Origin of the sequence: Kitasatospora sp. NPDC094028 (assembly GCF_049543595.1) — a bacterium.
Taxonomy (GTDB): domain Bacteria; phylum Actinomycetota; class Actinomycetes; order Streptomycetales; family Streptomycetaceae; genus Kitasatospora.
In genome coordinates this window covers 141,600-198,374 of sequence record NZ_JBMVFA010000008.1, presented here as the reverse complement: position 1 = coordinate 198,374, position 56,775 = coordinate 141,600, and the positions used below count along the sequence as shown (strand labels likewise).

Here is a 56,775-nt window from a genome sequence, read left to right as displayed (position 1 = left end):
TAGCCCTGCACGTTGCGACGGGTCTCGGACACGTGGTCGCCGCCGAACTTCTCGTTCACGGCGTCGGCCAGCACCAGCGCGACCATCGCCTCGGCGACGATGCCGGCGGCCGGCACGGCGCAGACGTCCGACCGCTGGTGGTGCGCCTTGGCCGGCTCGCCGGTCCGCACGTCCAGGGTCTGCAGCGCCCGCGGCACGGTCGCGATCGGCTTCATCGCGGCGCGCACCCGCAGCACCTCACCGGTGGACAGGCCGCCCTCGGTGCCGCCGGCCCGGCCGGAGGTGCGCTTGACGCCCTCGGGGGTCGGCACGATCTCGTCGTGCGCCTTCGAGCCGGGCACCCGGGCCAGCTCGAAGCCGTCGCCGATCTCGACGCCCTTGATCGCCTGGATGCCCATCAGCGCGGAGGCCAGCCGGGCGTCCAGGCGGCGGTCCCAGTGCACGTGCGAGCCGAGGCCCACCGGCACGCCGTAGGCCAGCACCTCGACCACGCCGCCGAGGGTGTCGCCGTCCTTGTGGGCCTGGTCGATCTCGGCGACCATCGCCTTCGAGGCGTCGGCGTCCAGGCAGCGCACCGGGTCGGCGTCCAGCCGGGCCTCGTCCGAGGGCAGCGGCAGCACGCCGGCCGGGGCCTTTGCGGCGGCCAGCTCGACCACGTGGCTGACGATCTCGATCCCGGCCACCTCGCGCAGGTACGCGCGGGCGACGGCGCCCAGCGCGACGCGGGCGGCGGTCTCCCGGGCGCTGGCGCGCTCCAGGATCGGCCGGGCCTCCTCGATCGAGTACTTCTGCATGCCGGCCAGGTCGGCGTGGCCGGGCCGGGGGCGGGTGAGCGCCTCGTTGCGGGCCAGGCCCGCCAGCACCTCGGGGTCGACCGGGTCGGCCGACATGACCTGCTCCCACTTCGGCCACTCGGTGTTGCCGACCATGATCGCGACCGGGCTGCCCATGGTCAGGCCGTGCCGGACGCCGCCGAGGAAGGTCACCTCGTCCTGCTCGAACTTCATCCGCGCGCCGCGGCCGTAACCGAGCCGGCGGCGCGCCAGCGCGTCGGCCACCACGGTGGTGGTGACCGGTACACCGGCGGGCAGGCCCTCCAGCGTCGCGACGAGTGCGGGGCCGTGCGACTCCCCCGCCGTCAGCCAGCGCAACGTACCCAACGGAGCTCCTTCATCAGCGGACCGGCCCACGGCACCGCCGGGGCCCGCCCGGGCGTGCCTTCTGTCCGAATCCTTTCATGCCGCGGCCGCGCACCGGGGCCGCGGTCCGCGTGCCGGACAGCAAGTGGACACCCCTCGGACGGGCGCGACAGGTCGGTGCCCCGCGGGTCAGTGCCCGGCGAGCGCCCGCTCCCCCGCCGCGCGCATCGCGGCCAGCGGGCCCGGCGCGCACCCGGTGAAGGCCTCGCTCTGCAACACCGCCTGGTGCACCAGGAGGTCCAGCCCGCCCAGCACGATGGCCCCGCGCCCGGCGCAGGCGGCGGCCAGCGCGGTCGGCCACGGGTGGTAGAGCACGTCGAACAGCGCGCCGGGCGCGGCCGGCAGCGACTCGGCGAAGCCGTCCGTGGCGCCGACCGGCGTGGTGGAGACGGTCAGCGGCCGGGCCAGCGCCTCGGCCCCGCGAGCCCAGTCGGCGGTGCGCGTCCTGACCCCCAGCCGCTCGCCCAACTCGGCCATCTCCCTGGCCCGTTCGGGGCTGCGGACGTAGACGGTGACCTCGCCCGAGCAGATCTGGGCGAGCGCCGCCAGCGCCGAGGAGGCGGTCGCCCCGGCGCCGAGCACGGCCGCCTCGGGCACCTCGGTGATCCCGCGCTCGCGCAGCGCGTTCACCAGGCCGGGGACGTCGGTGTTGTCCCCGGTGCGCCGTCCGTCCGCGGTGAACACCACGGTGTTGACGGCGTCCACCGAGCGGGCCGTCGCACTCACCTCGTCGAGCAGCGGGATGACGGCCCGCTTGAGCGGCATGGTCAGCGACAGCCCCGCCCACTCGGCCTCGTCCAGCCCGGCGAGGAAGCCGGGCAGCCCGGCCTCGTCGACCTCGAAGCGGTCGTAGCGCCAGCCGTCCAGCCCGAGCGCCGCGAAGGCGGCCCGGTGCAGGTCCGGCGAGAGCGAGTGCGCGATCGGCGAGCCGAGGACGGCCGCCCGGTGCTTGCTGGTCAACGCTGCCTCTCCGTGAACGTCCTTCGAGCCGGGGCTACTTGCTGGTGCAGTGGCCGCGCTCCTTGTCGAAGCCCTGCCCGGCGTTCTTGCAGTACTCCTCGACGTTGGCGTAGTGCTCCTTGGACGTCTCGGCGAACCGGGTCTCGCTCGCGGACATCGCGATGAAGTACAGCCACTTGCCGTCCGCCGGGTGCAGCACCGCGTTGATCGCGTCGTCGCCGGGGTTGGAGATCGGCGTCGGCGGCAGGCCCGGGTTGAGGTAGGTGTTGTACTTGTTGGACGCGTCGTCCATGTCCTTCTTGTTGAGCTCCTTGCGGCCCAGCGAGTACTGCAGCGTGGTGTCCATGCCGAGCCGGTGGTGGGTCTCGGGCTCGTTGGCCAGCCGGTTCTGGATGGTCTTGGCCATCTTGGCGAAGTCCGCGACGTTGTTGCCCTCGCGCTGCAGGATGCTCGCCTCGATGAGCACCTCGTAGCCGTTCTTGAGGCCCACCTGGGAGGCCTGGCCGTCCAGGCTCGCGTACTTCTCGGTGGCGTTCTTGACCATCTGCTTGAGCAGGTCCTCGGGCTTCATGCCGTCGGAGACGTTGTAGCGCGTCGGCCAGAGGAAGCCCTCGATGTTGCCGTTCGCGTACGCGGGCAGGCCGAGGCTGCCGGCCTGGGCCTTGGCGACGCCCGCCGTGGTGCCCTTCGCCAGCTTCAGCTTGTCGTCGATCTTGGCGAAGATCTCGGTGGAGTTGAGCCCCTCGGGCAGCACCAGCGCGGCGCCGCCCATCTGGTCGACCAGGGCCTGCACGGCGGAGGCCGCCGACATCTCCTTCTTCAGCGCGTAGAAGCCGGGCTGGATGTTCTGGCACTTCTTGTCGGCGTCGCAGGCCTTGGTGAAGGCGTCGACGCTCTTGACCACGCCGGCGTTCTTCAGCTTCAGGCCGATCTGCCCGCCGACCGCGCCCTTCTCCACCTCGACCTGGACGCTGCCGCTGCCCTCGCCCGAGAAGTCCGGCGGCGGGCCGAAGTGGTCCTGGTAGAAGCCGTAGCCCCACCAGCCGGCGCCGCCCACGGCACCGAGCAGCACCAGCGCGACCACCAGGCAGGCGCCGCCGTTGCGGCGGCCCGACTTCTTGCTCTTCTCCTTGCGCTTCTTCTTCGCGTCGCGGGACTCGTCCTCCACGCCGAGGAAGCCGCCCTCGTGCTCGGCCTCCTCGTCGACGTACCCGCCGTCCTCGTGGTGGCCGTCCGGGTGCTCCTCGGGGTGGCCGTCCCACTCCTCGGCCTCGGCCTCGTGCGCGCCGCCGACCGGGTCGGCCCCGGCCTCCAGCGCGGCGGCCTCGGCCTCCCAGTCGATGCCGTCCGGGCCGGGGCCGGACACCGGCTCGGGCTGCGCCGGCACCGGCTGCCGGACCTGCTGGCCCATCTGCTGGGCCTGCGGGGCCTGCTGCTGGGCCTGCTGCGGCATCTGCTGCTGCCCGTACTGGCCGCCGCCCTGCGGCTGCATCTGCTGCGGGTACTGGCCCTGCTGCGGCATCGGCTGGGGCACCTGCTGCTGCGGGTACTGCCCCTGCTGCGGCGCCTGCTGCTGGAAGCCCTGCTGCCCGCCGAAGCTCTGGTCGTGCTGCGGGTACCCCTGCTGCTGCCCGCCCGGGTAGCCCTGCTGCTGGCCGTACTGGCCGCCCTGCGGCTGCATCTGCTGCGGGTACTGCCCCTGCTGCGGCGCCTGCTGCTGCGGGTACTGCCCCTGCTGCTGCGCCATCGGCTGCTGCTGGTAGCCCTGCTGCGGCTGCTGGTACTGCTGCTGCCACTGGCCGTCCTGCTGGCCGGGGACCGGCTGCTGGCCGCCGTACCCGGGATCACCGGGGTGCCACGGCTCGCCCTGGGGGCCGTAGCCCCGACCCAGATCGGTCATTGATCCCCTTAACCGACAGTGACGACCGACGGATCGGACCGGCCGTCCGGGACGCCGTCCCGGCTGATTCTCGAACCGGCGTGCTAGCGCGACGCCTGGGAGGAGACGTTACCGTACCGCAGCCGGGCCCCCGGCAGGGCGGACGTGCCGTCAGTGCCCGACCTCACCCGCCGCCACCGTCCGCTACGGCGTCCCCGCGCCGGGCGCGGGCGCCGAAGCCGGGGCGGAGGCCGACGCCGACGCCGCGGCCGACCCGGACGGCGAAGCGCTGGGCGTCGCCGCCCGGTTGGCGTTGAACTCCGCGACGTTGCGCTGCTGCACCTCGAAGCTGTCGGTGAAGCGGGTGTCGCCCGGCTTCACGGTGACGAAGTACAGCCAGTCCCCCGGCGTCGGGTCCAGCGCCGCCATGATCGCCTGCCGCCCGGGGTTGGAGATCGGGGTGGGCGGCAGCCCGGGGTGCAGGTAGGTGTTGTACGGGGAGTCGAGCTTGGTCTCGGTGACGGTGGTGTTCAGCGTCGAGCGGCCGAGCGCGTAGTTGATGGTGGAGTCCAGCTGCAACGGCATGCCCTTGGCCAGCCGGTTGTAGATCACCCGGGCCACCCGGCCCATGTCCTCGGTGTTGTCGGCCTCGCCCTGGACCATGCTGGCCACCGTGACCAGCCCGTACAGGCTCTGTCCGAGGGTCTGCGCGACGATGTCGGCGTCGTCCCGGCTGAACTCCTTGCCGGCCCGCTCGACCATCTGCTTGAGCAGGTCGAGCGCGGTGGTGCCCTCGGTGACGCTGTACGTCGCGGGGAACAGGTAGCCCTCGGGGCTGCCGGCCGCGAAGTCCGGCAGGCCCAGTTCGGCGCTCTGCTCCTTCGCGGTGCGCTGGGTGGTGCCCTCGGGGAGGTTCAGCTTCTTGTCGATCGCGGCGAAGACCTGGTAGCCGCGCCAGCCCTCGGGGATGGTCAGGCCGTTGGCGTTGGCCGGGTCGATCAGGACGGCGAGCGCGGCCGCGGCCGACATCTTCAGCTTGAGGGTGTACGTCCCCGGCTGGATCCGCCCGGCGGCCGCCGCGCTGCCCTTCGCGGCCCGGGTGAAGGCGAGCGAGCTGGCCACCACCCCGTTGCGGACCAGCGCGGAGGCGATCTGGGACAGGCCGGCGCCCTCCGGCACCGAGACCTGGACGCTGCCGCTGCCCTGCCCGGCGAAGTCGGCGGCGGCCGCCGGCCGGCGCTGCCCCTGGAACCAGGTGTAGCCGGTCAGTCCGACCCCGCCGATCACCGCGACCAGGGCGAGCGCGGTGAGCCCGCAGGCCAGCCCGTTACGCCGTCGGTGCGGATCGGGCGCATCGGAGCGCGGACGGGGCGCGGACGGCGGCCGACCCTCCGGTTCCCACACCGGCGCACCCAGGTGGCCGGGGGTGAGTCCCGGGTGGCAGTCCTGGTCGGTCATGGCTCGCGTCCCCTCGGCGATCTCGAACCGGCCCGGATCCGTCCATGTCGATCAGCGCCGATCGGAAACCGATCCGAAAGGCCGCAGCGACACGAGCAGGAACCGGACACGAACGAAAAGGGGTCCGTGCGGACGCGTCCGCACGGACCCCTCGACGGGACGTTAGACCAGGCCGGTCAGCCGGTCGCCTCGACGCTCTCACCGGGCGGCCTTCCGCTCACCCGTTCGGACTCAAGGGCGGTCTGCAGGATCACCACCGCGGCGGCCTGGTCGACCACCGAGCGGCCCTTCTTCGCCTTGACCCCGGAGGCGCGCAGCCCGTGGGTCGCGGTGACGGTCGTCATCCGCTCGTCCACCAGCCGCACCGGCACCGGGTAGAGCCGGTTCGCCAGCCGCGCGCAGTACGCGCGGACCTTCTCCGCCGCCGGGCCCTCCTTGCCGCTGAGCGAGCGCGGCAGCCCGACGATCACCTCGATCGCGTCGTACTCCTCGACGATCGCGGCGATCCGGGCCTGCGACTTCACTCCGGCCGGCACGGTCTCCACCGGCGTGGCGAGCACCCCGTCGGGGTCGCAGGACGCGACCCCGATCCGGGCGTCACCGACGTCGACGGCGATCCGCCGCCCGCGGCGGAACGGCTTCGGCTCCTGCTCGAACATCAGGAGGCGCGCTCCGCGACCAGGCCGCGCACGGCGGCGATGGCCTCGCCGACCGCCGCCGGGTTGGTGCCGCCGCCCTGGGCCACGTCGTCCTTGCCGCCACCGCCGCCGCCGAGGGTCTTGGCGGCGGTCCGGACCAGCTCGCCGGCCTTGATGCCGCGGCCGCGGGCGTCCTCGTTGGTGGCGATCACGGTCAGCGGGCGGTCGTTCGCCACGGTGAACGCGGCGACCACGGCCGGGCGCGAGCCGAGGCGGCCGCGCACGTCCAGCACCAGCTTGCGCAGCTCGTCCGCGCCCACGCCGTCGGCGACCTGGGCGGCGACCACGGCGATGCCGCGCACGTCCTCGGCCGAGTCGGCCAGGCCCGCAGCGGCGGCCAGCACCTTCTCGGCGCGGAAGCGCTCGATCTCCTTCTCGGCGTCCTTGAGCTTGGCGAGCATGCCCGAGATCTTCTCCGGCAGCTCCTCCGGGCGGCCCTTGACCAGGTCGGTCAGCTGGGCGACCACGGTGTGCTCACGGGCCAGGAACTTGTACGCGTCGACGCCGACCAGCGCCTCCACCCGGCGCACGCCGGAGCCGATCGAGGACTCGCCGAGCAGCTTCACCAGGCCCAGCTGGGCGGTGTTGCCGACGTGCGTGCCACCGCACAGCTCCTTGGAGAAGTCGCCGATGGTGACGACGCGCACCTCGTCGCCGTACTTCTCGCCGAACATCGCGATGGCGCCGGCCTTGCGGGCCTGGTCCATCGTCATGACCTCGGCGGTGACCTCCAGCTCGCGGCCCAGCACGTCGTTGATCTTCTGCTCGACGTCGACCAGCACGCTGCCCGGGACGGCCGCGGGCGAACCGAAGTCGAAGCGGAAGCGGCCCGGGGCGTTCTCCGAACCGGCCTGGGCGGCGGTCGGGCCGAGCGCGTCGCGCAGCGCCTGGTGGGTCAGGTGGGTGGCCGAGTGGGCCCGGGCGATCGCCCGGCGGCGGTCGATGTCGATCGTGGCGTACGCCGAGGCGCCGAGCACGACCTCGCCGAACAGCACGCCGCCCGAGTGCACCGTCACGCCCGGGACGGGCTGCTGCACGTCGCGGATCTCCACCACCGCGCCGGACTCCAGCCGGATCCGGCCCTGGTCGGCGAGCTGGCCGCCGCCCTCGGCGTAGAACGGGGTGCGGTCGAGGATGATCTCGACCTCGTCGCCCTCCGAGGCGGCCGGCGCCGGAACGCCGTCCACCAGCAGGCCGACCACGGTGGCCTCGCCCTCGGTCAGGGTGTAGCCGGTGAAGACGCTGGCGCCGGACTTGTCGGCGACCTCGCGGTACGCGGCGACGTCGGCGTGGCCCATCTTCTTCGCCTTGGCGTCCGCCTTGGCGCGGTCCCGCTGCTCCTGCATGAGGCGGCGGAAGCCGGCCTCGTCCACCTGCAGGCCCTGCTCCTCGGCCATCTCCAGGGTGAGGTCGATCGGGAAGCCGTAGGTGTCGTGCAGCTTGAAGGCCTGGTCGCCGGAGAGGACGACGCCGCCGGCCTGCTTGGTCTCGGTGACCGCGACGTCCAGCAGGTTGGTGCCGGCCTTCAGCGTCTGCAGGAAGGCCGCCTCCTCGCCGACGACGACCGTCTCGATGCGCTTGCGGTCGCTCTCCAGCTCCGGGTACTGCGGGGCCATCGCCTTGATGGCGATGTCGATGAGCTCCTTGGCCACCGGCTCGGTGGCGCCCAGCAGGCGCATGTTGCGGATGGCGCGGCGCAGGATGCGGCGCAGCACGTAGCCGCGGCCCTCGTTGCCGGGGGTGACGCCGTCGCCGACCAGCATCAGCGCGGTGCGGATGTGGTCGGTGACCACGCGCAGCGAGACGTCCGACTTGTGGTCGGCGCCGTAGCGGTGGCCGGTGAGCTCGGCGGCGCGGTCGAGGATCATCCGGCTGGTGTCGATCTCGAAGAGGTTGTCGACGTCCTGCAGGATCGCGGCGAGGCGCTCCAGGCCGAGGCCGGTGTCGATGTTCTTGCTCGGCAGGTCGCCGAGGATCTCGAAGCCGTCCTTGCCGTCACCGTGGCCGCGCTCGTACTGCATGAAGACCAGGTTCCAGATCTCCAGGTAGCGCTCGCCGTTGACGGCCGGGCCGCCCTCCTCGCCGTAGGCGGGGCCGCGGTCGTAGTTGATCTCCGAGCACGGGCCGCACGGGCCGGGGACGCCCATCGACCAGAAGTTGTCCTTCATGCCCAGGCGCTGGATGCGCTCCGAGGGCACGCCGATGACGTCACGCCAGATCTGCTCGGCCTCGTCGTCGTCCTTGTAGACGGTGATCCAGAGCTTCTCCTTCTCCAGGCCGTAGCCGCCGTCCGCGACGGGAGTGGTGAGCAGCTCCCACGCGAACTTGATGGCCCCTTCCTTGAAGTAGTCGCCGAAGGAGAAGTTGCCGCACATCTGGAAGAAGGAGCCGTGCCGGGTGGTCTTCCCGACCTCCTCGATGTCCAGCGTGCGCACGCACTTCTGGACACTGGTCGCGCGCGAGAACTGCGGCTTGACCTCGCCCAGGAAGTAGGGCTTGAAGGGCACCATGCCGGCGTTGACGAGCAGCAGGGTGGGGTCGTCGGCGACCAGGGACGCCGACGGAACGACGGTGTGGCCGCGCTCCTCGAAGAAGCGCAGCCAGCGGCGGCGGATCTCAGCCGACTCCATTAGTGGTCCTTCCGGTTGGTGCCGCCCCGCGGCAGGGCTCGGCGGGGCGTTTCATCGATGGTCTGTGGGGTGGTTCGAGCACTGCTGGACGGGGGCAGGGCGGCGGCCGGGCGACCGGGCGCCGCCGAGATAGCTCGGTACTGCGGCTCGCGCGAGGGGGGCAGCGCGGAGCGCTTCCCAAGAAGGGTGGTGGCGGGCGACGGGCGGGAACCGCGGGTGCGCCGGGGCTCCACCACGGCGCTGCCGCGCAGCCCGAGGTCGTCCTTGAGCTGCTCCTCGCGCTCGGCCATGCCGGCCCGCACGTCCTGGGCGAACTGCTTGGCGACGTCGCCCAGGTGCAGCGCACCGCGCGCGGCGGTGCCGGAGAGGCTTTCGGGGGTGAGCCGCTGGGCCGCCTCGTTGGCCTTCTTCATGACCCAGACGGTGGCGCCGGCGCCGACCGCCATCCAGAAGATGCGTGCCATGCCGTCAGCCCCTCACCGCTCGCCGGACCCGGGAGAGCAGGCCGCCGCGGGGCGCCGTGGCGGCGCGCACCTCAGCCCGGATCAGCCGGGCCAGCTCCTCGCGCTCGCCGCTCTGCAGCGGCACGTTCGGCAGCCCGCCGCCCTGCTGCTTGGCGACGGCCTTGCGGACGCCGTAGCTGAACGCCGCGACCTTCACCAGCGGGCCGCCGAGGGTGGCGGCCACGGTGGAGGACAGCGCGTTGGCGTTGGCGGCGGCGTCCTGCACGTTCGCGGTGATCTCGTCCACCCGCTCCAGCTGCTGGTTGGCGCTGCGCACGGCGGCGCCCGCCTCGGACAGCAGCGGCACGGCCTGCTCGGTGACGGCGGAGACCAGGACGGTGGCCTCCTTCAGCACCCGGGAGAGGCGGACCAGCACGACGGCGAGCAGGGTGACCAGGACCGCCCAGAACACGGCGACGAGCAATCCGGCCAGCTCTCCCACGGACACCTTTGCGCGCTCCCTCGCCTTGCTCGTATTCAGAGGGAACCCTATCGCGCCCGGGCCCGGAATCCGGACGTGCCCCGGGGCCCCGCACCGATCCGGTCGGGTGTGCGATCCCCGCGCGTAACCTACCGGCCGGTCACCTCGTTCTGCCAGGCGGGCCGACAGCCGTGCGGCCCGGACGCACGTCCGGACCGCAGCGGTCCGGGCCGAGGAACGACGGGGAGCAGGGCTTGGCCGGCGACTGGACAGCACAGCCCGCGGCACGGCCGCGCGAGCCGGAGCCCGGCCGGCTGCCGGCCGAGGTGACCGGCTTCGTCGGGCGGCAGCGCGAACTGGCCGACCTGGCGGGCCTGTTGGCCGCCGCCCGGCTGGTGACGGTGACCGGCCCCGGCGGGGTGGGCAAGAGCCGGCTGGCGCTGCGCGCGGCGGCCCGGGCGGCCGGCGCCTTCCCGGACGGCACCTGGCTGGTGGACGTGGCCCCGGTGCAGGACCCGCTGCTGCTCGGCCACGCCGCCCTGGAGGCGCTGCGACTGACCGACGGCACCGCCCGCCCGCCGGTGGACGTGCTGACCGAGCGGCTGGCCGGCCGCCGCCTGCTGCTGGTGCTGGACGGCTGCGAGCACCTGGTGGAGGCCTGCGCCGAGCTGGCGGACACCCTGCTGCGGGCCCTGCCCGGCCTGCGGGTGCTGGCCACCAGCCGCTCGGTGCTGCGGGCCTCGGGCGAGCACCTGCTGACCCTGGCGCCGATGCCGGTCGACACCCTCCCCGGGCAGCGACCGTGGACGGGCGTGCTGCCGGACGCGGTGCGGCTGTTCGCCGACCGGGCCCGGGCGGTGCTGCCGTCCTTCGAGGTGACCGAGGCCAACGCGGAGGCGGTCGGCCTGCTCTGCCGCCGGCTGGACGGCATCCCGCTGGCCGTGGAGCTGGCCGCCGGGCGGCTGCGCGCGCTGTCGGTGGAGCAGATCACCGCCCGGCTGGACGACCGGTTCCGGCTGCTCACCGGCGGCTCCCGGACGGCACTGCCCCGGCACCAGACGCTGCGCACCACGATCGGCTGGAGTCACGAGCTCTGCACGGTGCAGGAACGTTTACTCTGGGCCCGCCTGTCGGTCTTCACCGGCGGTTTCGACCTGGAGGCCGCCGAGTACGTCTGCGCCGGCGACGGCCTCGAACCCGAGGACGTGCTCGACCTGCTGGACGAACTCGTCGCGAAATCCGTCCTGCTGCGCGAGGACAGCGCCTTCGGCGTCCGCTTCCGGCTGCTGGACACCCTGCGCGAGTACGGCAGCCACTGGCTGCGCGCGGCCGGCGAGGAGCAGCGGCTGCTGCGCCGCCACCGGGACTGGTACCTGGGCGTCGCCACCTGGGGCGAGGTCGAGTGGTTCGGCCCCCGCCAGGCCGAGACCGCCGAGCGCACCCAGCTCGCCCACACCAACCTGCGCGCCGCGCTGGAATTCTGCCTGTCCGAGCCCGGCGAGGAGCAGATCGCCCTGCTGCTGGCCGGCACCCTCTGGTTCTACTGGGTCGGCTGCGGCCACCTCGGCGAGGGCCGGCACTGGCTGGACCGCGCGCTGGCACTGGACCGCGAGCCCACCGAGGCCCGGGCCAAGGCCCTGTGGGTGACCGGCTACATGGCCACCCTCCAGGGCGACCTCGCGGCCGCCCGCCCGGCCCTGGAGGAGTGCCGCCGCCAGGCCCTGGACACCGGCGACGACCGGGCGCTCGCCTACGCCGTCCACCGCCAGGGCTGCGCGGCGCTGATCAGCGACGAACCGGAGCGCGCCGCCGAGCTGTTCGAGGAGGCCCTCTGGCACTACCGGACGATCGGCGAGCTCAACAGCAACGTCGTGATGGCCATGATCGAACTCGGCCTCGCCTACCTGTTCCAGGGCGACCTCGACAGCGGCGAGCTCTGGTTCGGCCAGGCCCGCGAGGTGTGCGAGGAGCACGGCGAGCAGTGGGCGTACGCGTACGTGCTGTACGCGTCGGCGTACTCGCACTTTCTGGACGGCGCGATCCAGCCCGCCCGCGCCCTGGCCCGGGAGTGCGTCCGGCTGAACCACCAGTTCCGCGACCTGCTCGGCATCGTGCTGGGGATCGACCTGCTGGCACTGCTGGAGACCGAGCCGGCCGGCCCCGGAGAGCCGGCCGACCTGTGCGAGGCCCGGGTGCTGCAGGGCGCCGCGCACCGGATCTGGCGCGCGGTCGGCACGCCCTTCCTGGGCTCGCGCTCGTTCTTCGGCACCCACCAGGAGTGCGCCGAGCGGGCCCGGGCCGGTCTCACCCGGCAGGCCTTCGACGACTGCTACCGGGCTGGCTCCCTGCTGGACCTGGACGCCGCGGTCTCCCGGGCGCTCGACGGCGGCGGCCCGCCGGAGAGCCCGGGGCCGGCGCCCGGCCCCTGCCCGGTACCGCCCGCACCGGCGCCCGCGCCCGTCCGCAACAGTTAGGGCGTGTCTCTCCTGAGGCACCCGCCCGGAATAGCCGAAGCTTGCCGATTGCTTGAGGAGGCAAGGAACTACCCGGAAGGAACACCATGGCCGTCCACGACGAGTACCGCCTCGCGGCGTTCTACTTCGACTCCAAGGCGTACAGCGACGCCGCCCGGCTGCTCGAAGGCGTCCTGGCGGAAGAGCCGGCCAACCTCTCCGTCCGGCTGCTGCTCGCCCGCAGCTACTACCACTCCGCCCAACTCGGCCGCGCCGAGGCCGAGTTGCACCGGATCCTGGAGGCCGACCCGGCCGAGGACTACGCCCGGCTGATGCTCGGCCGCACCCTGGAGCGCCAGGGCCGCACCGACGAGGCCCGCCCGCACCTGCGGCTGGCCGCCGCGATGGCCGGCGAGGAGCTGTAGCCCACCGGGCGGAAAAGCGGAAAAAGGGGCGAGCCCCCGCCACCTCGGAAGGTGGCGGGGGCTCGCTCTCGGGCCCGCGACGTGCGGAACCGCTCGCGGGTCAGCGCGAGTAGTACTCGACGACCAGCTGCTCGTCGCAGATCACCGGGATCTCCTTGCGCTGCGGCGCACGGTCCAGGCGGAAGGCCAGGGCCTTCAGGTTGACCTCGAGGTACTTCGGGGTCTGGCCCTCACCCGCGTAGCCACCCTCACGGGCGACCTGGAAGGGGACCTTCTCCTTGCTGCGCTCGCGGACGGTGACCACGAAGCCCGGCTTCATCTGGAACGACGGCTTGTTGACCTTGCCGCCGTTGACCTCGATGTGGCCGTGGACGACCATCTGACGGGCCTGGTAGATGGTGCGGGCGATGCCCGAACGCAGCACCAGGGCGTCGAGGCGGGTCTCCAGCTCGGCGACGAGCGCCTCACCGGTCTTGCCCTCGGCCTTCTTCGCGCGGTCGAACGCGCGGGCCAGCTGCTTCTCGCTCAGGTCGTACTGGGCGCGAAGACGCTGCTTCTCGGTCAGACGGACCTTGTAGTCCGAGTTCTGCTTGCGACCACGGCCGTGCTGGCCGGGCGGGTACGGGCGGGCCTCGAAGTACTTGACGGACTTCGGGGTCAGCGGCACGCCGAGCGCACGCGCGATCTTGACCTTGGGACGCTTCTGGTTCGCCATGAACCAAACCTTCCTTGCTTACGAATACGGCTTCCACCAGGTGTTGACGGAGGTCGCTCGTCGCGACCCGGAGAAAACCCCGCCGCCTGCGCGATGGGATCAGCCGCTCTCCGGAGCCGGGCACGAATGTGCTTGTCACACGAGGACCCGAAGCCGGGCCACCCGCGACACCGAAACGGTGCGCGACGCTCCTGGTGCGGACCTCCCGGAGGAGGTCTACGGCCACTGCCCCGCTGGTGCGGCCGGTCGGTGGGGTCTCCCCCGCCGCCGTCCCGGGACATGGCACTCCGACCGAGTATACCCGTGGATCACTCGCCCTTTTCCGCGGGCTTCTGCTCGCCCTTCTCCGCGGGCTTCTCCGCGGGCTTCCGCTCCCTGGGCCGCTCCCCGCGCAGCCGGCCGCGCGTCCACTCCACCGTGTCCGCGTACCGCACCTCGCCGCCGCGCCGGTTCGGCCGGTAGTACTCCTTGCCGTGCACCGCGTCCGGCGCGTACTGCTGCGTCGCGATGCCCTCCGGCAGGTCGTGCGGGTACTGGTAGCCATGCCCGTGGCCGAGCTTGCCCGCGCCGCCGTAGTGCGCGTCCCGCAGGTGCGGCGGCACCGCGCCCGCCAGCCCCTGCCGGACGTCCGCCAGCGCCGCGTCGATCGCCAGGTAGGCCGAGTTGGACTTGGGCGCCAGGGCCAGCGCGATCGCCGCCTGGGAGAGGATGATCCGCGCCTCGGGGAAGCCGATCAGGGCCACCGCCTGGGCCGCCGCCACCGCCGTCTGCAGCGCGGTCGGGTCCGCCAGGCCGACGTCCTCGCTGGCCGAGATCATCAGCCGGCGGGCGATGAACCGCGGGTCCTCCCCCGCCTCGATCATCCGGGCCAGGTAGTGCAGCGTGGCGTCGACGTCGCTGCCGCGGATCGACTTGATCAGCGCGCTGGCCACGTCGTAGTGCTGGTCGCCGTCCTTGTCGTAGCGCACCGCGGCCTGGTTCACGGCCGTCTCGGTGGTGGCCAGCGTGATGCTCGGCTCGCCCTTCTCCAGCGCCGCCCCGGCCGCCGCCTCCAGCGTGGTGAGCGCCCGCCGGGCGTCCCCGCCGGCCAGCCGGACCAGGTGGTCCTCGGCCTCCGCGGTCAGCTCCAGCGCGCCCTCCAGGCCCCGCTCGTCGGCCACCGCGCGGCGCAGCAGCGCCCGGATGTCCTCGTCGGTCAGCGACTCCAGGGTGAGCAGCAGCGAGCGGGAGAGCAGCGGCGAGATCACCGAGAAGTACGGGTTCTCGGTGGTCGCCGCGATCAGGGTGACCCAGCGGTTCTCGACGGCCGGCAGCAGCGAGTCCTGCTGGGCCTTGGAGAAGCGGTGGATCTCGTCCAGGAACAGCACCGTCTCCCGGCCCGACATGCCGACCGCCCGCCGGGCGCCGTCGATCACCGCCCGGACCTCCTTGACCCCGGCGGTGATCGCGGACAGCTCGACGAAGCGGCCCTCCACGGCCTGGCTGATCACGTGCGCGAGCGTGGTCTTGCCCGTCCCGGGCGGCCCCCAGAGGATCACCGAGCTGGTGGCCGCCGGACCGCGCGAACTCGCGACCAGCCGGCGCAGCGGCGAGCCGGGCTTCAGCAGCTGCCGCTGCCCGGCGACCTCGTCCAGCGTGCGCGGGCGCATCCGTACGGCCAGCGGCGCCCGGCCGGGCTCCCTGCTCTGGCGTTCCTCGGCGGCGGCGGTGAAGAGGTCCGGTTCGTCCACACCGGAAGCCTATGCGAGGCCGCGGACACTACGCGGCGGGGTGCTCGGGGCGGTCCAGCAGCACCACGTCGAACTCCTCCAGCGACCGTACGGTGGCGCCCAGTGCGGCCACCGCCTGGGCCCGGGCGTCGGCCTGCGGCCCGCGCGAGGCCGCGAAGCTCGCCTGGTCCCCGTAGATCGAGCCCACCGACAGCCGGCCGGTCGCCCGGTCGGCCAGCATCGCGCCGGTCACGAACCCGGGCGACTTCTCCAGCACCGGCAGCACCTGGTCCCGGAAGCGCGCGGCGGCCTCGTCGATCCCGGCCGGGTCGATGTCGGTGCGGGTCAGCCGGAACCCGGCACCCGGTCCGGCCGCACCGGGCGCGGCCGTGGCCACGGCCTCCCAGACGTCGGTGGTCACCGTGCCGGCCAGCGGCGCCAGCAGCTCCCGGCGGCGCTCGCCCAGCGCCTCGTCGCTGGCGCGCTCGGCCTCGGCGGACTCCCACCACGAACCCATCGCGATCTTGCCGAGGGTCCGGTCCGCGAACAGCCCGTAGCCGCGGTACCCGGGCTGCCCGCTCAGCAGTGCGGGCGCCTCGGTGCTGAGCCCGTCCAGGACCTGCCCGATCCGGTCCGGATTCCCGGTGGCGTAGATGGTACGAACGAACATGAGCGCGCCTCCTGTGGACGCCCGGGCGCCACGCGGGGCCGTTCGTCGAGAAGCAGCGCCCGGAGGGCCCCGTCTACTCCAGTCTGGCAGCGTGGTCCGGAACGTACTTCTGGAGGTCCCGGGGCGGCCGCTGGTAGCCGCGCGAGGCCGGGCGCGGCGGCAGCTCGATCTTCGGCGGGCTGATCTCGTGGTACGGCACCGAGGAGACCAGGTGGGCGATCATGTTGATCCGGGCCCGGCGCTTGTCGTCGCTCTCCACCACGTGCCAGGGCGAGTCCGGGATGTCGGTGTGGTTGAACATCTCGTCCTTGGCCCGGGAGTAGTCCTCCCAGTGGTTGATCGACTCGACGTCCATCGGGGAGAGCTTCCAGCGCTTCATCGGGTCCCCCAGCCGCTCCCGGAAGCGCCGCTGCTGCTCGGTGTCGCTCACCGAGAACCAGTACTTGCGCAGCAGGATGCCCGCTTCGATCAGCATCCGCTCGAAGGTCGGGCACTGGTGCAGGAACTGCCAGTACTCCTCGTCGGTACAGAAGCCCATGACCCGCTCGACGCCCGCCCGGTTGTACCAGCTGCGGTCGAACAGCACGATCTCGCCGGCCGCCGGCAGCTGCTCGACGTACCGCTGGAAGTACCACTGGGACTTCTGCCGCTCGGTCGGCGTCGGCAGCGCCGCGACCCGGGCGATCCGGGGGTTCAGGTACTCGGTGACCCGCTTGATCGCGCCGCCCTTGCCCGCCGCGTCACGGCCCTCGAAGACCACCACCAGCCGGGCGCCCTCGACCCGTACCCACTCCTGGAGCTTCACCAGCTCGTGCTGCAGCCGCATCAGCTCCCGCTCGTACGGCTTCCTGGCCAACCGCTGCCGCTGCTCCTCGCCCACCCCGGGTCCTCCGTCCGCCTGTGCTGATGATCCTTCACCGTAGGCGCCGGCGGCCGAGTTCGCAGGTCCTGGAGGTCAGCGGGGCCGGGCGGGCGGCGGGAACGGAGGTCCGGAGGCCGGGGTGGGGCCTCCGGTGGGAGAGGGGGCGCGGTGGCGCGGTGTTCCGCCGGGCGGGGACTACACGCCGACGAACGGCTCCGGGTAGCGGCACAGCCCGCGCGGCCCGCCGTCGTACGCCGCCAGCGGCAGCGCCTGGAAGTACGCCTCCGGCACCTCGAACGGGCCGCTGATCTCGTGCCGCCCGGCCGGCGCGAAGCCGAACCGCGCGTAGTACTCCGGGTCGCCGAGGACGACCACCAGCTTCTCCCCCGCGTCCTCGGCCGCCGCCAGCGCGGCCCGGACGACGAGTTCGCCGACGCCCCGGCGCTGCCACTCGGGCGCGACCGCGACCGGCGCGAGCGCCAGCGCGTCACCGCTCGCCGCGGCGTCGCCGACCCGCAGCCGGGTCAGCAGCGCGTGGCCGATCACCAGCCCGGCACCGTCCACCGCCACCATCGAAAGGCCGGGCAGCCAGGCGGGATCGCGGCGCAGCGCGTCCACCAGGTCCGCCTCGTCCGGGCCGGGGAACGCGGCCATGTGGACCCGTCTGGTCGCCGGGGCATCCTCCGGGTCTTCCACTCTCGTTGTGACCTGCATGGGTCAACCCTCCCTGTGTCGCACATCGTTGTGGACCGGCCCCGGACGGTGGGTGGACCGTCCGGGGCCGTTGAAGGTTAGCCGATGACGCGGCGTCAGCTCTTCGGCTGCGCCTCGGGCTTGGCGTCCTCGCGGACCTTCGGCTGGGCGTCCACGCCGGCCTCGCGGCGCTGCGCCGGGGTGATCGGGGTCGGGGCGCCGGTCAGCGGGTCGCCGCCGGTGGACGTCTTCGGGAAGGCGATGACGTCCCGGATGGTGTCGTACCCGCCGAGCAGGGTGACGATGCGGTCCAGGCCGAAGGCGACGCCACCGTGCGGCGGCGGGCCGTAGTTGAAGGCGTCCAGCAGGAAGCCGAACTGCGAGGCCGCCTCCTCCTCGGAGAGGCCGATCGCGTCGAACGCCCGCTTCTGGACGTCCCGCTGGTGGATACGGATCGAACCGCCGCCCAGCTCCGAGCCGTTGAGGACCAGGTCGTAGGCGTTGGACAGGGCCGAGCCCGGGTCGGTGTCGAAGGTGTCCAGCGACTCCGCGGTCGGGGCGGTGAACGGGTGGTGCACCGCGTGCCAGCCCTGGAACTGGCCCTTGTCGTCCTCGATCGGCTCGAACATCGGGAAGTCGACGACCCAGAGGAAGGCCCACTTCGACTCGTCGATCAGCTCGCAGCGCTTGCCGATCTCCAGGCGGGCGGCGCCCAGCAGCTCCTGCGAGGGGCGCTCCTTGCCGGCGGCGAAGAAGACGGCGTCGCCGTTCTTGGCGCCCGCGGCGGCGGCGAGGCCGGCCAGGTGCTCCTCGGAGAGGTTCTTGGCGACCGGGCCGCGCAGCTCGCCGGTCTCGGCGTCGATCAGCACGTAGGCGAGGCCCTTGGCGCCGCGCGCCTTGGCCCAGTCCTGCCAGGCGTCGAGCTGCTTGCGCGGCTGCGAGGCACCGCCCGGCATGACCACGGCGCCGACGTACGGGGCCTGGAAGACGCGGAACTCGGTGCCCTTGAAGTACTCGGTGAGGTCGGTGAGTTCCTGGCCGAAGCGGACGTCCGGCTTGTCGGAGCCGTAGCGGCCCATGGCGTCCGCGTAGGTCATCCGCGGCAGCGGGTTCGGGATCTCGTAGCCGTGCACCTCGCGCCAGATGGCGCCGACGATCTTCTCGCCGAGGGCCAGGATGTCCTCCTGGTCGACGAACGAGGCCTCGATGTCCAGCTGGGTGAACTCCGGCTGCCGGTCGGCGCGGAAGTCCTCGTCGCGGAAGCAGCGGGCGATCTGGTAGTAGCGCTCCATGCCGGCCACCATCAGCAGCTGCTTGAACAGCTGGGGCGACTGCGGCAGGGCGTACCAGTGGCCGGGCTGCAGGCGGACCGGGACGAGGAAGTCGCGGGCGCCCTCGGGGGTGGAGCGGGTGAGGTACGGCGTCTCGATGTCGAGGAAGTCGTTCTCCTCCATCACCCGGCGGATGATGTTGTTGACCTTGGAGCGCAGCCGCAGGCCCTTGGCCGGGCCCTCGCGGCGCAGGTCCAGGTAGCGGTAGCGCAGCCGGACCTCCTCGTTGACCGTGCCCGGCTCGTACTCGGCGACGGGGAAGGGCAGCGGGGCGGCCTCGGAGAGCACCTCGATCTCGCTGACGACGACCTCGACGGCGCCGGTCGGGATGTCGGGGTTCTCGTTGCCCTCGGGGCGGACCCGGACGTCGCCGACGACCTTGACGCAGTACTCGGCGCGCAGGCCGTGCACCGAGTCGAGGTCGCGGACCACGATCTGCACGGTGCCGGAGGCGTCGCGCAGGTCGATGAAGGCGACGCCGCCGTGGTCGCGGCGGCGGGCGACCCAGCCGGCCAGGGTGACGGTGGTGTCTGCGTGCTCCGGGCGGAGCGTGCCCGCGTCGTGCGTGCGGATCACAGCTGCTTCTCCTTCAGGGTGGTGACGAGTGCGTCGAGGGCGACGGGGGTCTGCTCGCCGGTGCTCATGTCCTTGAGCTGGACGACGCCCTCGGCGAGGTCCCGGTCCCCGGCGATCAGGGCGAAGCGGGCGCCGGACCGGTCGGCGGACTTCATGGCGTTCTTGATGCTCTTGACGCCGAAGGCGAGGTCGGTGGCGACGCCGGCCCGGCGCAGCTCGACCACCTTGGCGAACAGGGTGTTCTTGGCCTCCTCGCCGAGCGCGACGGCGTAGACGGAGGTGGCGGCCGGCAGGTCGAGGGCGACGCCCTCGGCCTCCAGCGCGAGGAAGGTGCGGTCCACGCCGAGGGCCCAGCCGACGGACGGCAGCGCGGGGCCGCCGATCATCTCGGACAGGCCGTCGTAGCGGCCGCCGCCGCCGATCGCGGACTGGGCGCCGAGGCCGTTGTGCACGAACTCGAAGGTGGTGCGGGTGTAGTAGTCCAGGCCGCGGACCAGCTTCGGGTCGTCGACGAAGGCCACGCCGTTGGCGGTGAGCAGCTCGCGCACCTTCTCGTCGTAGGCCTTGCAGTCCTCGCACAGGAAGTCGCGCAGCATCGGGGCGCCGACCAGCTGGTCCTGCACGTCCTTGCGCTTGTCGTCGAGGACGCGCAGCGGGTTGATCCCGGCCCGGCGGCGGGTCTCCTCGTCCAGGTCGAGGCCCTCCAGGAACTCGATCAGGGCGGCGCGGTAGACCGGGCGGCACTGCTTGTCGCCGAGGCTGTTGAGCAGCAGCGAGTAGTCGCTGAGGCCGAGCGAGCGGAAGGCGTCGTCGGCCAGGATGATCAGCTCGGCGTCCAGCGCCGGGTCCTCGGCGCCGATCGCCTCGGCACCGACCTGGGAGAACTGGCGGTAGCGGCCCTTCTGGGCGCGCTCGTAGCGGTAGTACGAGCCGGAGTACCAGAGCTTGACCGGCAGGTTGCCCTGCTTGTGCAGGTTGGCCTGGAGCGCGGCGCGCAGCACCGAGGCGGTGCCCTCGGGGCGCAGCGCGAGCTCGTCACCGCCCTTGGTGGTGAGGTTGTACATCTCCTTGGTGACGATGTCGGTGGACTCGCCGACACCGCGGGAGAACAGCTTCACGTCCTCGAAGACCGGGGTCTCGATGTAGCCGTAGCCGGCCCGCCGGGCGGGGGCGGCGATGCGCTCGCGGATCGCCAGGAAGGTCGCGGAGCTGGGGGGCAGCAGGTCGTAGGTGCCCTTGGGGGCGGTGAAGGTGCTCAACTTCTCTATCCGTCACATTCCTCGTCGCGGGAAAGCCGGGGCGCCGGCCGCCCCCGCTGCCTGTCGGAGGTAGGGGTTGGCGGCGCGCTCGCGGCCGATGGTGGTCTGACCGCCGTGGCCGGAGAGGACCACGGTGGAATCGTCGAGGGGCAGGCACACCCGGGCCAGCGACCGCATGATCGCGTCGCTGTCCCCGCCCGGGAGGTCGGTACGCCCGATGGAGCCGGCGAACAGCAGGTCGCCCGAGAACAGCACCGGGGGGAGGTCCTCGGCACCGGGCGTCCGGAAGGTCACCGACCCCCCGGTATGGCCCGGGGCGTGGTCCACGGTGAGGCTCAGGCCGGCCAGCTCCAGGACGGAGCCGTCGGTCAGCTCGCGCACGTCGTCCGGCTCGCCGACGGTGAGCTCGCCCATCAGCTGGGTGCCCCGGGAGCGGCCGAGCGCCTTCTCGGGGTCGGACATCATGTACCGGTCCTCGGGGTGGATCCAGGCCGGGACGCCGCGGGCGCCGCAGACCGGGACCACCGAGGCCACGTGGTCGATGTGCCCGTGCGTGAGCAGCACGGCGACGGGCTTGAGCCGGTGCTCGCGGACGAGCTCCTCGACCCCACGGGCCGCCTGGTGGCCCGGATCGACGATGACGCACTCCTCGCCCGCCGCCGGGGCGACCAGGTAGCAGTTGGTGCCCCAGGCTCCTGCGGGGAATCCGGCGATGAACACGCGCGTCCTCTGGTGATCTGGTCGGCGACGGCTACGACGTGCGGCGACGCGTACGGGGTGTGGCTACAAAGATGTAAAGGCAGCCTACCGGCGGTGCGGGCCCGGTTGCGAACCAGATAGCGGTGCCGGGCCGGTCCCGCCTGACAGGTTCACCGCGTTCTTACGGGCCCGGTCCCTACACTTGGCCGCCGATGGATGCGATGATCCGGTTCGGAATCCATCCACTTCTTCCGCACATCTTCAGGAGACACGGCCGGTGGTCAGCAGCGAACAGCGGCGGCGGCAGCTCGCCCGCGACAAGTACGAGCGCCAGATGGAGCGCCGCGCCAGCGCGGTGGCCGCCCGCAGGCGCCGCAACACCATCCTGGGCGCCTCGCTCGCCGTCGTGGTGCTGGCCGGCGGTGGCGCGCTGGTGGGCACCGGCGCGTTCAGCTCGGACAAGAACGACAAGAAGGACGTCGCCGCGGCCGCCTCGGCCGACGCCACGCCGCAGTCCGCGCCGACCGAGCCGACGATGCCCACCCGCAAGCCGGTCGAGGGCTGCACCGACCCGGCGCCGGGCGCCCCCAACGGCAAGCAGTGGAAGGCCGAGCCGGCCATGTCCATCGACCAGGCCGCCTCGTACACCATGGCGATGGACTCCAACTGCGGCAAGGTGACGATCGCGCTGGACGCGGCCAAGGCGCCGCACACCGTGAACTCCTTCAACTTCCTGGCCGGCGAGCAGTTCTTCGACCACACGAAGTGCCACCGCCTCACCACCGACGGCATCTTCGTGCTGCAGTGCGGCGACCCGACCGCCAGTGCGACCGTCCCGGGCGGCACCGGCGGCCCCGGCTACAGGTTCAAGGACGAGAACCTGTCCGGCGCGACGTACCCGGCGGGCACCGTGGCGATGGCCAACTCCGGCCCGGACACCAACGGGAGCCAGTTCTTCCTGGTCTACAAGGACACCAAGCTGCCGCCGAGCTACATCCCGTTCGGCAAGATCACCGGCGGCCTGGACGTGGTGCAGAAGATCGCCGCCGCGGGCACCCTGGAGGGCACCCCGGACGGTCACCCGATGGCCGATGTCACCTTCAACTCGGTTACTGTGTCGAAGGGTTGACCAACTCCGGGGCCACCGGCGGCGGGTGGCGAGTCCGCCCCCGCCCGGCCCCGGCCCGAAATCGCCCGGCCCGGATGCGGACAGCACCGGGCCTGGTCGCCTATGTTGGCGTTGTGTAGGGTGCCCGGACCCGCCCAGCCGACCCACCCTCGGCAGCACAGTACGGCGGACGGGGACGGCGGACTCTTCGGTCCGCCGCACATCAACTGTGGACGACGGACGCGCGCCGCCCCGGCGCGGGCGCGACGTCATGTGGAGGACGCGCTATGAGCAGCGACCCGTGGGGCCGTGTCGACGAGCAGGGCACGGTCTACGTCAGGACGGCGGACGGCGAACGCGTCGTCGGTTCCTGGCAGGCCGGCTCGCCCGAGGAGGCCCTGGCCTACTTCGAGCGCAAGTACCAGGGCATCGAGGTGGAGATCGGCCTGCTGGAGAAGCGGGTGCGCACCACCGACCTGGCCGCGAAGGACGCCCAGACCGCGCTGGAGCACCTGCGCGCGCAGGTCACCGAGGGGCACGCGGTCGGCGACCTGGACGCGCTGGCCAAGCGGCTGGACACCCTCGCCGCCGACATCGAGAGCCGGCGCGAGGAGCGCAAGGCGGCCCGCGCCAAGGCGCAGGACGAGACCCGCTCCGCCAAGGAGGCCCTGGTCTCGGAGGCCGAGCAGCTCGCCGAGTCCACCCAGTGGCGGGAGGCCGGGGACCGGCTGCGCGCGCTGGTGGACACCTGGAAGGGCCTGCCCCGGCTGGACCGCAAGAGCGACGACGAGCTGTGGCACCGCTTCTCGCACGCCCGCTCGGTCTTCTCCAAGCACCGCAAGGGGCACTTCGCCGCCCTGGACGCCGACCGCGAGCAGGCCCGGCAGACCAAGGAGGCGCTGGTCGCCGAGGCCGAGGCGCTGTCCTCGTCCACCGAGTGGGGCAGCACCGCGGCCTCCTACCGCGACCTGATGGCGCGCTGGAAGGCCGCCGGCCGGGCCCAGCGGGACATCGAGGACGAGCTGTGGGCGCGGTTCCGCGGCGCGCAGGACGTCTTCTTCCAGGCCCGTTCCGCGGTGTTCAGCGAGCGGGACGCCGAGCAGGTGGAGAACCAGAAGCTCAAGGAGGCGCTGGCCGTCGAGGCCGAGGCGATCCTGCCGATCACCGACCTGAAGGCCGCCAAGGCCGCGCTGCGCGAGATCAACGAGCGCTGGGAGGCGATCGGGCACGTGCCGCGCGACATCCGTCCGAAGCTGGACGGCCGGCTGAACGCGGTCGAGCGGGCCGTCCGCGAGGCCGAGGACGCCGAGTGGAAGCGCTCCAACCCGGAGGCCAAGGCCCGCGCGGCCGGCATGGTGGGCCTGTTCCAGGCGAAGGCCGACAAGATCCAGGCCGACCTGGACAAGGCCCGCGCGGCCGGCAATGCCTCCAAGGTCACCAAGCTGGAGTCCGAGCTGGCCGGCGTGCAGACCCTGCTGGAGCAGGCGCACAAGAGCCAGGAGGAGTTCAGCGGCTGACATCGCCGTCCGAACGGCGAAGGCCCGAACCGACGAAGGCCCCCGGGGAGTTCCCCGGGGGCCTTCCTCGTGCCGTGCGCTACTTGCGGGCCGAGGTGACCCGGTAGACGTCGTACACGCCCTCGACGCCGCGCACCGCCTTGAGCACGTGGCCCAGGTGCTTCGGGTCGCCCATCTCGAAGGTGAAGCGGCTCATCGCCACCCGGTCCCGGGAGGTCTGGACCGCCGCCGACAGGATGTTGACGTGCTGGTCGGAGAGCACCCGGGTGACGTCCGAGAGCAGCCGGGAGCGGTCCAGCGCCTCGACCTGGATGGCCACCAGGAAGACCGAGGACTGGGTGGCCGCCCACTCGACCTCGATGATCCGCTCCGGCTGCTGGCTCAGCGACTCGACGTTGACGCAGTCCGCGCGGTGCACCGAGACGCCGTTGCCGCGGGTGACGAAGCCGACGATCGGGTCGCCCGGCACCGGCGTGCAGCAGCGGGACAGCTTGACCCAGACGTCCTCGACGCCCTTGACGATCACGCCCGGGTCGCCCTTGGCCCGGCGGCGGACGGCCCGCCGGTTGTCGTGCGTCGGGGTGGCGGTCTCCGCCAGGTCCTCGGTCGCGCCCTCCTCGCCGCCGAGCGCCTGGACGAGCTTCTGGACGATGTTCTGCGCGGCGACGTGCCCCTCGCCGATCGCGGCGTAGAGCGAGGAGATGTCGGGGTAGCGCATCTCGTGGGCCAGCGTGACCAGCGAGTCCCCGGTGAGGATCCGCTGGATCGGCAGGCCCTGCTTGCGCATCGCCCGGACGATCGCCTCCTTGCCGTGCTCGATCGCCTCCTCGCGGCGCTCCTTGGAGAACCAGGCGCGGATCTTGTTGCGGGCGCGCGGCGACTTGACGAAGCCCAGCCAGTCCCGGGACGGCCCGGCGTTCTCCGCCTTGGAGGTGAACACCTCGACGGTGTCGCCGTTCTCCAGGGTCGACTCCAGCGGCACCAGCCGCCCGTTCACCCGGGCCCCTATGGTCCGGTAGCCGACCTCGGTGTGCACCGCGAAGGCGAAGTCGACCGGGGTGGCGCCGGCCGGCAGGGCTATCACGTCGCCCTTGGGGGTGAAGACGAAGACCTCGTTGCTGGCCAGGTCGAAGCGCAGCGACTCCAGGAACTCGCCCGGGTCGGCGGTCTCCTTCTGCCAGTCCAGCAGCTGCCGCAGCCAGGCCATCTCGTTGACGGCGCCGGCCTTGTCGTCCTTGCGGGTCTGGGTCGGGGTGTCGGTACGGACCTTGGAGGCGCCGGCCACCGCGCGCTGCTTGTACTTCCAGTGCGCGGCGATGCCGTACTCGGCCCGCCGGTGCATGTCGAAGGTGCGGATCTGCAGCTCGACGGGCTTGCCGCCGGGCCCGATCACCGTCGTGTGCAGCGACTGGTACATGTTGAACTTGGGCATGGCGATGTAGTCCTTGAACCGCCCCGGCACCGGGTTCCACCGCGCGTGGATGGTGCCCAGCGCCGCGTAGCAGTCGCGGACGGTGTCGACCAGGACCCGGATGCCCACCAGGTCGTAGATCTCGGCGAAGTCCCGGCCCCGGACGATCATCTTCTGGTAGACCGAGTAGTAGTGCTTCGGCCGGCCGGTGACGGAGGCGGTGATCCGGGCGCCGCGCAGGTCCGCCTGGACCTGGTCGATGACGGTCGCCAGGTACTCGTCCCGCTTGGGGGCGCGCTCGGCGACCAGCCGGACGATCTCGTCGTACATCTTGGGGTAGAGGATCGCGAAGGCGAGGTCCTCCAGCTCCCACTTGATGGTGTTCATGCCCAGCCGGTGCGCCAGCGGGGCGTAGATCTCCAGCGTCTCGCGGGCCTTCTTCTCCTGCTTCTCCCGCTTGAGGTAGCGCATCGTGCGCATGTTGTGCAGGCGGTCGGCGAGCTTGATCACCAGGACGCGCGGGTCCTTGGCCATCGCCACGACCATCTTGCGGACGGTCTCGGCCTGCGCGGCTTCACCGAACTTGACCCGGTCGAGCTTGGTGACGCCGTCGACCAGCAGGGCCACCGAGTCGCCGAAGTCCTTGCGCAGGGTCTCCAGGCCGTAGTCGGTGTCCTCGACGGTGTCGTGCAGCAGCCCGGCCATCAGGGTCGGGGCGTCCATGCCGAGTTCGGCCAGGATCGTCGCGACGGCCAGCGGGTGGGTGATGTACGGGTCGCCGCTCTTGCGCTTCTGCCCGCGGTGCCACTTCTCGGCGACGGCGTAGGCCCGCTCGATGTCGCGCAGCAGCGCCGGGTCGGCCTTGGGGTCGTTCGCCCGGATCGAGCGGAACAGCGGCTCCAGAACGGGGTTGAGCACGCTGGAGCGCTGGCCGCCGAGGCGGGCCAGCCGGGCGCGCATGCCACCGGTGGAGCCGCGGCCGGAGGGGCCGAGCGAGCGCGGGGAGGTCGGCGCCGGGCGTGCCGGGGTGGCCCCCGAGGGCGTGGGACGGTCTTCGGGGGCGGCCGCTGCGGCCGTGGGCACAACCTCGTCGGGCAAGGACACTCCTCGGGGCACCGGGGCCGACCCCCGCCGGGGCCCGTGCGGTCGGGTGCGCCGGGAGGGGATGAATCTTCATGGTACCGAGCCGGGCGCCCCGCCGTTCATCCGGCCGGGCCCGGAAACGGAAGGACGGCGGTCGGATGATCCGACCGCCGTCCTTCGAGCGCGTCCCTCAGACCGTGACCAGCGTCTCCAGCGGAGCGCCGTCCAGGTGCCCGGCCAGCCGCTCGCGGCCCTCCAGGAAGCCCAGCTCCATCAGCACCACGACGCCCGCCAGCTCGGCGCCGGCCTGCTTGACCAGGTCGAGCGAGGCCCCGATGGTGCCGCCGGTGGCCAGCACGTCGTCCACCACCAGCACCTTCTCGCCGGGCGCGAAGGCGTCGCACTGCACCTCCAGCGTCGCCGAGCCGTACTCCAGCTCGTACGAACGCCGGAACACCTCGCCGGGCAGCTTGCCCTGCTTGCGGATCGGCACGAAGCCGAGCCCGGCCGCGAAGGCCGCCGGGGCCGCCAGCACGAAGCCGCGCGCCTCCAGGCCCACCACCTTGGTCGCCCCGAGCTCCCGCGCCCGGTCCGCCAGCGCCCGGGTGAGGGCGCCGAAGGCCTCGGCGTCGGCGAGCAGCGGTGCGATGTCCTTGAACAGCACACCCGGCTTCGGGTAGTCCGGGACGTCCCGGATCCGGCTGTTCAGCAGCTCGGCCAGTGCGGTGTCGGCGGTGGTCACGGTGTTCAGTCCTTAAGGGGTCGGGTTCAGCGCTTGGTGGACGGACGGCCCTTGGCACGCGCGGTGCCGGCCGCCCGGCCGCGCTGACCGACCATACCCGCCGGCTGGCCGTCCTCCACGTCCTGCTCGCCCTCGGCGGCCGAGGCCTCGGCCTTGGCGGCCGCCGACGCCCGGTGCTGCAGGACCCGCTTGCGCAGCTCCTTCATGTCCGGCTGCTCCTCCTTGAGCTGCGCCAGCAGCGGGGTGGCGACGCAGATCGAGGAGTAGGCACCGGCCGCGAGGCCGATGAACAGCGCGAGCGAGATGTCGTTCAGGGTGCCGGCGCCCAGCAGGCCGCCGCCGATGAACAGCAGCGCGGCGACCGGCAGCAGCGCGACCACGGTGGTGTTGAGCGAGCGGACCAGGGTCTGGTTGAGGCCCGCGTTGGCCGCCTCGCTGTAGGTGAGCTTGTTCTGCTTGGTGAGCCCCTTGGTGTTCTCCTTCACGGTGTCGAAGACGACGACCGTGTCGTAGAGCGAGTACCCGAGGATCGTCAGGAAGCCGATCACCGTACCGGGGGTGACCTCGAAGCCCACCAGGGCGTACACGCCGATGGTGATCAGCAGGTCGTGCAGCAGGGCGACCAGGGCCGCCACCGCCATCCGCCACTCGAAGGCGATCGCCAGGTAGACCGTCACCAGGATCATGAAGACGATCAGACCGGTGAGCGCCTTCTGGGAGATCTGCTTGCCCCAGCTGGGGCCGATCACCTGGGCCTCGACGGTGTCCAGCGGCACGCTGAGCTTCTGCGAGAGCTCGGAGCGGACCTGGTCCGAGCTCTTCGCCTCGTCGGTGCTGACCTGGATGCGGATCTTGCCGTTGTCGGTCGACTGCACCAGCGGGTGCGAGGAGACGATCTTGTCAGCCGTCTCCTGCGCCTGCGAGACGGTCAGCCCCGGCTTGCTGACGGTGTAGACCGAGCCGCCCTTGAACTCGATGCCCAGGTGCAGGCCCATGGCCAGGCCGATCGCCGCGACCAGCACGATCACGCCGGAGATGGAGTACCAGAGCTTGCGGCGCCCGACGAAGTCGAAGCTGACCTCGCCCTGGTAGAGCCGGTGGCCCAGATTGGAGAAGCGCGACACGGTGTCAGGCCTCCTTCACGGCGGCAGAGGAGGAGGGGCGACGGCGGGTGCTGCGCAGCGGCGGGCGGGCGCCGAGCCGCTTCGGGTCCAGGCCGGACCACGGGTGGCCGTTGGCGAAGAACTTGCGCCGGGCCAGCAGCGTGATCATCGGCTTGGTGAAGAGGAAGATCACCACGACGTCGAGCGCCGTGGTCAGGCCGAGCGTGAAGGCGAAGCCCTGGACCTTGCCGACCGAGACGACGTACAGCACGGCGGCACAGAGGAAGGACACGAAGTCCGAGACCAGGATGGTGCGCCGGGCGCGCGGCCAGGCACGCTGGACGGCCGGGCGCAGCGGGGCGCCCTCGCGGACCTCGTCGCGGATGCGCTCGAAGTACACGATGAAGGAGTCCGCGGTGATACCGATCGCGACGATCGCGCCGCAGACCGCCGGCAGGTTCAGCGCGAAGCCGATCCCGCCGCCGAGCAGGCTCATGATCGAGTAGGTCAGGATCGCCGAGACGATCAGACCGGCGATCGAGACCAGGCCGAGGCCGCGGTAGTAGATCACCGAGTAGGCGACCACCAGCACCATGCCGATCAGACCGGCGACCAGGCCGGCCTTCAGCTGGTCGTTGCCCAGCGCCGGGGAGACGGTGGTGACGTCGCTCTTGGTGAACTCCAGCGGCAGGGCGCCGTAGCTGAGCACGTTGGAGAGGTCGTCCGCCTCGGCCTGGCTGAACTGGCCGGTGATGACCGCGCTGCCGCCCGAGATCGGGCCGTTGACCCGCGGGTGCGAGACGACCTGGTTGTCCAGCACGATGGCGAACTGGTTGGACGGCTGCGGCTGGGCGGCCAGCTTGGTGGTGATGCTGCTGAAGGCGTCCGTACCGGTGTTGTCGAACTGCAGCTGGACCTGCCAGCCGCCACCGGTCTGGTTGTCGAAGATCGCCTGCGCCTTGGAGACGTCCCCGCCCTTCACGGCCGCCGGGCCGAGCGCCAGCTTCTGGTAGAAGCCCTGCTCGGGCTTCTGGGAGCAGGCGAGGACGGCCTTGTCGTCGGCGCCGGTCTGCGCGGCGCGGACCTCGGGCTTGGAGCAGTCCAGCGCGGCCCACGCGGCGGAGAGCTCCGGCGGGACGGTGCCCTGGGTGAGCAGGCTGCTCGGGTCGGCCGGGTTCGGCTGGGCCGGCGGCGTCGCGGCGGCGCTCGGGGCGCCGCTGGCGGCCGCGGCGGGCGTGCCGGCGGCGGACGGGGCAGCGCTCGCGCCGGTGGCGGCGGCGGACGGGGTGGTGCCCTCGGCGGCCAGCGCCTCGCTGGCCGGGCGGCCCTGCTTGGTGGCGCTCGCGGTCGCGGACGGCGTCGCGGCCGGCGCGGTGCTCGCGGCGGGGGTGGCACCCGCGGACGGGGTGGCGGCCGGGGTCCCGGAGGCGCCGGCCGAGGGGGTGGCGGTGGCCGCGGGGGCCGGGACGCCGCTCGGAGCAACGGCCAGGACCGGGCGGAAGAACAGCTTCGCGGTGGTACCGACCTGGTCCGCCGCGTTCTGCTTGTCACCGCCCTTGGGGATGTTCACGATGATCGTGTCCGACCCCTGGGTCTGGACCTCCGCCTCGGAGACACCCATCCCGTTGACCCGGCGCTCCATGATGCCCACGGCGATGTCCATGTTCGCCTTGTTGAGCGCCTTGGGGTCGGTCGACTTCGCGGTCAGCGTGATGCTGGTGCCGCCGGCGAGGTCGATTCCGAGCCTGGGCTTGGTGTTGCCCGTCCCGAACATGAGGGCGACCAGTCCGACGGTGACGACCAGGATGAGGGCCAGCGCCCGCCCTGGGTAGCCGTCGCGCGGGCGCGACTTGGGTGTTGCCACCTTGCTCGTTTCTCCCTGTCCATGCCACGTCGCCAACCGGACCCCCGTCCGGCTCGTGGCTGGACGGGGGGCATGGTGGTTTCGCGGCCCTGAGGTCCTGTGGGCTCGCGGCACACTGCGCCGCGCGGCCGGGCGGGTGCCCGACCGTCTTACTTGCTCGCGGGAGCCCCGCCCTCGGCGTCGCCCTTCTCCGCGCTCTCCTTGCTGAGCGACAGCGGCTTGTCCTCGACCGGCACGGCGTCCTCGGCCTCCGGCTCGGGCAGCTCGTCATCGGCGGGGCGGCCGTTGATGATCGCGTCGTACTCCTGGGGGTCCAGGACGGCGGCGACCGCACTCTTGGTGAAGTGGGTGACCACGCCGGGCGCGATCTCCAGCTCGACGGTCTCCTCGTTGACCGCCTTCACCTGGGCGTACAGGCCACCGATGGTGCGCACTCCCGCTCCGGGCTCCAGCGCGGTCTGCATCTGCGACATCTGCGCCTGGCGCTTCTTCTGCGCCCGGAACATGAACACGATCAGGAGAACGGGGAGGAGGAGGATGATGAGGTTCACTGCAGCCAGGGTCCTTTACGGGCCGCCGGCCGGCGGCCTGTGTGGTATTGGTCGGCCCGTCAGGTGAGAGGGGCGGTCCGGCGGAGTCTAGGCGACCCCGAACTGATCGGACAACGCCAAGCATCGCATCCTGCCGCCGAAAGTGGCGAGCCTCCGCCTGCACCGTTTCCCCGGACTTCTCCCCCGGCTCCTGCGCGAGCGACCGGTCCGGCACGGGGTGTGAACCGGCGGGCACCCGCCACCCGTTCCTCACCCGTTCGGCGTAGGCGCGATCAGCCTTCCTCGGCCGGGAACAGCTCCGGCTGCGGCGGCACGGCGCCGCGGGTGGTCTGGACCGGCGGGCTGTGCACCGGTGGAGTGAGGCCGAGGTGCTGCCAGGCGGCGGCGGTGGCGATCCGCCCGCGCGGGGTCCGCGCCAGCAGGCCCTCGCGGACCAGGAACGGCTCGGCGACCTCCTCGACGGTCTCCGACTCCTCCCCCACCGCGACGGCCAGTGTCGACAAACCGACCGGGCCGCCGCCGAACAGCCGCAGCAGCGCGTCCAGCACCGCGCGGTCCAGCCGGTCCAGGCCCCGCGCGTCCACCTCGTAGACGTCCAGCGCCTGGGCGGCGATCGCGGCGGTGACCTGGCCGTCGTGCCGCACCTGGGCGTAGTCGCGGACCCGTCGCAGCAGCCGGTTGGCGATGCGCGGCGTGCCGCGCGAGCGCCCGGCGATCTCGGCCGCGCCGGCCGGGTCTATCTCCACGTCCAGCAGCGCCGCCGAGCGGTGCACCACCCGCTGCAGCTCGGCCGGGGCGTAGAACTCCATGTGCCCGGTGAAACCGAAGCGGTCGCGCAGCGGCGGCGGCAGCAGGCCGGCCCGGGTGGTGGCGCCGACCAGGGTGAACGGCGGCAGCTCCAGCGGGATGGCGGTGGCGCCCGGGCCCTTGCCGACGATCACGTCGACCCGGAAGTCCTCCATCGCCATGTAGAGCATCTCCTCGGCCGGCCGGGACATCCGGTGGATCTCGTCGAGGAAGAGCACCTCGCCCTCGGTCAGCGAGGAGAGGATCGCCGCGAGGTCGCCCGCGTGCTGGATGGCCGGCCCGGAGGTGATCCGGATCGGGGCGCCCAGCTCGGCGGCGATGATCATGGACAGAGTGGTCTTGCCCAGCCCGGGCGGCCCGCTCAGCAGTACGTGGTCGGGCGCGCTGCCGCGCTTGCGGGCCGCCTGCAGCACCAGGGACAGCTGCTCGCGCACCCGCTCCTGGCCGATGAACTCGTCCAGCAGCTTGGGGCGCAGCGCCGCCTCCACCGCCTGGTCCTCGCCATCGGCGGCGGCCGTGACCAGCCGGTCGGCGGGGTCGGAGTCGTACGGACTCATCTCTGCGGGCTCCATGGTCGACAAACTGACAGGTCGTCAAACTGCTTCAGCGGGCGCGGTTCAGGCCCCGCAGCGCGAGCCGCAGCAGGGCGCCGACGTCCGGCGTCTGCTGGGCCTCCGCCTCCGGGGCGACGGCGGCCACCGCCTCGTCCGCCTCGCGCGGAGCGTAGCCGAGGCCGGTCAGCGCGGAGTGCAGCTGGTCGCTCCACGGCGCCGGGCCGGCCGCGATCGGCTTCTGCGCGGGCACCGCGCCGAGCGGGGCGCCGAGCTTGTCCTTGTACTCCAGCAGCAGCTTCGCCGCCTTCGCCTTGCCGATGCCGGGGACGGCGACCAGCGCCTTCTCGTCGCCGCCCGCCACCGCGGCGCGCAGCGCGTCCGGGCTGTGCACGCCGAGGATCGCCTGCGCCAGCTTGGGGCCGACACCCGGCGCCGCCTGCAGGATCTCGAACACGGCCCGCTCGTCGTCGTCCGCGAAGCCGAACAGGGTCAGCGAGTCCTCCCGGACGACCAGCGAGGTCGCCAGCCGGGCGGGCTCACCGAGCCGCAGGCCGGCCAGGGTGTTCGGGGTGCACTGGACGGCCATGCCGACCCCGCCGACCTCGATCACCGCGAGACCGGCGGAGACGGCCGCGACGGGCCCTTGGACGAAGGCGATCACCGGGTCCTGCCTTTCAGAAGGGAGGGGTCTTTCACGGGGGTGGCGCGGGCGGCCTGGACGGCGGCCTGCAGCCGGTTGGTCGTCCCGCCGCGCCAGATGTGGCAGATGGCCAGCGCCAGCGCGTCGGCGGCATCGGCGGGCTTGGGCGGGGCGTCCAGCCGCAGCAGGCGCTGCACCATCGCGGTGACCTGCGCCTTGTCGGCCCGGCCGGAGCCGGTGACGGCCGCCTTGACCTCGCTCGGGGTGTGCAGCGTGACGGGGATGCCCCGCCGGGTGGCGCACAGCATCGCGACGGCGCTGGCCTGCGCGGTGCCCATCACCGTCCGGACGTTGTGCTGGGCGAAGACCCGCTCGACGGCGACCAGGTCCGGCCGGTGCTCGTCCAGCCACGCCTCCAGGCCCTGCTCGACCAGCAGCAGCCGCTGCCCGATCTCCGCCTCGGCGGGGGTGCGCACCACGCCGACCCCGGCCATCCGCAACGGCCGGCCCGGCGCGCCCTCGACCACGCCGACCCCGCACCTGGTCAGCCCCGGGTCCACGCCCAGTACCCGTACCACGCCGCCCCGCCCGTCTCTCGGTGACTCGCCACTCGCCTCCGGGCGCTCCGACCCGATACCGACGCTCCCTTCGGCTCGCAGCGAAGGACCTGCGAAGGCTACCGCCGGGGTCCGACAACCCGAGCGGACGACACCGGCCCGGCGGTCCTGGGACCACCGGGCCGGGCAGTGAGAACGCTCACTCGTCGCCGCTGCTACTCGGCGTCGAGCTGCGCACCGACCTCGTCGGAGATGTCGAAGTTGGCGAAGACGTTCTGCACGTCGTCGCTGTCCTCCAGCGCGTCGATCAGCTTCAGGATCTTGCGGGCGCCGTCGACGTCCAGCTCGACCTGCATGCTCGGGAGGAAGTTGGCCTCGGCCGAGTCGTAGTCGACGCCGGCGTCCACCAGCGCGGTGCGGACGGCGACCATCTTGGAGGCCTCGGAGACGATCTCGAACGACTCGCCGAGGTCGTTGATCTCCTCGGGCTCCTGGTCGAGAACGACCTCGAACAGCTTGTCCTCGTCCACGCCGTCAGCCTTGGGGACGATCACGACGCCCTTGCGGGTGAACAGGTACGACACCGAGCCCGGGTCGGCCATCGAGCCGCCGTTGCGGGTCATCGCGACGCGCACGTCGGAGGCCGCGCGGTTGCGGTTGTCGGTGAGGCACTCGATCAGGACGGCGACGCCGTTCGGGCCGTAGCCCTCGTACATGATGGTCTGGTAGTCGGCGCCGCCGGCCTCCAGACCGCCACCGCGCTTGACGGCGCGGTTGATGTTGTCGATCGGGACCGAGCTCTTCTTCGCCTTCTGGATGGCGTCGTAGAGGGTCGGGTTGCCCGCCGGGTCGGGGCCGCCGGTCTTCGCCGCCACCTCGATGTTCTTGATCATCTTGGCGAAGAGCTTGCCGCGCTTGGCGTCGATCACGGCCTTCTTGTGCTTGGTGGTAGCCCACTTAGAGTGGCCGGACATCGCCAGCTCCTTTACGTCGCCAAAGGGAAATGAACAGATGAGATCTTACCGGTGTCGCCACCGGTGAGGCGCACACGGTCAGTGCGCGGCCACGGCGAGGTGCTCCTCGACCATCCGCACGAAGTACGCGTGCACCCGGTGGTCGCCGGTCAGTTCCGGGTGGAAGGACGTGGCCAGCAGGTTTCCCTGGCGCACGGCCACGATCCGGCTGTCCGGGCCGTCCGCGGCGGGCAGCTCGGCCAGCACCTGGACGCCCGCGCCGACCTCCTCGACCCAGGGGGCGCGGATGAACACGCCGTGCACCGGGTCGTCGCCCAGGCCCGCGAAGTCGATGCCGGACTCGAAGGACTCGTTCTGGCGGCCGAAGGCGTTGCGGCGCACGGTCATGTCGATCCCGCCGACCGTCTCCTGGTCGTCCCGGCCGTCCAGGATCTTGTCGGCCAGCATGATCATGCCCGCGCAGGTGCCGTACACCGGCATCCCGGCGGCGACGCGGTCGCGCAGCGGCTGCATCACGTCGAACAGCAGCGCCAGCTTGGACATGGTGGTGGACTCCCCGCCGGGGATCACCAGCGCGTCGACCTCGGCCAGCTCCTCGGCGCGGCGCACCGGACGGGCGAGCGCGTCGGCCTCGGCCAGCGCCACCAGGTGCTCGCGGACGTCGCCCTGCAGGGCGAGGACGCCGATGACTGGAGTGCTCACGGTCTTCAACCTCAATCGATCGTTACTACGGACGTACGTGGCGCGGCCCGCCGCGCGCCGAGGCGCAACGGCGGGCCGGCTCGGCGGGGGCGGGTGACTACCAGCCGCGGTTGGCGTAGCGCTCGGTCTCCGGCAGGGTGTCGCAGTTGATGCCGACCATGGCCTCACCCAGGTTGCGGGAGGCGTCCGCGATGATCTTCGGGTCGTCGAAGAAGGTGGTGGCCTTCACGATCGCGGCGGCACGCTTCGCCGGGTCACCCGACTTGAAGATGCCGGAGCCGACGAAGACGCCCTCGGCGCCCAGCTGGCGCATCAGCGCGGCGTCGGCCGGGGTGGCCACGCCACCGGCGGAGAACAGCACGACCGGCAGCTTGCCGAGCTCGGCGACCTCCTTGACCAGCTCGTACGGGGCACGCAGCTCCTTGGCGGCGGCGTACAGCTCGTTGTTGTCGAAGCCGCGCAGCTTGGCGATCTCGTTCTTGATCTGGCGCAGGTGGCGGACGGCCTCGACGACGTTGCCGGTGCCGGCCTCGCCCTTCGAGCGGATCATGGCCGCGCCCTCGGCGATGCGGCGCAGGGCCTCGCCCAGGTTGGTGGCGCCACAGACGAAGGGGGTCGTGAAGGCCCACTTGTCGGAGTGGTTGACCTCGTCGGCCGGGGTCAGCACCTCGGACTCGTCGATGTAGTCGACGCCGAGCGACTGCAGGACCTGGGCCTCGACGAAGTGGCCGATGCGGGACTTGGCCATCACCGGGATGGAGACCGCCTCGATGATCTCCTCGATCATGTTGGGGTCGGACATGCGGGCCACGCCGCCGTCCTTGCGGATGTCCGCCGGCACCCGCTCCAGCGCCATGACGGCCACCGCACCGGCGTCCTCGGCGATCTTGGCCTGCTCGGCGTTGACCACGTCCATGATCACACCGCCCTTGAGCTGCTCGGCCATGCCGCGCTTGACCCGGGCGGTGCCGATCTGCGGCTGGTCTGCGGTGGTGGGGGTGGTGGACACGTGAGACCTCACTCCAAGGATGAACCAGTGCTATCGCCCTATGGTAGGCCGGACGAGTGGCCCCTCCATGTGCCACCGAGTCCAGCCAGGGCGATGGGATGCGACAAACGGGCCGTATCCGGGGGACAGCCTAAGCAGGCGCTCCCTCGGGCGTGAGAGCGGGCGGCGGGGCGTCATCCATCTCGAACGCCAGCGGGAACGGCGCCTTGCCCGCCAGCCGGAAGTACCGCACCAGCCGGTGCTCGCGCACCGCCCGCGCCGCCCGCACCGCGTCGTTGTGGAACCGGCGGGCCATCGGCACGCGGCGCACCGCGGCCGTCAGATCACGAACCGCCTCCTCGCCGCCCGGCTCCGCCACCAGCGCCGCCACCTGCTCCGGCTCCTCGAACACCGCCCGCAGCGCCAGGCTCAGCTGGCTCTCCGCCACCTCGCGCTGCTCGTCGTCCGCCTGCCGAGCCGCGTGCGCCGCGTCCAGCAGCAGCAGCGAGGCCGCCGGATCGAGCAGCGAGGAGGTCGCCAGCTCCATCGCCACCGACGCCCGCCGGACCAGCTGCGCGTCCAGCGCCGCCCGCGCGGCGTCGATCCGGGCGTGCAGCCGGTCCAGCCGGCCGGCCGTCCAACTCAGGTACATGCCGAACAGCACCACGGCCACGCCGGCCCAGATCCAGGTAGTCACGGGCCGCTACGTTACCGGGTGTCACCTGCTCACCCCTGAGCGGTCGCGCTCCGGTAGCTGTCCCGGTCGATGTCCGCGACGTCCACCGCGGTGAACAGCCGCACCCCGGGGCCCGGCTTCACGTGCTCCGCCAGCAGCGCCAGCACGCCCTCGCTCAGCGCCGCCTTCGCCTCCGGCGTGCGGCCGGGGAAGATCTGGAACTCGACGAACACCTGCGCGTCGGCCGGCGTCCCGGTCGTTCCCACCACGAGCACGTCGTGCTGGTGGAACACCGTCTTGCAGGCCTCCGGCTTCGCGTCGATGGTCTCCTCCGCGAGCCGGTTGATCGCCAGGCCGAGCGCCCGGCGGTCGAAGGTCCCGGCCAGGTCGGCCGAGTAGTCGACGGAGATCTGCGGCATCGGTTGCCCCCAAGGAGTCGTACGGGATCGAGCGGTTACGGTCGCCGACCCTAACCCCCACCCGCCGCCGGACGTCAGTCCCTGGCCAGCCCGAACCGGCCCCGCCGGGTGCCCCGCACGTCCTCGACCACCGCGGCCTCCCCGGCCGTCACCGTCTCGTACACCGCCAGGATGTCCGCGCCGACCGTCGACCAGTCGAACCGCCGCACGTGCCGCGAGGCCGCCTCGCGCAGCTGCTCCAGCCGCGCCGGATCCCCCAGCAGCCGCAGCGCCGTCCGCGCCAGCGCGTCCGCGTCCTCCACCGGGAACAGCTCCCCCGCGTCCCCGCCGTCCAGCACCTGCTTGAACGCGTCCAGGTCGCTCGCCAGCACCGGCGCACCCGCCGACATCGCCTCGACCAGGATGATCCCGAAGCTCTCGCCGCCCGTGTTCGGCGCCACGTACAGGTCCACGCTGCGCAGCAACCGGGCCTTCTCCCGGTCCGACACCATGCCCAGGAACTCCACCTGGCCCCGGAACTCCGGCGCCAGGCCCGCGACGGCCTCCGCCTCGTCGCCCTTGCCCGCCACCAGCAGCCGCACCCCCGGCCGCTCGGCCAGGATCCGCGGCAGCGCCGCCAGCAGCGTCGGCAGGCCCTTGCGCGGCTCGTTGATCCGCCCGATGAAGCCGATCGTGCCCGGCTCCCCCTTCGCCGCGTGGCCCATCCAGCGCTCGTCCGGCTCCGCCTCGGCGAAGAAGCCGACGTCGACGCCGTTCGGGATCACCACCGCGTCCCCGCCCAGGTGCTCCACCAGCGTCCGCCGCGCGTACTCCGACACCGCGATCCGGGCCCGCATCTTCTCCAGGCCCGGCTGCAGGATCGGCGACGCCGCGATCATCGCCCGCGAGCGCGGGTTCGAGGTGTGGAACGTCCCCACCATCGGCCCGCTCGCCGACCACGCCGCCAGCATCGACAGGCTCGGCGAGGCCGGCTCGTGCACGTGCAGGATGTCGAACCGCCCGTCGTGCAGCCACCGCCGTACCCGCGCCGCCGACAGGAACCCGAAGCTCAGCCGCGCCACCGACCCGTTGTACGGCACCGCCACCGCCCGCCCGGCCGAGACCACGTACGGCGGCAGCGCCTCGTCGTCCTCGGCCGGCGCCAGCACCGACACCTCGTGGCCCAGGCCGATCAGGTGCTCGGCCAGGTCCCGGATGTGGAACTGCACCCCGCCGGGGACGTCCCAGTCGTACGGGCAGACGATGCCGATCTTCACGGGTTCCTCAAGCTCCTTCGGGCGGACGTACGGGCGGACCTGCGGGCAGCCGCACGGGCGGTCACGGCGGTCGGACGGGCGGGGCGGATCAGGCGCCGGAGGCCTCGGCCGCGGGCTCCGGAGCCGCCTCGACGGGCGCCGCGGACGGCTCCCCCACCGTCGCACGGACGGGCAGGTCCGCCAGCCAGAACTTCTGCAGCATGTGCCAGTCCTGCGGGTGCTCGGCGATCCCCCGCTCCCACACCCGCGCCATCGCCTGCGTCATCGCCCGGGTCCGCTCCTTGCGGTCGCCCTCCTCGGGCGCCACCAGCTCGGGGTGGATCCGCGCCCGCATCACCGGCCCGTCGTACCAGAGCGTCACCGGCAGCAGCGCCGCCCCGGTCCGCTGGCACAGCGCCGCCGGACCGGCCGGCATCCGCGTCGCCTCACCGAAGAACGACACCTCGATGCCCGCCTCCGACAGGTCCCGGTCCCCCACCAGGCAGACCAGCTTCCCCTCGCGCAGCCGCCGCGCCAGCGTGCCGATCACGTTCACCGACCCGCCGGTCAGCCCCAGCACCTCCATGCCCTGGGCCTCCCGGAACGCCACGAACCGGTCGAACAGCCGCTCCGGCTTCAACCGCTCCATCACCGTCGTGAACGGGTGGCCCTGCTGCGCCACCCAGGTCCCCGCCAGGTCCCAGTTCCCCATGTGCGGCAGCGCTATCACCGCGCCCCGCCCGGCCTCCAGCGGCGCCTTCAGGTGCTCGAAGCCCTCCACCCGGACGTCCCGGGCCACCCGCTCCCGGCTCCACTCCGACAGCCGGAACGACTCCATCCAGTAGCGCAGGTACGAGCGCATCCCGGCCCGCGACAGCTCCCGCAGCGCGGCCTCGTCCAGGCCCGGACGGACCCGCAGCAGGTTCCGCTCCAGCTGGAGCACCCGCTTGCCGCGCTTGCGCCACGCGTAGTCCGCCAGCCGGTCGAACAGCGCCCGCGCCCACGACTCCGGCAGGTGCTTCAGCACCCCCCAGCCCAGCGCGTACGCCCAGTACACCAGTCGGTCCGTCACCGCAGGACGCCCCCCGTCAACTCCCGGCCGCCGCACGGTCGGCCTCGAACGCCTCGCGGCGCACGGTCAGCATGCGCTGGAACACCGTCACCAGGCTGCCCGCCGCCACCAGCCACAGCGCCACCGGCAGCAGCCACTCCACGTACGGCACCCCGAACTTGTGCAGGCCCGCGACCCCGGCCGCCACCAGGCTGGCCACCAGCCGCTCCGCCCGCTCCACCAGGCCCGACACGTCGCACGGCAGGCCCTGGCTCTCCGCCCGCGCCTTCGTGTACGACACCACCAGGCCGCTCGCCAGGCAGAAGATCGCCACCGCGCACAGCAGGTTGTTGTCACCCTGACCGGCGTACCACATGGCCAGACCGCCGAAGATCGCCGCGTCGGCGACCCGGTCCAGCGTGGAGTCCAGGAACGCCCCCCACTTGGTGCTCCGACCCAGCTGCCGGGCCATGTTCCCGTCCACCAGGTCCGAGAAGATGAACAGCGTGATCGTGATGGTGCCCCAGAAGAACTCCCCACGCGGGAAGAACACCAGCGCACCGGCCACCGAACCGGCGGTACCGATCAGCGTCACGGCGTCCGGGCTCACGCCCAGCCGGATCAGGAACGCGGCGAACGGGGTCAGAACACGTGTGAAGAAGGCACGCGCGTATTTGTTGAGCATGGCCTTCCCAGCCGCTCCGATCCTCCAGGCACCCGCCTGGCGCGGCACGCGCGGCAGACGGCCGAACGGATCAGCCCGCCCGGCGCACCCATCGTAGCCACGCCCGGGACACCCTCCGTCGCACGCACCGCCGCTCCGCGCACCGGCCACCCCGCACACACGTACGGTCACCGACCACCCGCCCGGCGGGCGCGCCGACCACCCGTACGGCACGCGCCACCGCGACACCCGACCCTAGACTGCCAAAGACTGCCAAGAGACAGCCTCGGCGCCACGGGAGGAGACCCCGATGCCCGACCGCAGCACGGCACGAGCCGGCCAGGCACCCGCCGTCACCCGCCCCCAGGACCTGCGCAACGTCGCCCTCATCGGCCCCGCCGGTGTGGGCAAGACCACCCTCGCCGAATCCCTCGCCCTCGCCGCCGGCGCCACCGGCCGCGCCGGCCGCGTCACCGACGGCACCACCGTCTCCGACCACGAGGACATCGAGCACCAGCAACAGCGCTCCGTCCAGCTCTCCCTCCTCCCCCTCGAATGGAAGGGCGTCAAGATCAACCTGATCGACCCGCCCGGCCACCCCGACTTCACCGCCGACCTGCGCGCCGCCCTCCACGCCGCCGACGCCGCCGTCTTCGTCGTCTCCGCCACCGACCCCGTCACCGCCCCCACCCGCGCCCTCTGGCGCGAATGCGTCGCCGAAGGCATCCCCCGCGCCATCGCCGTCGCCAAACTCGACCTCGCGCGCACCCCCTTCGACGACATCCTCAGCACCTGCCACGACGCCTTCGACCTCGGCCCCGACACCCTCCGCCCGCTCTTCCTCCCCGTCCTCCACGACGGCCACCCGGACGGCAGCGTCGACCTGATCACCGGCGACACGTACGGCGACGCCACCCCGCTCCCCGACACCGGCCCCGCCCACGACAGCCTCGTCGAAGCCATCTCCGGCCAGGACGACACCCTCATGGAGCACTACCTCGCCGGCGACCCCCTCGACCCCGACGCCCTCGAAGCCGGCCTGCGCCGCGAAGTCCTCGCCTGCACCCTCCACCCCGCCGTCCCCACCAGCGAGAACGGCCTCGGCGCCGCCGAACTCCTCGACCTCATCGCCCACACCTTCCCCGACCCCACCGAACGCACCCGCCCCGCCCCCGACTGCGACCCCGACGCCCCCCTCGCCGCCCAGGTCATCCGCGTCACCGGCGACGCCTACGTCGGACGGATCAGCCTGCTGCGCGTCTACGCCGGCACCCTGCGCCCCGACACCAAGATCCACCTCAGCGGCCCCGCCCACACCGCCGACCAGAACGGCGACGACCGCGTCACCGCCCTCACCAGCCCCTTCGGCAAACTCCAGCGCCCCGTCCCGCACGCCATCGCCGGCGACCTCGTCTGCGCCGCCAAACTCACCACCGCCCGCGCCGGCGACACCGTCCACGAACCCGGCCACCCCGTCGACCTCGACGCCTGGGCCCTCCCCGACCCCCTGCTGCCCATCGCCGTCGAAGCCCACAGCAAGGCCGACGACGACAGGCTCTCCCAGGCCCTCACCCGCCTCGCCGCCGAAGACCCCGCCCTCCGCGTCGAACAGAACCCCGACACCCACCAGCTCGTCCTCTGGTGCACCGGCGAAGCCCACGCCGACGTCGTCCTCGACCGCCTGCGCACCCGCCACGGCGTCCACGTCGACACCGTCGAACCCAAGGTCGCCCTCCGCGAGACCTTCGGCACCGCCGCCGCCGGCCACGGCCGCCTCGTCAAACAGTCCGGCGGCCACGGCCAGTACGCCATCTGCGACCTCGAAGTCGAACCGCTCCCCGCCGGCTCCGGCTTCGAATTCCAGGAGCACGTCGTCGGCGGCGCCGTCCCCAAACACTTCATCCCCTCCGTCGAGAAGGGCGTCCGCGCCCAACTCGCCAAGGGCGTCGCCACCGGCCACCCGCTCGTCGACGTCCGCGTCACCCTCACCGACGGCAAGGCCCACTCCGTCGACTCCTCCGACGCCTCCTTCCAGAACGCCGCCGCCCTCGCCCTGCGCGACGCCGCCGAGCACGCCGTCATCCGCCTGCTCGAACCCGTCGCCGCCGTCACCGTCCTGCTCCCCGACGACTACCTCGGCGCCGTCCTCGGCGACCTCTCCGCCCGCCGCGGCCGCGTCCTCGGCACCGAGACCGGCGGCCCCGGCCTCACCCTGCTGCGCGCCGAGGTCCCCGAACTCGAACTCGTCCGCTACCCCGTCGACCTGCGCTCACTCACCCACGGCACCGCCGAGTTCTCCCGCGCCCACCTGCGCCACGAACCCATGCCCCCCGCCCTCGCCGCGCGCTACACCGGCTGAACGGCCCTACGCCGACTCGACGGGCTTACGGGCGGGCAGCGCACACGCCGCCGTACCCCCCGGCATCCGGTGCCGGTTGCGCGCCACCCAGCGGTACGCCAACGCCGCCACCGGCCGCACCGGCGCCAACGCCAGCGCCGCCCCGGCGTACGCCCACACCCCGCCGGAGCGCATCAGCAACCGCGCCACCGCCTGCGCGCCCCCGTACACCCGGCCCCCCGGCGTCACCCACAGCACCTCGCGCTCCGCCCGCTCGGCCGACACCTCACCCCGACCGCCCGCCGACGCGTCCAACTCCGCCAGATCCGCGAACTGGAACGGCACCGCCTCCCAGCCCCCCGAGGCCAGCGTCTGCCGCAGGTACCGCTCACCCCACCGCACACAGGACGAGCAGAACGCGCAATCCCCGTCGAAAACCAGCACCGGATCCTTCACGGCAACCTCCCCGAACTCGCTGAACACCTCCATCCTCCTCCGCCCTCGCCCACCCCGCCCCACCGGGTATCGACCTGCCCGAAGCTGGGCATCATGCCCCTCGGGCGCGCCGCGGCCTGATCGTGACGGTACTTCAGACGATCATCCGCGCGACCGTGCCGCAGCACGGTAACCTGCCGCTGACAAGGGGAGGAGGGGACGCCGCCGTGACCACACTCGACATGACCCCGGGTGCGCAGATACCCCGGACCGATACCGGCCCGCAGACCGCCGTCAGCCTGGCGCTCTCCTCGGCCGCCTACCGCGACGGCGAAGTCACCGACTTCGTCGACGCCGTCACCGACGCCACCGCCAAGAAGGGCCGCTTCGCGCTCTTCCGCCCCAACCTCGGCGAGGCCTTCAGCAAGGCGCTAATCTCCCGCGCCCTCGGCGGCGACCGCAAACCCCTCGTCCCCTCCTTCGGCGTCGACTCCCGCCAGGTCGTCGAACACTGCCTGGCCGCCGAAGAACTCCGCACCACCCGCGACCGTCAGCTCAGCACCGTCACCGTCGTCACCGCCCTGCTCTTCCTGCCCGGCACCCTGGTCTGGCTCGGCGCCTTCCAGCTGCGCGCCTGGCTCAAGCGGGACAACCGGCGCGGCGCCGACGTCTACGGCGGCCTCGCCCTGATCGCCGCCGGCATCCTCGCCGTCCTGCTCGCGGTGCGCCCCCCGGCCGCCGGCGTCCTCGGCCTCTACCTGCGGATCACCATGCTCGCCCCGGTCATCGGCTGGTACCTGGCCCGCCGGATCGTCGAGCGCTCCGCCAAGGACCTCCGCGCCCGCTGGCAGGACCTCGTCGGCGGCAGCGCCGTCGCCGCCACCGTCTCCCGGGCCGTCCCCCGCGACGACCTGGACAAGAAGGCCAACGACCTGCGCGACAAGCTCGGCCGCCTGGACGCCGAGCAGGAGACCAACATCCAGCACTACGCCGGCCCCAAGGGCATCCTCGGCGCCGGCCGCCGCTGGGGCGAGTGGCGCCTCGCCGACACCCTCCACCCCGCCCCCGGCCACGGCGACTTCCGCGCCTTCCACCCCTGGGACCTGATCCGCCGGATCTCCGCCCACCTCAAGGGCCTCGGAATCAGCCACGTCGCCAACAGCGGCATCCCCAACGTCCAGATCAAGCAGTGGGTGGTCTTCGACATCGGCGAGGGCGCCGACGAGATCAGCCGCCCCGCCGCCGGCAGCGCCGACATGGACGGCGACCGGATGCGCGACTTCGCCGTCCAGAGCATCGCCGACAAGCAGACCTTCCCCGGCGGCCCCCGGCACTACCTGGCCACCCAGTTCATCACCCACGACGGCAAGTTGGTGCTCACCTTCACCGTCACGGTGACCCTGCTCGCCGACGTGCTCACCATCGCCGTGGCCGGCTACGCGCTCGGCCCGGTCAAGGGCGTCTTCTTCGACAAGCCCAAGGACAAGGAGAAGTCGATCCCCAAGACCGTGAAGTTCTGGGAGGAACGCACGGTCAAGCTCCCGCTGATCGACAACGACGAGGTCGTCCGCCAGGCCGTCCGCGCCCCCTTCCACCGGATGCCCGGCCTGCTCGGCTGGCTCGGCGGCGGCCTCGGCCTGCCCGAGCCCTTCGGCCTCCGGCACATCTGGGTCGGCCGGGCGTGGGAGAACCGCTCCATGGTCGACAACGCCATGAACCTCTCCGTCCCGGTGCTCAACGCCGTCCACAACGCGACGCTGGAGTTCCTCCAGGAGCACGACCTCGACGCCGACCGCTTCTTCAAGAACCGCACCTCGATCATCAAGTCCGAGGCGCAGGGCAGCCGCCCGTACGAGGTGGACAGCTTCAACGCCAACTGACCGGCACCGACGCGAAGGGGCCCGCCACCGAACTCCTCGGTGGCGGGCCCCTCTTCGGCTGCCTCAGTCCTGCGGCCAGGCCTCGGCCAGCATCTTGCGGGTGTCCGCCAGCAGCTGCGGCAGCACCTTGGTGTGGCCGACCACCGGCATGAAGTTGGTGTCCCCGCCCCAGCGCGGCACCACGTGCTGGTGCAGGTGCGCCGCGATCCCGGCACCGGCCGCCGCTCCCTGGTTCATCCCGATGTTGAACCCGTGCGCCCCGGACGCGGCCCGCAGCGCGGTCATCGCCCGCTTGGTGAAGTCGGCCAGCTCGGCCGTCTCCGCCTCGTCCAGGTCGGTGTAGTCCGCCACGTGCCGGTACGGGACCACCATCAGGTGCCCGCCGTTGTACGGGTACAGGTTGAGCACCGCGAACACGGCGCTCCCCCGGGCGATGACCAGCCCGTCCTCGTCGCTCAGCGACGGGATCGAGCAGAACGGACAACCGTCGTCCGGAGCCGGGCCGGTGGGCTTGTTCTCACCCTGGATGTACGCCATCCGATGGGGGGTCCACAGGCGGCGGAAGCCGTCCGGCTCACCGACGCCCCGCTGCAGTTCCGGCTCAGTCGTCATGCTGATCAGCATATTCGCCCAGCCGTGCTTGCAAAGCCGTGCGGGGCAGACTCATCGAGAGCCTGCCCCGCACGTGACGGTCCGACTACGGCATCACACCTGGATGCGGTTCTTCACGGCCTCGACGATCTCGGCGACGGCGTCCGCGAGCGGCACACCGTTCTTCTGCTCGCCGTTGCGGTAGCGGAACGACACCGCGCCCGCCTCGACGTCGTCGTTACCCGCGATCAGCATGAACGGGACCTTGGTCTTCTGCGCGTTGCGGATCTTCTTCTGCATGCGGTCGTCCGAGGTGTCGACCTCGACCCGGATCCCGTGCTTCTTGAGCTCGGCCGCGACCTCCAGCAGGTACGGCACGTGCTCGTCGGTGATCGGGATACCGGTCACGGTGACCGGGGCCAGCCACGGCGGCATGGCGCCGGCGTAGTGCTCCAGCAGCACCGCGAAGAACCTCTCGATGCTGCCGAACAGCGCGCGGTGGATCATGACCGGTCGCTGACGCGAGCCGTCCGCGGCGGTGTACTCCAGGTCGAAGCGCTCGGGCAGGTTGAAGTCCAGCTGGATGGTCGACATCTGCCAGGTCCGGCCGATGGCGTCGCGCGCCTGGACCGAGATCTTCGGCCCGTAGAAGGCCGCGCCGCCCGGGTCCGGAACCAGCGGCAGACCCTGCTTCTCGGCCACGGCCGCCAGGACGGCGGTGGCCTCCTCCCAGGTCTCGTCGCTTCCGACGTACTTGACCGGGTCCTTGGTCGACAGCTCGAGGTAGAAGTCGGTCAGACCGTAGTCACGCAGGAGGTTGAGCACGAAGGTCAGCGTGGAGTCGAGCTCCGCCGCCATCTGCTCGCGGGTGCAGTAGATGTGCGCGTCGTCCTGCGTGAAGCCGCGGGCCCGGGTCAGGCCGTGCACGACGCCGGACTTCTCGTACCGGTACACCGTCCCGAACTCGAAGAGGCGCAGCGGCAGTTCACGGTACGAGCGGCCGCGCGCGTCGAAGATCAGGTTGTGCATCGGGCAGTTCATCGGCTTGAGGTAGTAGTCCACGCCCTCGTCGAGCTGCATGGGCGGGTACATACCGTCCGCGTACCAGTCGAGGTGGCCGCTCTTCTCGAAGAGCTTCCCCTTGGTGGCGTGCGGGGTGTAGACGAACTCGTAGCCCTCTTCCTCGTGCCGCTTGCGCGAGTAGTCCTCCATCGCCCGGCGGATGATGCCGCCCTTGGGGTGGAAGACGGCGAGGCCGGAGCCGATCTCCTCGGGGATGGAGAAGAGGTCGAGCTCGTTGCCGAGCTTGCGGTGGTCGCGCTTCTCGGCCTCGACGAGGAAGTCGAGGTGGGCCTTGAGCTCGTCCTTGGTCGGCCAGGCGGTGCCGTAGATCCGCTGGAGCATCGGGTTGCGCTCGCTGCCGCGCCAGTAGGCGGCGGCGTTGCGCATCAGCTTGAACGCCGGGATGTGCCGGGTGCTGGGCAGGTGCGGGCCGCGGCAGAGGTCGCCCCAGCACTGCTCGCCGGTCTTGGCGTCCAGGTTGTCGTAGATGGTGAGCTCGCCGGCGCCGACCTCGACGTCGGCGCCCTCGCCGGCGGTGGCGGCGGAGCCCTTGAGGCCGATCAGCTCCAGCTTGTACGGCTCGGCGGCGAGTTCCTCGGCGGCGGCCTCGTCGGTGACCACGCGGCGGGAGAACTTCTGCCCGCGCTTGATGATCTCCTGCATCTTCTTCTCGATGGCCTTGAGGTCATCGGGGTGGAAGGGCTTCTCGACGTCGAAGTCGTAGTAGAAGCCGTCCTTGACCGGCGGGCCGATGCCGAGCTTGGCCTCGGGGTAGAGCTGCTGCACGGCCTGGGCCATGACGTGCGCGGTGGAGTGGCGCAGGATGTCGAGGCCGTCCTTGCTGCCGATCGCGACCGGCTCGACCTCGTCGCCGTCCTGGACGGCGTAGGCGAGGTCCTTGAGCTGGCCGCCGACGCGGGCGGCGATGATCGAGCGGTCGTCGGCGAAGAGCTCGGCGGCCGTGGTGCCCGTCGTCACCACGCGCTCTTCCCGATCGGGTTCGCGGCTGATGATTACCCGGACGTCCGTCACCGGTCTCTCCTGACGTGCTGGATTAGAGGACGCAACACTGCGCTGCGCGTGACGATGGTACCGAGAGCGTCACCTCTGCTGCTCACCTATGTGCGCTCTCCCCCGCCTCTCCCCCGTCCCGGAGCCCCTTGAGCAGTTGCTCGCGGTCGCCGTCCGCCCAGCCGGTGAGGAGTTCCAGGCCGTGCGGCCGGCCGAGTCGGCGGAAGCCGCCGCGCGGTTCGAGCCGTCCGGAGAGCCGGACGGGCAGGCCGGCCAGGTGGGCTTCGGCGGCGATCCGGTAGTCGGGGTCGGGCAGCCGGACCTTCAGCTCGCGGACCTCGGCGCCGCCGAGCACCCGGAGCCGTACCGAGCCGGCCCCGCCGGGGTCGGCCCGCTTGAGGCGGACGACCAGGCCGGTGACGGTGACGGCGACGGCGGGTTCGAGCCGTTCCAGGAGTTCGGCGGCCTCGGCGAGGGCGGGCAGGTCGCCGGGGGAGAAGTCGAGGGCGATCCGGCGGTCGCCGAAGCCGCCGGGGATGCCGGCGGCGGCGGACCAGGCGACGGCGAGCCCGGCGCCGGTGGTGCCGCGCACCAGTTCCTCGACGGACTGGACGAGCTCCCGGCTGACTCCGGCCTGGACGGCGTTCTCGAAGGCCTCGGGCCCGCCGCTGACCCGGCGGTAGTCGACGGCGTCGCGCAGTGCCTCCAGGGCGCGGACCAGGGTGGTGACGGCGGTGCGGCCCTCGGGGGCGGGGGTGTGGGCGGTGAGGGCGGCGCCCTGGTCGACGGCGCCCTGTTCGACGACCAGGACGCGGTCGAGGAAGTCCGCGGCGGGGCCGTCCAGCCGGGCGCCGTAGTAGGCGGCCCTGGTCCGTCCGGCCTTGGCACCGGCGGCGAGCATCGTGCGTGCCGCCCGTTGGAGCCGTTCGGCGTCGTCCCAGGAGGCGGTGTCGGCGGGGCCGGGCAGGTCGCGGTGCCAGCGCAGTTCGTCGCCGGGGACGGCGAGGGCGAGCAGGATCGAGCGGGCGCTGGGGGTGTGGGAGCGGGAGAGGGCGGTGACGGCGTCGGCGAGGAGGTCGACGGCGTCGTCGAAGCCGTCGCCGGCGGGGACGAGGAGGCTGGTGCCGGGTTCGTCGTCGGGCGGGGTCCAGCGGCCGTAGCGGGCGGCGGGGCCGCCGCGCCGGATCCAGCCGTGCCGGGCGAGCAGGGTGGCCAGCACCGCGGGGTCGACGGCGGCCGGGTCGGGCAGGGGGCGGGCGGGCTCGCCCGGTCCGTGCGGCGGTGTCATGGGTGTGCTCCCTCGCTGCCGGGGCCGGGCGGTCACGGGCTCTCGCCCACGCCGACCCGGGCCATGATGTCGCAGAGCGCGCGGTCGTCGAAGACCTTGTCGGTGGGCACCCGGACGTTGGTGCGCCGCCGTCCGGTGACGGGGTGGCCGGCCAGGTTGACCCAGTAGCAGCAGTGCCGCAGTTCCATGGCGTCGGGCCGGGCCCGCAGCCACTGGTCGACCCGGCTGGGGAGCAGCATCACGACCAGGATGCGGGGGACGGCGACCCGGGGGCGGGCGAGTTTGCGCAGGTGCGCGTTGTCGAGGGTGAAGCTGAAGTGCGGCCCGGCCGGGTCGGGGGCGATCTGCTGGGTGGCCTTGAGCTGGATCTTGACGGTGACCTCGTCGTCGACCTCGTGCTCCGGGGAGCCGTGGCTGACCTGCCAGTCGATGCCGTTGTCCGGGAACGGCTGGGAGAGCGAGCAGCCGGCCGCGGCGGCGACCGCGTGCAGGTAGCCGACCTGCAGGGTCTCCATGCAGGCGGTGACCGCGAGGTTGCCGCGCAGGACGGCCGCGGCCCCGTCCGGCTGCGGTTGCGTCAGTGCCATCGCCCGTGGCCTCCCCCGGCTCCGGGCCCGTCCTGTTCGAACGGGACGCTCCCTAGGGGGATCCCCGGCCCGGCCTGCGCCAAACGGGTTGAGCGGGCGTCAGAACCGGGTATCTACCGGGTGCGGAACGCTCGGCCTGAGGGGCAGTCATGCAGCAGCTCTGGTACACCGGCCCACTCGCCTCCTTCGACACCGAGACCACCGGCGTGGACGTGGAGTCCGATCGGATCGTCTCGGCCGCCCTGGTCGTCCAACTCTCCCCGGGCGAACCGGCGCAGAGCACCACGTGGCTCGCCGATCCGGGTGTCCCGATCCCGGACGGCGCCCGCGCGGTGCACGGCATCAGCGACGAGCGGGTCCGCGCGCACGGCCGTCCGGCCCGTGCGGTGGTGGCGGAGGTGACCCAGGCGCTGGCGGCCCAGGCGCGGGCCGGGTGTCCGGTGGTGGTGATGAACGCGCCGTACGACCTGACGCTGCTGGACCGGGAGTTGCGCCGGCACCACGGGGTGACGCTGGCGGGCGGCCTGGGTGCGGCGGGGCTGGTGATACTCGACCCGCGGGTGCTGGACAAGCACGTGGACCGGTACCGCAAGGGCCGCCGGACGCTGACCGACCTGTGCGCGCACTACGGGGTGGAGTTGACCGGGGCGCACGATGCGGCGGCGGACGCGACGGCGGCGCTGGCGCTGACCCGGCGGATCGGCGCCCGGTACCCGGCGGCGCTGGGCGGGCTGTCGGCGGCGGAGCTGCACCTGCGGCAGGCGATCTGGCACGCGGCGCAGGCGCGGGGGTTGCAGCGCTGGTTCGACCGGTCGGGGACGCCGGAGCGGGTGGACCTGTCGTGGCCGCTGCGGCCGGCCCGGTGCGTGTGCGGACGGCGGTTGGAGCCGGAGCACGGCTGCGAGGCGGCGGCGTAGCGGCGGGACCGGACGGCGGTTCGGGCCCGGACGCACCGCAGGCCCTGACCGGTTTCCCGATCAGGGCCTGCATGCTGTCCGGTGGGCGATACTGGGATCGAACCAGTGACCCCTTCGGTGTGAACGAAGTGCTCTCCCGCTGAGCTAATCGCCCGGGCAACGAGATGAACTGTAGCACCGTTCGGAGGCGGTCGTACAACTCGCCCGTTCCGGGGGGCCGACGCATCCGCAGAACTCGGGCTCCGCGCGGAAGGTGACTGAGCCTCAGTGCGGGGGCGGGATTTGCGGGGGCGTTCCGGGGATTCCGGAAATACATGTAAGGCCCAGCCGATAATCGGCTGGGCCTCACATATCACAATGCATTCCGGTGGGCGATACTGGGATCGAACCAGTGACCCCTTCGGTGTGAACGAAGTGCTCTCCCGCTGAGCTAATCGCCCGGGTGCAGGGAAAACATTACCGCATCCCGGGGGGTGGTCCGAACACCCTCCTCGCCCGGGGCCGGGGCCGGCCGCCCGGGCCGGCCGGCGCCGCCCTGTACCCGGTCGGCCCACCGGCCCGGGCCTCGGCCGGGGCCCGCCCCTCCCCCGCCGCACTCGCCCGTGCGGCCGACTCGTCAGGCAGGGCCGCACCACCCGCTCCCCTGTTCCCGGCCCGTCCTGGCGCTTCCTCCAAGCCCGGTACGGGCCGAGCGGGAAACCCGCCGGAGAGAACCGCCGGTAATGCCCCGGGCGGGTACTGCGGGGCGATTCCGCAATGCGCCGTAAGGGGTACGACTCGCGCCCGAATCGGGACAGAGGGGTTTACATCGGTCTTCGGGGTGGGATGGTCCGTTCGCCGACGTGCGATTCCCCGAGCGCACACTGAGCGAAAGGCCATGGCGCTTATGAACACCACGGTCAGCTGCGAGCTGCACCTGCGCCTCATCGTGTCCAGCGAGTCCTCACTGCCCGTCCCCGCGGGCCTGCGCTACGACACCGCCGACCCCTATGCCGTGCACGCCACGTTCCACACGGGCGCCGACGAGACCGTGGAGTGGGTGTTCGCCCGAGATCTCCTCGCGGAGGGGCTGCACCGACCGACCGGTACCGGCGACGTCCGGGTGTGGCCGTCGCGCAGCCACGGGCAAGGGGTGGTCTGCATCGCGCTTAGCTCTCCGGAAGGAGAGGCCCTGCTGGAGGCCCCGGCCCGGGCGCTTGAGTCGTTCCTCAAGCGGACGGACGCCGCGGTGCCCCCCGGCACCGAACACCGTCACTTCGACCTCGACCGGGAGCTGTCCCACATCCTCGCCGAAAGCTGACCCCGACCGGAGGCGGTCCAGCCCCGTTGTCAGCGGGGCCGTACCTCTTGCCGTCCGCTCTGCCGTCCTACTCGGGGGCACGGCAGCAGACTCAGCCGCGCACCACGCGGCCTCGGGGCCGGTGAGCGGCCCGTTCCCACCGGAGCGGGTCGTCGCCACCTCCGGCGCCCGGCACCGGGGCCGGTCACCCTCACGGGTGATCGGCCCCGGTGCCGGGCGCCGTTGGCGTTCCCGGGGGGCGTACGGGCGGCGCACGGCCGGTGGTGCGCCCGGTTTGCGGGGCTCTGGCGGAATCCGTACACGCCTTCGAAGGAAGGGGCCGCCCTTCGGCCGCACGGCCCGGTATGGTCTTGGGTCAACCGTGTCCGCGGGGTACCCGGAGTCCCCCTGCGCGAGGAGTCCCCGACGTGCTGATCACCCATGACACCGAGTGCGCGCTGAGCATCCTCGTCGATCTGCTCAACACCGCACCCGAGGTGTGCGGCACCGAGCGGCTGCCGGACGTCGCGGCGCTGAACGCGTTCGTGGTCCAGCAGGAGATCAGCGAGATCGACTCGCTCACCGAGGAGGACCTGCACCGGGTCCAGGCGTTGCGCACCCGGCTGCGCGAGGTCTTCGGGACGGAGTCCACCGAGGACGCCGCCGAGCTGGTCAACGCGGTCGTCGCGGCCGCCGGGACCACGCCCCGGCTGGTCAACCACGACCACCACGGCTGGCACATCCACTACTTCGCACCGCACGCCGCGATCGGCGACCACCTGGCGGCCGAGCTCGGCATGGCGCTGGCCTTCATCTTCATGGCCGGCGAGCGGGAGCGGCTGCGGCGGTGCGAGGCGCCGGACTGCGCGCGGGTCTTCGTCGACCTCTCGCGCAACCGCTCGCGGCGCTACTGCGACAGCCGCACCTGCGGGAACCGGCTGCACGTCGCCGCGTACCGGGCCCGGCAGCGTTCGGCGGAGACCGTTCCCTCCGCCTGAGCCCCGGGCCGGGCCGCGCCGCCGCAGGTCAGATGCCGCGCTTGCGGAGGATCTCCTCGATGTCGGCGAAATCGCCGAGACCGTCGTCCCGCTTGCCGCCGGCCCGCTTCTTCGGCTTCGGCGGGGTGGGCGCCACCGCCGGACGGTCGGGGGCCGGGCCCGCGGCCGCCGGGCGCTCGGGGACCGACTCGACCGCGTCGCGCCGACCGCCCCAGCGGGCGGTCGCCAGCAGCAGCGCCGCGGAGACGCCGAGCAGCACGACGCCCGTCCACACCCGGGGGTCGAAGACCAGCTTGGTCGCCCAGTCGGCGAACGCGTGGCCGATGGTGCTCGCCAGCGGGAAGAGGCCGGTGAGGTAGAGCCCGGCGGGCAGCAGGGCGACCGCGAACCAGCGGGTCGCCGAGAGGAAGCGCCGCCGCCGGGCCCGCAGGCCCGCGACCGCGACCCCGCCCGCCGTGAGCAGGAAGCTGATCGCCGCGGTCAGCACGGCCGCACCCTTTCGCGTCCGATCGATCCGGTCATTCCGGCGCCTCCCTGTCGGTCCTCGGCGGGAGCACCTCCGGCCGGAACGGGCTCCCCTTAGTGGAACACTGGGGGGATGATCGATGGTTCCCTCCCCCGCCTTGAGTTCTGGTGCGACCTGCAGTGCACGGACTGCCGCACCGCGCTGGACGACGTCCGGGCGCTGCGCGCGCAGTACGGCGACGCGCTGCCCGTGGAGCTGCGGCACTTCCCGCTGGAGAAGCACAAGCACGCCTACGCCGCCGCCGAGGCGGCCGAGGAGGCGTTCGCGCAGGGGCTGGGGTGGCCGTTCGTGGAGGCGCTGCTGGCCCGGGCGGAGGACCTGGGCGCGCGCGGGCAGCAGGTGCTGCTGGACGTGGCCCGGGAGGTCGGGGTGGACGTCGAGGAGGTCGACACCGCGCTGATCGACGGCCGGCACATGCTGACCGTGGACTCCGACCAGGCCGAGGGCAAGGCGATCGGGGTCACGGGCACGCCGACGTACGTGATCGGCGGGCAGCGGCTGGACGGCGGGCAGAGCCAGGAGGGGCTGCGGGAGCGGATCGTGGCCGTGATCGAGGCGGCGAACGCCTCCTGACCCGTCGTCAAAGCTGCTTGCCGTAGAGCCGGTTGGTGATCCGGTAGCCGAGCGAGGCGTAGAGGCGGATCGCCACCGGGTTGTCGGCGAAGACGTTGAGCCCGAGGTTGCGCACGCCGGCGGCCAGGCACTCGCGTTCGGCGAGCAGCATCAGAGCGCGTCCGTGTCCCCGGCCCCGGTGGGCCGGGGACACCTCGACGACCATGACCCAGGCGAGCGGTTCGCCGTCCGGCAGGTCGGTCAGGTGGAGGTCCACCCAGATCGAGCCGTACGGCTGCGGCTCGCCGTCCGGGCCGTACAGGCTGCTCAGGACGGTGCCCGGGGTGTCGGCGCCCTGCGGGAGCGGCCGCTGGTCGTCGCCCGCCCTGGCACGGGCCTGCTCCTCGGTGAGGCCGGAGCGGACGAGCGCGCGGGTGTAGTGCGCCGTGGACCGGTCGAGCCAGGCCCGGAGCCCGGACTGCTCGAACGGGCGGACGCTCACCCCGGCGGGCAGGGTGGGGGCGTCGGTCAGCCGCTTGGCGAGGGCCAGGGAACGCTCGGTGTAGCCGAGTGCGGCGGCGAGGGCCCGGGCGGTCGGCGCGGAATCGGGGATCCTGACGTCCACCCGGGTACAGCCCCAGCTGCGCAGCACCTCCTCGGCGGCCAGCGCGCCGAACGTGCCGCGGCCCCGGCCGCGGTTTCCGGTGACCTCCAATTCGGCTATCTCGCCCCAGAGTTGACTGCCGTTCGGGACGGCAGTGGTGCGCAGCGAGCCGACCTGGTGGCCGTTGGCGAGGATCCGCCAGCGTCTGGTGCGGCCGCCGGCCGCGGTGGGTGTCTCGGGGCCCTCGGGGCGCAGCGTGGTGGTCATGTGGTGGTCCCTTCCCCTCGTCGGGGAGGTTATCCGCGCCGGTCCGTCGCGCCGCCGGGGGTGCGGGTCACGGGTCGAGGTCGTCGGCGCTGCGCTCGGCGAAGACGGCCATGGCCTTGGCCGTGATCGGGCCGGTGCCGGGCAGTTCGCGGTCGTCGACGCGGGTGACGGCCTGGACGTCGCGGGTGGAGGAGGTCAGGAAGATCTCCTCGGCGTCCTGGAGGGCGCCGAGCGGGAGGTCGGCCTCCTCGGCGCCGCACCAGTCGATGACGAGTCGGCGGGTGATGCCGGCGAGGCAGCCGGAGGCGAGCGGCGGGGTGAGCAGGCGGCCGTGGAGGACGACGAAGACGTTGGAGCCGGTGCCCTCGCAGAGCCGGCCGGCGGTGTTGGCGAACAGGGCCTCGGTGGCGCCGGCGCGGTGGGCGGCGGCGAGGGCGACGACGTTCTCGGCGTACGAGGTGGTCTTGAGGCCGGCGACGGCGCTGTGTTCGTTGCGGCGCCACGGGACGACGGCGACGGCGGTCTCGTCGGGGCGGCGGGCGATCGCGCCGAGGGCGGCGACCAGGGTGGGGCCGGCGGTGCCGCGTTCGGAGCCGAGCGGGGCGGTGCCGCCGGTGTAGGTGACGCGCAGGCGGCCGAGCGGGACGGGGTCGGCGGCGAGGACCTGGGCGCAGGCTTCGCGGACCAGGTCGTGGTCGGGGTCGGGCAGGCCGAGGCCGCGGGCGGAGCGGGTGAGCCGGTCGAGGTGGCGGGTGAGGGCGAAGGTGCGGCCGTCGACGACCTTCATGGTTTCGAAGACGCCGTCGCCGGTGGTGAGTCCGTGGTCGAGGACGGTGACGGCGGGCTCGTCGGGGTCGACGAGCGTGCCGTTGACCCAGCTCGTGATGGGGGTGTGCATCGGGCGCTGCTCCTCGGGGTGGTGCCGGCGGCCGGGGTGATTCGGCCGGCGGTGCTTCGGCGGTGCTTCAGAGGGTTTCGCTGCCGGACGCTATCGCGACGAGTCGGGCGGCCTTCAGCTCGGTTTCCGCCCATTCGCGGTCGGGGTCGGAGCCCCAGGTGATGCCGGCGCCGGTGCCGAAGCGCAGGACCGGGGCGGTGGGGTCGGTGCGGTCGAGCCAGAAGGTGCGGATGCCGACCGCGAGTTCGGCCTCGCCGCGGTCGGCGTCGACCCAGCCGACCGCGCCGCAGTAGGGGCCGCGCGGGGCGGTCTCCAGGGCTTCGATGATCCGCAGGGCGCTGGACTTGGGGGCGCCGGTGACGGAGCCGGGCGGGAAGGTGGCGTCGAGGAGTTCGGGCCAGCCGGCGTCGGCGCGCAGGGTGCCCTCGACGGTGGAGACGAGGTGGACGAGGCCGGGGTGCTTCTCGACGGCGCACAGGTCGGGGACGGTGACGGTGCCGGTGTCGCAGACGCGGCCGAGGTCGTTGCGGACCAGGTCGACGATCATCACGTTCTCGGCGTGGTCCTTGTCGAGGAGGTCGTCCTCGGTGCGGCCGGTGCCCTTGATCGGGCCGGAGGAGACGGTGCGGCCGGTGCGGCGCAGGTAGAGCTCGGGCGAGGCGGTGGCGATCTCGACGCCGTGTTCGGGCAGGCGGACGGTGCCGGCGTAGGGGGCGGGGTTGCCGTGGGCGAGGAGGCCGGTGAGGGCGTCGATGTCGCTGCGGTCGGAATCGGGCAGCGGGGCGGAGAGCACCCGGCAGAGGTTGGCCTGGTAGACCTCGCCGGCGGCTATGTGTTCGCGGATGCGGCGTACGCCGGCGGTGTAGGCGGCGCGGTCGAGGGAGCTGCGCCACTCGCCGGCGTCCGGGCCGCGCCAGCCGGCGCCGGAGGGCGGGGCGGGGGCGGGGGCGGGGCGGACGTCGTCGAAGCGGGCGCAGGTGAGGCGGCCCTCGAAGTCGTGGACGACGGCCCAGTAGCCGGTGGAGTCGAGGGCGGCCGGGTCCGAGGTGACGTCGCGCAGCCCGGTGGCCAGGCGGCCGCCGAAGCGGGCGAGCGGGGTGCGGGGATCGCTGGGGCCGGACACGGTTCTCCTGCGCGCTGGTGCGGGGGTGGCGGTGCCTGAAGTGTAGGTCGGGGGCGCGCGCCCCGGCCGGGGCGCTGGAGAGGGCGTGCAAGCAGTCGCGGGCGTCGCGCGGGTGTGCGTCGGGTGGCCTGCGGGTGATCGTCCGGAAGCGCCGCAGGTGGCGGCCGGTGCCCGGTGCGGGGGTCGGCCGGAGGGTGCTCGGCGGGCATCCCCTCGGCACGCTGCGGGAACGGATTTTTAGCTGGCCCGGGAATCCGCTAGAGTTCAACACGTCGCCAGGGAGCGCAGCCGGGAAAAACGGTGAAGCCCCCGGGAGACAGGCGGACGTGGCTCAGTTGGTAGAGCATCACCTTGCCAAGGTGAGGGTCGCGAGTTCGAATCTCGTCGTCCGCTCGACGGAGAACAGTGTAAGATCGTTCTTCGTGTGTTGCCTGGTGGAGTGGCCGAGAGGCGAGGCAACGGCCTGCAAAGCCGTGTACACGGGTTCAAATCCCGTCTCCACCTCCAAGAGGATCACCCGGTTCTGCCAGGGGACCTCCCCGCGCGATTAGCTCAGCGGGAGAGCACTACCTTGACACGGTAGGGGTCACTGGTTCAATCCCAGTATCGCGCACGTCGGACTCTCCGGAGTCC

Annotated in this window: 51 protein-coding genes and 5 tRNA genes (1 of these 56 cut by a window edge); 13 read left to right on the top strand and 43 right to left on the bottom strand. The window is 72.5% G+C overall.

Annotated features, from left to right (window positions below):
* The 8 genes from aroC to ACPC54_RS15620 form a co-directional block, all read right to left on the bottom strand.
* A protein-coding gene (gene aroC / locus ACPC54_RS15655; RefSeq protein ID WP_498965278.1) for a chorismate synthase crosses the window boundary here: on the bottom strand, positions 1-1,160 show its 5' portion. It extends 25 nt beyond the left edge of the window; the window shows 1,160 of its 1,185 coding nt (coding positions 1-1,160); the start codon lies at positions 1,158-1,160; the stop codon falls past the left edge of the window.
* Positions 1,161-1,328: 168 nt separating this feature from the next.
* A complete protein-coding gene (locus ACPC54_RS15650; RefSeq protein WP_498965276.1) occupies positions 1,329-2,159 on the bottom strand; it encodes a shikimate dehydrogenase in 831 nt (276 codons plus the stop codon).
* Positions 2,160-2,193: 34 nt separating this feature from the next.
* Complete coding sequence (gene mltG / locus ACPC54_RS15645) at positions 2,194-4,059, bottom strand: endolytic transglycosylase MltG (RefSeq protein WP_498965274.1); 1,866 nt, start codon at positions 4,057-4,059, stop codon at positions 2,194-2,196.
* A 183-nt stretch (positions 4,060-4,242) separates the two neighbouring features.
* Positions 4,243-5,496, bottom strand: a complete 1,254-nt coding sequence (gene mltG, locus ACPC54_RS15640; RefSeq protein WP_498965272.1) for an endolytic transglycosylase MltG — start codon at positions 5,494-5,496, stop codon at positions 4,243-4,245.
* 176 nt (positions 5,497-5,672) lie between these two features.
* Entirely contained in the window at positions 5,673-6,155 is a 483-nt protein-coding gene (gene ruvX, locus ACPC54_RS15635; protein WP_498965270.1) for a Holliday junction resolvase RuvX, read from the bottom strand.
* Positions 6,155-8,824 carry an alanine--tRNA ligase gene (gene alaS / locus ACPC54_RS15630; protein WP_498965268.1) on the bottom strand — a complete coding sequence of 890 codons (2,670 nt, stop codon included), beginning with the start codon at positions 8,822-8,824 and terminating at the stop codon, positions 6,155-6,157. Before alaS ends, ruvX begins: the two co-directional genes overlap by 1 nt.
* Entirely contained in the window at positions 8,824-9,288 is a 465-nt protein-coding gene (locus ACPC54_RS15625; RefSeq protein ID WP_498965266.1) for a DUF6167 family protein, read from the bottom strand. The genes alaS and ACPC54_RS15625 overlap by 1 nt, the downstream gene beginning before the upstream one ends.
* A gap of 4 nt (positions 9,289-9,292) precedes the next feature.
* Positions 9,293-9,775 (bottom strand): DUF948 domain-containing protein, encoded by a 483-nt coding sequence (locus tag ACPC54_RS15620; protein WP_498965264.1) that lies wholly within the window; start codon positions 9,773-9,775, stop codon positions 9,293-9,295.
* A 227-nt stretch (positions 9,776-10,002) separates the two neighbouring features.
* On the opposite strand from ACPC54_RS15620, the gene ACPC54_RS15615 reads away from it, so the two are divergent.
* Positions 10,003-12,222 carry an ATP-binding protein gene (locus ACPC54_RS15615; protein ID WP_498965262.1) on the top strand — a complete coding sequence of 740 codons (2,220 nt, stop codon included), beginning with the start codon at positions 10,003-10,005 and terminating at the stop codon, positions 12,220-12,222.
* 86 nt (positions 12,223-12,308) lie between these two features.
* Positions 12,309-12,626 (top strand): tetratricopeptide repeat protein, encoded by a 318-nt coding sequence (locus ACPC54_RS15610; RefSeq protein ID WP_498965260.1) that lies wholly within the window; start codon positions 12,309-12,311, stop codon positions 12,624-12,626.
* A gap of 100 nt (positions 12,627-12,726) precedes the next feature.
* On the opposite strand, the gene rpsD is transcribed toward ACPC54_RS15610, so the two are convergent.
* The 8 genes from rpsD to ACPC54_RS15570 form a co-directional block, all read right to left on the bottom strand.
* Positions 12,727-13,341 (bottom strand): 30S ribosomal protein S4, encoded by a 615-nt coding sequence (rpsD, locus tag ACPC54_RS15605; RefSeq protein ID WP_045700524.1) that lies wholly within the window; start codon positions 13,339-13,341, stop codon positions 12,727-12,729.
* 308 nt (positions 13,342-13,649) lie between these two features.
* Entirely contained in the window at positions 13,650-15,071 is a 1,422-nt protein-coding gene (locus tag ACPC54_RS15600) for a replication-associated recombination protein A (RefSeq protein WP_498965257.1), read from the bottom strand.
* A gap of 28 nt (positions 15,072-15,099) precedes the next feature.
* A complete protein-coding gene (locus tag ACPC54_RS15595) occupies positions 15,100-15,720 on the bottom strand; it encodes an antibiotic biosynthesis monooxygenase (RefSeq protein ID WP_498965255.1) in 621 nt (206 codons plus the stop codon).
* 73 nt (positions 15,721-15,793) lie between these two features.
* Positions 15,794-16,600 (bottom strand): polyphosphate kinase 2, encoded by an 807-nt coding sequence (ppk2, locus tag ACPC54_RS15590; protein WP_498965253.1) that lies wholly within the window; start codon positions 16,598-16,600, stop codon positions 15,794-15,796.
* Between the two features lie 177 nt (positions 16,601-16,777).
* Positions 16,778-17,296: a GNAT family N-acetyltransferase gene (locus tag ACPC54_RS15585; protein WP_498965251.1), complete on the bottom strand. Its 519-nt coding sequence runs from the start codon at positions 17,294-17,296 to the stop codon at positions 16,778-16,780.
* Positions 17,297-17,391: 95 nt separating this feature from the next.
* Complete coding sequence (gene aspS / locus ACPC54_RS15580; RefSeq protein ID WP_498965249.1) at positions 17,392-19,182, bottom strand: aspartate--tRNA ligase; 1,791 nt, start codon at positions 19,180-19,182, stop codon at positions 17,392-17,394.
* A complete protein-coding gene (hisS, locus tag ACPC54_RS15575; RefSeq protein WP_498965247.1) occupies positions 19,179-20,441 on the bottom strand; it encodes a histidine--tRNA ligase in 1,263 nt (420 codons plus the stop codon). The genes aspS and hisS overlap by 4 nt, the downstream gene beginning before the upstream one ends.
* A 12-nt stretch (positions 20,442-20,453) precedes the next feature.
* Positions 20,454-21,161: an MBL fold metallo-hydrolase gene (locus tag ACPC54_RS15570; protein ID WP_498965245.1), complete on the bottom strand. Its 708-nt coding sequence runs from the start codon at positions 21,159-21,161 to the stop codon at positions 20,454-20,456.
* A 256-nt stretch (positions 21,162-21,417) separates the two neighbouring features.
* On the opposite strand from ACPC54_RS15570, the gene ACPC54_RS15565 reads away from it, so the two are divergent.
* Entirely contained in the window at positions 21,418-22,269 is an 852-nt protein-coding gene (locus ACPC54_RS15565) for a peptidylprolyl isomerase (protein ID WP_498965243.1), read from the top strand.
* A gap of 266 nt (positions 22,270-22,535) precedes the next feature.
* On the top strand, positions 22,536-23,765 hold the full coding sequence (locus ACPC54_RS15560; protein WP_498965241.1) for a DUF349 domain-containing protein: 1,230 nt from the start codon (positions 22,536-22,538) through the stop codon (positions 23,763-23,765).
* Between the two features lie 79 nt (positions 23,766-23,844).
* Here ACPC54_RS15560 and ACPC54_RS15555 read toward each other — a convergent pair whose 3' ends face one another.
* The 16 genes from ACPC54_RS15555 to pgsA form a co-directional block, all read right to left on the bottom strand.
* Positions 23,845-26,280: a RelA/SpoT family protein gene (locus tag ACPC54_RS15555; RefSeq protein WP_498965239.1), complete on the bottom strand. Its 2,436-nt coding sequence runs from the start codon at positions 26,278-26,280 to the stop codon at positions 23,845-23,847.
* 169 nt (positions 26,281-26,449) lie between these two features.
* Positions 26,450-27,010, bottom strand: a complete 561-nt coding sequence (locus tag ACPC54_RS15550) for an adenine phosphoribosyltransferase (RefSeq protein WP_498965387.1) — start codon at positions 27,008-27,010, stop codon at positions 26,450-26,452.
* A gap of 17 nt (positions 27,011-27,027) precedes the next feature.
* Positions 27,028-28,125 (bottom strand): protein translocase subunit SecF, encoded by a 1,098-nt coding sequence (gene secF / locus ACPC54_RS15545; protein ID WP_498965237.1) that lies wholly within the window; start codon positions 28,123-28,125, stop codon positions 27,028-27,030.
* A 4-nt stretch (positions 28,126-28,129) separates the two neighbouring features.
* On the bottom strand, positions 28,130-29,968 hold the full coding sequence (gene secD, locus ACPC54_RS15540; RefSeq protein WP_498965236.1) for a protein translocase subunit SecD: 1,839 nt from the start codon (positions 29,966-29,968) through the stop codon (positions 28,130-28,132).
* Positions 29,969-30,117: 149 nt separating this feature from the next.
* Positions 30,118-30,519, bottom strand: coding sequence for a preprotein translocase subunit YajC (gene yajC, locus ACPC54_RS15535; RefSeq protein WP_498965234.1), 402 nt, complete (start codon positions 30,517-30,519; stop codon positions 30,118-30,120).
* A 272-nt stretch (positions 30,520-30,791) separates the two neighbouring features.
* Complete coding sequence (ruvB, locus tag ACPC54_RS15530; RefSeq protein WP_498965232.1) at positions 30,792-31,883, bottom strand: Holliday junction branch migration DNA helicase RuvB; 1,092 nt, start codon at positions 31,881-31,883, stop codon at positions 30,792-30,794.
* A 46-nt stretch (positions 31,884-31,929) separates the two neighbouring features.
* Positions 31,930-32,541: a Holliday junction branch migration protein RuvA gene (gene ruvA, locus ACPC54_RS15525; protein ID WP_498965230.1), complete on the bottom strand. Its 612-nt coding sequence runs from the start codon at positions 32,539-32,541 to the stop codon at positions 31,930-31,932.
* The gene (ruvC, locus tag ACPC54_RS15520) at positions 32,538-33,098 is read right to left on the bottom strand and encodes a crossover junction endodeoxyribonuclease RuvC (protein ID WP_498965228.1); all 561 of its coding nucleotides are present in this window, start codon (positions 33,096-33,098) and stop codon (positions 32,538-32,540) included. Before ruvC ends, ruvA begins: the two co-directional genes overlap by 4 nt.
* A 194-nt stretch (positions 33,099-33,292) precedes the next feature.
* A complete protein-coding gene (locus ACPC54_RS15515) occupies positions 33,293-34,051 on the bottom strand; it encodes a YebC/PmpR family DNA-binding transcriptional regulator (RefSeq protein WP_498965225.1) in 759 nt (252 codons plus the stop codon).
* A 78-nt stretch (positions 34,052-34,129) separates the two neighbouring features.
* Positions 34,130-34,753 carry a pyridoxal 5'-phosphate synthase glutaminase subunit PdxT gene (pdxT, locus tag ACPC54_RS15510; protein WP_498965223.1) on the bottom strand — a complete coding sequence of 208 codons (624 nt, stop codon included), beginning with the start codon at positions 34,751-34,753 and terminating at the stop codon, positions 34,130-34,132.
* 97 nt (positions 34,754-34,850) lie between these two features.
* Complete coding sequence (gene pdxS, locus ACPC54_RS15505; protein WP_063346811.1) at positions 34,851-35,762, bottom strand: pyridoxal 5'-phosphate synthase lyase subunit PdxS; 912 nt, start codon at positions 35,760-35,762, stop codon at positions 34,851-34,853.
* A gap of 130 nt (positions 35,763-35,892) precedes the next feature.
* Positions 35,893-36,438, bottom strand: coding sequence for a LemA family protein (locus tag ACPC54_RS15500; protein WP_498965221.1), 546 nt, complete (start codon positions 36,436-36,438; stop codon positions 35,893-35,895).
* A 29-nt stretch (positions 36,439-36,467) separates the two neighbouring features.
* Positions 36,468-36,836 carry a 5-carboxymethyl-2-hydroxymuconate Delta-isomerase gene (locus ACPC54_RS15495; protein WP_498965219.1) on the bottom strand — a complete coding sequence of 123 codons (369 nt, stop codon included), beginning with the start codon at positions 36,834-36,836 and terminating at the stop codon, positions 36,468-36,470.
* A 74-nt stretch (positions 36,837-36,910) separates the two neighbouring features.
* Complete coding sequence (locus tag ACPC54_RS15490) at positions 36,911-38,092, bottom strand: glycosyltransferase family 4 protein (RefSeq protein WP_498965217.1); 1,182 nt, start codon at positions 38,090-38,092, stop codon at positions 36,911-36,913.
* Between the two features lie 88 nt (positions 38,093-38,180).
* On the bottom strand, positions 38,181-39,143 hold the full coding sequence (locus ACPC54_RS15485) for a phosphatidylinositol mannoside acyltransferase (RefSeq protein ID WP_498965215.1): 963 nt from the start codon (positions 39,141-39,143) through the stop codon (positions 38,181-38,183).
* A 16-nt stretch (positions 39,144-39,159) separates the two neighbouring features.
* The gene (pgsA, locus tag ACPC54_RS15480) at positions 39,160-39,807 is read right to left on the bottom strand and encodes a phosphatidylinositol phosphate synthase (RefSeq protein WP_045700573.1); all 648 of its coding nucleotides are present in this window, start codon (positions 39,805-39,807) and stop codon (positions 39,160-39,162) included.
* A gap of 289 nt (positions 39,808-40,096) precedes the next feature.
* Here pgsA and ACPC54_RS15475 point away from each other — a divergent pair, with 289 nt between their 5' ends.
* Positions 40,097-42,145 carry an elongation factor G-like protein EF-G2 gene (locus ACPC54_RS15475; protein ID WP_498965213.1) on the top strand — a complete coding sequence of 683 codons (2,049 nt, stop codon included), beginning with the start codon at positions 40,097-40,099 and terminating at the stop codon, positions 42,143-42,145.
* 6 nt (positions 42,146-42,151) lie between these two features.
* Here the strand turns inward: ACPC54_RS15475 and ACPC54_RS15470 are convergent, their stop codons facing one another.
* The gene (locus tag ACPC54_RS15470; protein ID WP_498965211.1) at positions 42,152-42,607 is read right to left on the bottom strand and encodes a thiol-disulfide oxidoreductase DCC family protein; all 456 of its coding nucleotides are present in this window, start codon (positions 42,605-42,607) and stop codon (positions 42,152-42,154) included.
* A 179-nt stretch (positions 42,608-42,786) separates the two neighbouring features.
* Here ACPC54_RS15470 and ACPC54_RS15465 point away from each other — a divergent pair, with 179 nt between their 5' ends.
* On the top strand, positions 42,787-44,439 hold the full coding sequence (locus ACPC54_RS15465) for an AbeC-like domain-containing protein (protein ID WP_498965209.1): 1,653 nt from the start codon (positions 42,787-42,789) through the stop codon (positions 44,437-44,439).
* Between the two features lie 63 nt (positions 44,440-44,502).
* Here the strand turns inward: ACPC54_RS15465 and ACPC54_RS15460 are convergent, their stop codons facing one another.
* The 4 genes from ACPC54_RS15460 to ACPC54_RS15445 form a co-directional block, all read right to left on the bottom strand.
* On the bottom strand, positions 44,503-45,063 hold the full coding sequence (locus tag ACPC54_RS15460; RefSeq protein ID WP_360208851.1) for an HIT family protein: 561 nt from the start codon (positions 45,061-45,063) through the stop codon (positions 44,503-44,505).
* Positions 45,064-45,144: 81 nt separating this feature from the next.
* Complete coding sequence (gene thrS, locus ACPC54_RS15455) at positions 45,145-47,124, bottom strand: threonine--tRNA ligase (protein WP_498965206.1); 1,980 nt, start codon at positions 47,122-47,124, stop codon at positions 45,145-45,147.
* Positions 47,125-47,206: 82 nt separating this feature from the next.
* Positions 47,207-48,391, bottom strand: coding sequence for a hypothetical protein (locus ACPC54_RS15450; RefSeq protein WP_498965204.1), 1,185 nt, complete (start codon positions 48,389-48,391; stop codon positions 47,207-47,209).
* 32 nt (positions 48,392-48,423) lie between these two features.
* The gene (locus ACPC54_RS15445) at positions 48,424-48,978 is read right to left on the bottom strand and encodes a DUF4365 domain-containing protein (protein WP_498965202.1); all 555 of its coding nucleotides are present in this window, start codon (positions 48,976-48,978) and stop codon (positions 48,424-48,426) included.
* Between the two features lie 149 nt (positions 48,979-49,127).
* Here ACPC54_RS15445 and ACPC54_RS15440 point away from each other — a divergent pair, with 149 nt between their 5' ends.
* On the top strand, positions 49,128-49,895 hold the full coding sequence (locus tag ACPC54_RS15440) for an exonuclease domain-containing protein (RefSeq protein WP_498965200.1): 768 nt from the start codon (positions 49,128-49,130) through the stop codon (positions 49,893-49,895).
* Between the two features lie 82 nt (positions 49,896-49,977).
* Here the strand turns inward: ACPC54_RS15440 and ACPC54_RS15435 are convergent.
* Together ACPC54_RS15435 and ACPC54_RS15430 are read right to left on the bottom strand one after the other, a co-directional pair.
* Positions 49,978-50,049: transfer RNA gene (locus ACPC54_RS15435), tRNA-Val, on the bottom strand.
* Positions 50,050-50,263: 214 nt separating this feature from the next.
* Positions 50,264-50,335: transfer RNA gene (locus ACPC54_RS15430), tRNA-Val, on the bottom strand.
* A gap of 446 nt (positions 50,336-50,781) precedes the next feature.
* Between ACPC54_RS15430 and ACPC54_RS15425 the strand changes: the two genes are divergently transcribed.
* Entirely contained in the window at positions 50,782-51,195 is a 414-nt protein-coding gene (locus ACPC54_RS15425; RefSeq protein WP_030056266.1) for an SsgA family sporulation/cell division regulator, read from the top strand.
* Between the two features lie 407 nt (positions 51,196-51,602).
* Positions 51,603-52,172: a CGNR zinc finger domain-containing protein gene (locus ACPC54_RS15420; RefSeq protein ID WP_498965196.1), complete on the top strand. Its 570-nt coding sequence runs from the start codon at positions 51,603-51,605 to the stop codon at positions 52,170-52,172.
* Positions 52,173-52,200: 28 nt separating this feature from the next.
* Here the strand turns inward: ACPC54_RS15420 and ACPC54_RS15415 are convergent, their stop codons facing one another.
* Complete coding sequence (locus ACPC54_RS15415) at positions 52,201-52,659, bottom strand: hypothetical protein (RefSeq protein ID WP_498965194.1); 459 nt, start codon at positions 52,657-52,659, stop codon at positions 52,201-52,203.
* Positions 52,660-52,770: 111 nt separating this feature from the next.
* Between ACPC54_RS15415 and ACPC54_RS15410 the strand changes: the two genes are divergently transcribed.
* Entirely contained in the window at positions 52,771-53,271 is a 501-nt protein-coding gene (locus ACPC54_RS15410; protein WP_498965192.1) for a DsbA family protein, read from the top strand.
* A 7-nt stretch (positions 53,272-53,278) separates the two neighbouring features.
* Here ACPC54_RS15410 and ACPC54_RS15405 read toward each other — a convergent pair whose 3' ends face one another.
* From ACPC54_RS15405 to ACPC54_RS15395, 3 genes are all read right to left on the bottom strand, one after another.
* The gene (locus tag ACPC54_RS15405) at positions 53,279-54,121 is read right to left on the bottom strand and encodes a GNAT family N-acetyltransferase (protein ID WP_498965190.1); all 843 of its coding nucleotides are present in this window, start codon (positions 54,119-54,121) and stop codon (positions 53,279-53,281) included.
* A gap of 67 nt (positions 54,122-54,188) precedes the next feature.
* Positions 54,189-55,019 (bottom strand): aminotransferase class IV, encoded by an 831-nt coding sequence (locus ACPC54_RS15400; RefSeq protein WP_498965188.1) that lies wholly within the window; start codon positions 55,017-55,019, stop codon positions 54,189-54,191.
* A 67-nt stretch (positions 55,020-55,086) separates the two neighbouring features.
* Complete coding sequence (locus ACPC54_RS15395; protein WP_498965185.1) at positions 55,087-56,142, bottom strand: chorismate-binding protein; 1,056 nt, start codon at positions 56,140-56,142, stop codon at positions 55,087-55,089.
* A gap of 320 nt (positions 56,143-56,462) precedes the next feature.
* Here ACPC54_RS15395 and ACPC54_RS15390 point away from each other — a divergent pair.
* The 3 genes from ACPC54_RS15390 to ACPC54_RS15380 all read left to right on the top strand — a co-directional run bounded on the left by ACPC54_RS15390 (position 56,463) and on the right by ACPC54_RS15380 (position 56,755).
* A tRNA-Gly gene (locus ACPC54_RS15390) sits at positions 56,463-56,535 on the top strand.
* Positions 56,536-56,575: 40 nt separating this feature from the next.
* Positions 56,576-56,649, top strand: a tRNA-Cys gene (locus ACPC54_RS15385).
* A gap of 34 nt (positions 56,650-56,683) precedes the next feature.
* Positions 56,684-56,755, top strand: a tRNA-Val gene (locus tag ACPC54_RS15380).
* The last annotated feature ends 20 nt before the right edge of the window (positions 56,756-56,775 follow it).

Excerpts from the sequence above, each read along its gene's own strand:
- mltG (WP_498965274.1), bottom strand. The coding sequence starts at position 4,059 with ATGACCGATCTGGGTCGGGGCTACGGCCCCCAGGGCGAGCCGTGGCAC.
- mltG (WP_498965272.1), bottom strand. The coding sequence starts at position 5,496 with ATGACCGACCAGGACTGCCACCCGGGACTCACCCCCGGCCACCTGGGT.
- ruvX (WP_498965270.1), bottom strand. The coding sequence starts at position 6,155 with ATGTTCGAGCAGGAGCCGAAGCCGTTCCGCCGCGGGCGGCGGATCGCC.
- alaS (WP_498965268.1), bottom strand. The coding sequence starts at position 8,824 with ATGGAGTCGGCTGAGATCCGCCGCCGCTGGCTGCGCTTCTTCGAGGAG.
- ACPC54_RS15625 (WP_498965266.1), bottom strand. The coding sequence starts at position 9,288 with ATGGCACGCATCTTCTGGATGGCGGTCGGCGCCGGCGCCACCGTCTGG.
- ACPC54_RS15610 (WP_498965260.1), top strand. The coding sequence starts at position 12,309 with ATGGCCGTCCACGACGAGTACCGCCTCGCGGCGTTCTACTTCGACTCC.
- rpsD (WP_045700524.1), bottom strand. The coding sequence starts at position 13,341 with ATGGCGAACCAGAAGCGTCCCAAGGTCAAGATCGCGCGTGCGCTCGGC.
- ACPC54_RS15595 (WP_498965255.1), bottom strand. The coding sequence starts at position 15,720 with ATGTTCGTTCGTACCATCTACGCCACCGGGAATCCGGACCGGATCGGG.
- ACPC54_RS15585 (WP_498965251.1), bottom strand. The coding sequence starts at position 17,296 with ATGCAGGTCACAACGAGAGTGGAAGACCCGGAGGATGCCCCGGCGACC.
- ACPC54_RS15560 (WP_498965241.1), top strand. The coding sequence starts at position 22,536 with ATGAGCAGCGACCCGTGGGGCCGTGTCGACGAGCAGGGCACGGTCTAC.
- ruvB (WP_498965232.1), bottom strand. The coding sequence starts at position 31,883 with ATGAGTCCGTACGACTCCGACCCCGCCGACCGGCTGGTCACGGCCGCC.
- ACPC54_RS15515 (WP_498965225.1), bottom strand. The coding sequence starts at position 34,051 with ATGTCCGGCCACTCTAAGTGGGCTACCACCAAGCACAAGAAGGCCGTG.
- ACPC54_RS15495 (WP_498965219.1), bottom strand. The coding sequence starts at position 36,836 with ATGCCGCAGATCTCCGTCGACTACTCGGCCGACCTGGCCGGGACCTTC.
- pgsA (WP_045700573.1), bottom strand. The coding sequence starts at position 39,807 with ATGCTCAACAAATACGCGCGTGCCTTCTTCACACGTGTTCTGACCCCG.
- ACPC54_RS15475 (WP_498965213.1), top strand. The coding sequence starts at position 40,097 with ATGCCCGACCGCAGCACGGCACGAGCCGGCCAGGCACCCGCCGTCACC.
- ACPC54_RS15460 (WP_360208851.1), bottom strand. The coding sequence starts at position 45,063 with ATGCTGATCAGCATGACGACTGAGCCGGAACTGCAGCGGGGCGTCGGT.
- ACPC54_RS15450 (WP_498965204.1), bottom strand. The coding sequence starts at position 48,391 with ATGACACCGCCGCACGGACCGGGCGAGCCCGCCCGCCCCCTGCCCGAC.
- ACPC54_RS15445 (WP_498965202.1), bottom strand. The coding sequence starts at position 48,978 with ATGGCACTGACGCAACCGCAGCCGGACGGGGCCGCGGCCGTCCTGCGC.
- ACPC54_RS15440 (WP_498965200.1), top strand. The coding sequence starts at position 49,128 with ATGCAGCAGCTCTGGTACACCGGCCCACTCGCCTCCTTCGACACCGAG.
- ACPC54_RS15425 (WP_030056266.1), top strand. The coding sequence starts at position 50,782 with ATGAACACCACGGTCAGCTGCGAGCTGCACCTGCGCCTCATCGTGTCC.
- ACPC54_RS15410 (WP_498965192.1), top strand. The coding sequence starts at position 52,771 with ATGATCGATGGTTCCCTCCCCCGCCTTGAGTTCTGGTGCGACCTGCAG.
- ACPC54_RS15405 (WP_498965190.1), bottom strand. The coding sequence starts at position 54,121 with ATGACCACCACGCTGCGCCCCGAGGGCCCCGAGACACCCACCGCGGCC.
- ACPC54_RS15400 (WP_498965188.1), bottom strand. The coding sequence starts at position 55,019 with ATGCACACCCCCATCACGAGCTGGGTCAACGGCACGCTCGTCGACCCC.